This is a genomic window from Desulfitobacterium chlororespirans DSM 11544 (assembly GCF_900143285.1).
Taxonomy (GTDB): Bacteria; Bacillota; Desulfitobacteriia; order Desulfitobacteriales; family Desulfitobacteriaceae; genus Desulfitobacterium; species Desulfitobacterium chlororespirans.
In genome coordinates this window covers 1-57671 of sequence record NZ_FRDN01000020.1, presented here as the reverse complement: position 1 = coordinate 57671, position 57671 = coordinate 1, and the positions used below count along the sequence as shown (strand labels likewise).

Genomic DNA, 57671 nt, shown 5'->3' with positions numbered 1-57671 from the left:
ACCATAACGATCAGGAAGACGATGGTCAGACTGACGAGCAGTGTGTTCAGCGCGATCTCGTTAGGTGTTTTCCTGCGGGAGGCACCTTCCACCAGCGCAATCATTTTAGCGAGGAAGGATTCCCCGGGATTGGCTGTGATCCGGATCTTCAGGCAGTCGCTGACCACCATTGTTCCGCCGGTGACCGACGCAAAATCACCCCCGCTTTCCTTCAGTACAGGCGCGGATTCCCCGGTAATGGCCGATTCGTCCACTGAAGCAATCCCTTCAATCACCTCTCCATCGTTAGGAATAAGCTCTCCAGCCTTAACCAGCACCATATCGCCTTTTTTGAGCATACCGGCGCTCAGGATGGTTTCCCCCCCGTCGTCACTGAGGATGCGGGCCTGCATATCCTTCTGAGTTTTTTTAAGACTCTGGGCTTGGGCCTTGCCCCGTCCCTCGGCCACCGCTTCCGCGAAATTGGCAAACAGCAGCGTAATCAAAAGGATAGCCGCTACAATGGCGTTAAACAGCCGCAGGTTGCCTCCTTCATCCCCAAACAGGTTCGGCCAGACACAGAGCAGCAGTGTCACCACAAACCCGATTTCCACTACGAACATGACAGGGTTGTGCATCATGTACCGGGGATTTAATTTTGCAAATGCTCCCGGAAGGGAGGATCTCAAAATGTCTCCGGTGATTAACTTTGATTTCTTATCTTTAGGCATAAAAGCACCCTCCTAACTCCACAGGGTCATATGCTCAGCAATCGGGCCAAGGACCAAGGCCGGGAAAAACGTCAGCGCGGCAATGATGATGACCACCATGAGCAGCGCTATGGTAAACGTCCTGGTGTCGGTTCTTAAGGTGCCGATAGATTCGCTGACCGGCTGTTTCTGCATCAGTGAGCCGGCAATGGCCAGCGCGATGATCATGGACAGATAGCGCCCGCAGAGCATGACCAGCCCGGTGGAGATATTCCAGAAAACGGTGTTGTCTGCCAGTCCCTCAAAGCCGGAGCCGTTGTTGGCTGCTGAGGACGCATATTCATACAATACCTGCGTCAGTCCATGCTGGCCGGGATTGGTGATTCCCGCCAGTCCCGCCGGAATCGCGACAGCCAGCCCCGTGCCTGCCAGAATCAGCAGCGGGTGAATGATAATGCCCAGTGCTGTCAGCTTCATTTCTTTTCCTTCGATTTTTTTAGCCAGATACTCCGGCGTGCGGCCTACCATCAGCCCGCAAATGAATACAGTCAGAATCACGTACAGGATCATGTTCAGCAGTCCGACCCCTTTGCCCCCGAACACCAGGTTAAGCATCATATTGATCAGGGCAGCCATGCCGCCCAGGGGCGTCAGGGTATCGTACATGTTGTTGACGGAGCCGGTAGTAAAGGCGGTGGTCACGGTGGTAAACAGTGCAGATTGGACCATGCCGAAACGTGTCTCCTTGCCTTCCATATTGCCCAGGCTCTGGATCAATCCGGCCCGTTCCAGCAGGGGATTGCCGGCCTGTTCCGCCGCTAAGCAGACCACAGCGCCTACAACCAGGAGGATGAGCATCACGGCTAAAATGGGCCTGGCCTCACTGCCGGGCAGGACCTTTCTTTCTTTGCCCTTCTCTCCCTCCCCTTTGCGGCTGCGGACCATGTGACCGAAGGCAACAACACAAGAACCGGGCAGAAGCATCATGGAGAGCATTTCCACCATGTTGGTAAACACATTGGGATTTTCCAAAGGCGCGGCGGAATTAGCCGCGAGGAAGCCGCCCCCATTGGTTCCCAAATGCTTGATGGATTCCAGCGCGGCAATGGGGCCCATGGCGATGTCCTGATATTTGCCCTCGATGGTTTGAACCGTCACATTGGGCGACAGGTTCTGCACAACGCCCTGGGACACGAGCACCAGCCCAACCAGTAGGGAAAGCGGCAGGAGAACCCGGGTTATAATCCGGATGAGATCCGCATAGTAATTGCCCATGGTCTTAGTTCGGCCGGCAAGGCCGCGGACAAAAGCCATGGCGACGGAAAATCCGGTGGCCGCGGAGGTGAACATCAGAAACATGATGACCGTCATCTGACTCAGATACGTAAGCCCTGATTCGCCGGAATAGTGCTGGAGATTGGTATTCGTGATAAAGCTGATCACAGTATTGAAGGCGAGGCCAGGCTCCATGGCGCCGACACCATTGGGATTCAGGAACAGAAGCCCCTGAATCCTCAAAATCAAGTACCCGGCCAGCGCCATCATCCCGTTGGTCGCCAGCATGGCCAGAATATACTGCCGCCAATTCATTTCTTGCTTATCGATGCCACATAGACGATATACCCCATTGTCCACCCGATCAAAAACCGGATCGGCAAAGGTGTGTGCTCCTACGGCAATATGATAGACATATTTCCCCATGGGAAAGATGAGAGCAACAAAGACTGCCAGCACCAAAAACATTTGCAGCATATTTTTCCGCCGCCTTTCCGCTAAAACTTTTCAGGATTGACCAGGGCGTACACCAGATACACTCCCAATGCCGCAATAATCATTTCCAGCAACAGCATCCAAACCATCCTCCTCTATGCTTTTTCAATAAAGTTTATTTCTGATTTAGTGTAACCTTTTGGGCATTAGGTTAGGGTTAGGGTTTCTGCGGGCGAATTAAAACGGAATTAAGATTTTTAACGCTCATGATCAAAACCAAAAGTTCAAAAAACCAACTCATGCCTTTAATAAGACATGAGTTGGTTTTTTGAACTAAAAGTTAGGTGCATTCCGGTTTTAGGAGTCAATATCAGAAGCATTGCCCTCATCGCCCACCCGCAGCATCCGGTAGCCGACGCCGATATGGGTTTGAATATACTTGGGCTGGGACGGCATTCTTTCCACCTTCTTGCGCAGGGTTGCCATAAAAACCCGCAAGGCGGGAATATCGCTGGTATAACTGCCCCAGATTTCATGCAGGATAAAATTATGGGTCAGCACTTTGCCGACATTTTTAGCCAGCAGGCATAAAAGTTTATACTCAATGGGAGTCAGGTGTATCTCTTCCCCGTCCAGCCAGGTACAGCCTGCCGCATAATCAATCTTCAAATTTCCGTTGGTAAAGACCGAAGCATCCTTTTGCAGCTTTTCCCTGTCATAACGGACCCTGCGCAGGCTGACCCGGAGCCGCGCCAAGAGTTCCTCCACACTGAAGGGCTTAGTCAGATAGTCGTCTGCTCCGGCATCCAGAGCATCGATTTTATCACGATCTTCACTGCGGGCGCTGACGACGATAATGGGCATATTGGACCAGACCCGGATCTTTTTAATAATATCCACACCGTCTATATCCGGAAGTCCTAAATCCAGAATCACCACGTCCGGCTGCTTGGAAACAGCCTCCAAAATCGAACCTTCGCCCGTTTCAGCCGTATGATATTGGTAGCCCTGGGTTTCCAGGGTTGTGGTAATCAATTTGCGGATGGCCTTATCATCCTCCACCACCAGGATCGAAGGCTTATTCATGAATATTCACCTCCTCTGCCTGCAAGGTAAAGCCAAATACGGTCCCCTGAGGGAGATTATCCTGAACATAGATTTTGCCGCCATGGGCGTCAATAATGGCTTTGCACAGGTAAAGGCCCAAACCCAGGCCGCGCCGCCCATCCCCACGGATGTCACCGGCGGTATAGAACATATCGAACAGTTTGGCCTTGGCTTCGTCCCCTATACCGGGGCCGTCGTCGGCAACTTCCACCAACACAGTCTGTCTTTCCTGTCTTGCTGAAATGGTGATATGGGATCCAGGCGGTGTATATTTCACAGCGTTATCCACCATATTGATCAAAACCTGGATAATCAGCCGGGAATCCATTTTAGCCATCAGCAGATCGTCAGCCACCCTGGTTTCTAATTTATGCTCCGCGCTGTTCCGCCTGATATGCAGCAGCGCTTCCGCGATAACCTCCTCCAGAAGCTCTGACTGCATATTCAGGTTCATTGTGCCATTATCGATGCGGGTAAGGGCCAATAGGTTTTCCACCAGATTGATCAGCCAGATGGAATCGCCGTAGATATTGGTGTAAAGCGCCCTTTTTTGGGTTTCACTCAGCACTTCGGAATTCCCCAGGAGAACACCCACGTTGCCGGAAATACTGGTGAGTGGGGTGCGCAAGTCATGGGAAATCGCCCGCAAAAGGTTGGCGCGCAGCTGCTCCTGCTGAACCTGCAGAGAAATCTGTTTCTGCGTTTCGTTCAGCCGTTCTTTCTCCAGAGCCAGCGCACACTCACCCAGCATGGCGATCATCAGACTCTTTTCAAAAGCCTCCAGAGGTGCTTCCTTATCCATGACAATTCCCGCGACAGCGAGAACTGTGTCGCCTCCGCGCACCGCCAGGTACAGGCATTGGGCGGCGGAAAGGGTGTTGGTGGCGGCGCCCGCCCGTTTATTGTTTTTATAGACCCACTCGGCCACCGCCCCTTCGTCCGCCCCGAGATAAGTTTGGGGATCAACTGCTGAGTCTTTCTTGAGCAAAACCAAGGGTTCCGCCAGAGCAGTCTGCCGTATCGGGTAGAAAATCACGGTCCTATCCAGCAGCTTTACCATCTGCTGCGCTGTTGCACTCAAAATATCCGCTTTATCCTTGGCCTGCTGCAATTTGCGGCTAGTTTCCAGAAGCACCTCGGTGCGGTAAGCCTTTTGGGCCGATTGACGGGCCTGCTCCTTAACCTGCTTGGTCAGGGTCCCGGTGATGAGGGCAGCCGCCAGCATGACCAAAAACGTGACCGGGTAACCCGGATCAACCGCCTCAAAAGAAAAGCGGGGATCCGTAAAGAAAAAGTTAAACACCAGCACGCTCAAAATCGAGGATACCGCGCTGTATATCCGGCCTCTCGTAAGGATGGCATTGAGCAGCACCCCTAAAATGTAGACCGTAATGATATTGGCTTCACTGAAGCCCAAGGAAAAAAACCACAGCCCAATCAGCGTACAAACAAGCAAAATCCCCGCGGACTTTGCCGAGTCGATCGGCGACAGTTCCGAGGGCCTGAGCAGCTTGGGAGACCGGAGACGAAAAGATGACTGGGTGTCGGGAATAATATAAATATCGATGGTTGGTGCCAGAATGGTTAATCTGTCAACAAAATTGGTTTTGGGCAGCCATCTCCTTATATGCCCGGAGCGTCCCATGACGATTTTGGAAACACGGCTTGCTTTGGCGTATTCCGCGATCTGCGCGGGGATATCCTCCCCATACACGGTGGCGATTTGGGCGCCGAGCTGTTCGGCCAGTCTTAGATTTTCGCTCAGTGTTGCCTTGCTTTTATCCGTCAATTCCTGGGTACCCGGTGTTTCCACAAACAACGCCGTCAACGCGCCGTGAAAAGCATCCGCCATTCTGGCCGCCGTGCGGATGACCTTGGCATTGGAGGGAGCCGACGAGAGGCAGACTAAAATATGCTCGTTGGTATAAGGGCTGCCGGTCTTTGACGGTTCCCTGTTCTGCACCGCCACCCGGTTGACCTGATCCGCCGTGCGGCGCAGGGCGATTTCACGCAGCGCGATCAGCTTTTCTTTCGTAAAAAAGTTAGCAAGGGCACGCTGCGCCTGTTCTTCGCAGTAGATCTTTCCTTTATGCAGTCGCTCAATCAAGTCACTGGGCTCGATGTCCACCAGTTCGATCTGATCGGCGCTGTCAAATACACTGTCCGGGATGCGTTCACCTACGGTAATACCCGTGATGGAGGCCACAACATCATTGAGGCTTTCGATATGCTGAACATTGACGGTGGTATAGACATCGATTCCTGCCTGCAGCAGTTCCGCCACATCCTGATACCTTTTTTTGTGGCGGCAGCCTCCGGCATTGGTATGGGCCAGTTCATCCACCAGAATAAGCTCCGGCCTCCTCCGGATAGCCCGGTCCAGATCAAATTCTTTCAAGCGAACTCCTTTATAGGCTATTTCTAAAAAGGGCAGGGCCTCCAGCCCTTCCAAAAGAGCCATTGTCTCCGGCCGGGCATGGGGTTCAATGTAACCGGCCACCACATCAACGCCGTCTTTTTTGGCTTCATGGGCGTCATTGAGCATGGCGCAGGTCTTGCCAACACCTGCCGCATAACCGAAATAGATTCTCAGCCTGCCGCGCCTGATTGCCATTCAAATACGTCCCTTTCCAGTAAAGTTACTTTTTAACAGCAGTATAGCATAAGCAAAATCAGTATAGCGTTATGATTTTACCGATTGGCATTAAGATCATATTAAGATACCCGCGCACTACTAAAGCATAGCAGTATGCCCAGATCAAGCTCATTATGTTTAAGATTCTTGCATTCCATCACATAAATTAATGGTGTCTTTATGCGGCTGATTTTACCTTTATACTATCTTAATATAAAAGCGGCTATACTAAAAAAATCTTGGATACTCATCACACTGCAGCCACAAAAAAATGCCACAAATTAAATTGTCACATGAGGGGATAAAAAATGAATAAGGCAGCAACTATCTATAAAGAACGGCCCTTAACCTTAGCCGGCATGCTCGTAACCATCGGTGTTGTTTACGGCGATATCGGAACTTCTCCTTTATATGTTATGAGGGCGTTAGTTGAAGGAAACGGAGGCTTGGCTTCCCTTACCAATGAGTTTGTATACGGTTCCCTTTCCCTTGTTTTCTGGACAATTACCTTGCTTACAACCATAAAATACGTTCTGATCACACTCAAAGCGGATAATCATGGCGAAGGCGGCATCCTTGCCCTGTATTCACTGATTCGAAAAAGAAAAGGCTGGTTGATTGTTCCGGCTATGCTTGGGGCAGCAACCCTTTTGGCAGACGGCATTTTAACACCGGCTGTTACCGTTACCAGCGCTGTGGAAGGATTAAAAGGGATTCCTGCCTATGTGAACAGCTTTGGCTCAAGCCAATCCACCGTGATTATCATTACCATCTTTATTCTTTGCTCCCTGTTTCTGCTCCAACGAACCGGCACTGAGCTACTGGGACGATTATTCGGACCTGTTATGCTGCTATGGTTTCTCATGTTAGGCATTTTGGGCGCCGCCCATATTTGGGGTAATCTGGATATCCTGAAATCTCTTTCTCCTCACTATGGCATTAACTTTTTGTTCAGCGATCATAACAAAGCCGGTCTGGCAATTTTAGGCAGCGTGTTCCTGGCTACGACCGGTGCCGAAGCATTGTATTCCGATTTAGGACATGTAGGACGGAGAAACATCTACGGCACATGGCCTTTTATTAAAGTCGCTCTGCTCTTGAACTATTTTGGCCAAGGCGCTTGGTTGCTGCAGGCCAAGGGAAATGAAGAGCTGCAGCAAATCATATCTTTTAATCCCTTTTTCGAACTGATGCCGGGGAATTTCCGCATCATCGGTGTCGTTTTAGCGACTTTAGCAGCGATCATTGCCTCCCAATCCTTAATCAGCGGGTCCTTTACACTGGTCTCGGAAGCTATTAAATTGGATTTGCTGCCGAGATTAAAAATCTACTATCCGGCATTGTCCAAAGGCCAAATGTACATCCCCATCGTCAATACCCTTTTAATGTTTTCCTGTATCGGCGTGGTCTTATTCTTTCAAACCTCTGCCCACATGGAAGCTGCTTATGGGTTGGCAATTACGGTTACGATGCTCATGACCACCATCTTGTTGTTCAATTGGCTTATGAAAAAAAAGGTGTCCAGGCTGCTCTCTCTGCTGGTGGTTATCCTTTTCGGAACTTTGGAGACCGCCTTTTTCATTTCGAGCGCTGCGAAATTTTTCCACGGCGGGTTTGTAACCGTTATTATTGCCTTTTTCATTTTAACACTCATGATGCTATGGCATAAGGCCACCATCATTGAGCAAGCCGTAATCAAAGAAGTTTCTTTGGAAGATTATATTTTTAAGCTTGAAAAGCTTAGAACTGATGAACACTTTCCGCTTTATGCAACCAATTTGGTTTATTTAACCAGCAAAGCAAAGTCGGGAAAAGTGAACAATGAGATCATCTATTCTATTTTGGATAAGCGCCCCAAAAGAGCAGAAGTTTATTGGTTTATCAATGTCCAGGTTACCGATGAGCCACGGACCATGGAATACTCCATCGAAAATTTCGGCACAGACTATATTTTTAAAATACAACTACACCTGGGGTTTAGGGTTGAACAAAGAGTGAGCACTTATTTAAGACAAATTGTTACGGATCTCATGGAATCACAAGAAATAAAAAAACAGTTCCAATTTTATTCTTCAAGCGATATCTATCGTAATATCGGGGATTTTTGTTTCGTTTTGGTCCGTGAAGAACTAGCCCATGATACTGTCCTTCCTTTATTTAGACGGCTAATCCTCTTATTTAAACTTAAGCTCAAGAAAATTTCGGTTTCCCCTGTCCGTTGGTTTGGTCTTGAGCATACCGACGTTAAAATTGAATATGTTCCCTTGCGTCTGGGGGCAAGCAAGCCAATAGCTCTTAAGAGGAGGTGATCTCCTGAGCGATGCCCTCCGGCACTTGTACCCCCGTCAGTCCGGATAGCTCCCCCGGGTGGGCGCCTTTGCCGTCAAAAGTTGATATATTAGTCTTATTCAGTCTGATTCCGGTATAATGGCATAAGAAAAAGCCGGTAACTGCAAGCAATCTCACAAGTTATCGGCTCTGGGTCTTAGCGTCCGGCTCTTTGACAACTGACCTATCCAGGACCAGGCATACTATCCACTCGCATTTACACACTCTACCATCCCTTTACCCGATGTTTTTGCTGACCGCTATCATTTTAATCCCTGCAAACATTAAGCTGCTTTCCGTTTATAAGCCCTCATTGCCAACAGATACGCAACAATCAAAATACCCAAGCACCAGGCCAGCGCAATCCAAATATCATTTCCGACGGGCTGTCCCGCCAGCAGGGAGCGGATCGCATCGACGATGGAGGTCACCGGCTGGTTTTCAGCAAAGGCACGGACGACCGGCGGCATCGAATCGGTAGGCACAAACGCCGAGCTGATAAATGGCAGGAAGAGAATCGGATAGGAAAAGGCACTGGCACCGTCCACCGATTTTGCAGTCAGTCCGGCAATCGCCGCGATCCAGGTCAAGGCCAGCGTAAACAGCGCCAGTATCCCGGCCACGGCCAGCCATGGCAGCACCCCTGCCGACGAGCGGAAGCCCATAGCCAGCGCTGCGAGAATGATGACAACAACCGAAATCGCGTTGGATACCAGCGAGGTCAGTACATGCCCCCACAGTGCGGCTGAACGCGCAATCGGCATGGAGTGGAACCGTTCGAAGATGCCCCTCTGCATATCCATAAACAGGCGGTAAGCTGTATAGGCGATACCGCTGGCAATCGCCATCAGCAGAATGCCGGGGAGCAGATAATTCACATAATTGTCCGTGCCGGCTTGAATGGCGCCGCCCAACACATAGACAAACAGCAGCATCATGGCAATCGGCGTGATGCAGACCGTGATAATGGTATCCATGCTGCGGAAAATATGGCGCATGGAACGTCCAAGCATCACGCTCATATCGCTGAAAAAGTGTTTCTTTACGGTTTCCATCTACTTTTCCTCCTTCTTGCCGATGATGGCGAGGAATATTTCCCCCAACGTCGGCTGTTTTTCCACATACTCCACCTTGGCGGGCGGGAACAGCTTTTTCAGCTCCGCCAGCGTGCCGTTGGCAATAATTTTCCCCTCATGCAGAATGGCGATTCGATCCGCAAGCTGCTCGGCTTCCTCCAAATACTGCGTGGTCAGGAACACTGTTGTGCCATTATCGGCAAGCTCTTTGACCGTCTTCCAAACCTCGATGCGTCCTTCGGGGTCAAGCCCGGTGGTTGGCTCGTCAAGGAAAATAAGCTGCGGCTTTCCCACCAGGCTCATCCCAATGTCGAGTCTGCGGCGCATACCGCCCGAATAGGTGAAAACCCTGCGGTCGGCGGCCTCAGTCAGGCTGAAGCGTTTCAGCAGATCGCCGGCCACTTGACGCGGATTGGCAAGGTGCCGCAGCTTGGCGATCATGATCAGGTTTTCCCGCCCGGTCAAAATCTCGTCCACAGCAGCAAATTGCCCGGTCAGGCTGATGGACTGGCGCACATAGTCGGGCTTTGCCGCTACATCAAAGCCATTGACGACGGCAGTGCCGCCGTCCGGTTTGAGCAGCGTGGTGAGGATTCTGACAATCGTCGTCTTGCCCGCGCCGTTGGAGCCCAGCAGTGCGAAAATACTGCCTTTTTCCACCTCGAAGTCCACGCTCTTCAGGACCTGGAGCTGCTTGTAGGACTTTTGCAGCCCTTTCACTTCAATTGCTTTTTCCATCCCGCTATCCCCCCTTACTTTGTTTTATCCACATCCTTTTTGATGGCCTTGTAAACTTCCTGGTTAACAGATTCTTGATAGACGTCAGCATAAATTTTTGAATCTCCGATCAGCTCGTCACAGAAAGCCGCTACGTCACGACCCGTCACTTCGAGCACTCCTTTCCCCAAGGCTGCGCCCTCTTCAAAAAGATCGACAATTCCCGAAAGCAAACTCATCCCGTCGCTTAGCTCAACAGGGCCGACCTTAAAGAGATATTTCTGCATCTCTTTATACACAATCTGATAATCCTGTGGGAGCGCTTTGACACGCGCCACGTGCGCCCGCCACTCTTTTTTGCCTTCGATGATATCTTGTATTCTCATTTCATCCTCCTATTTGCCTAGTTTTTTAGCGATATTATGGTTGAGCTGCTCCCGCCACTTGTCTTGATAAGACTTTGCCCCTTCTTCACCGGCCAGCGCTGAGCAGAACCCTTTGATATCGTCACCCAAAACCTCTTGGACACTCTGGCCGTCCGCCGCCGCTTCTTCGAGCAGGCCAAGCACACCGTCGAGAATGGGCATGAGGTTGCGACCGGTGAAATCTGAGTGCGGCCAAAGATTGGCATTAACTTTTTCCCATGCCGCTTGATACTCAGCCGGCAGCTTTTGGACTCGCGATTCAAAAATTTTCAATTCTTTAGTCATATCGCTGCCTGTGATCTTCTCCCAAAAATTCATTTATTTTTCCTCCTTTAACTCGTTAATTTTTGATGATACGAACTCCCACTTTTCCCAAAACTTGCGCAGTTCTTCCCGCCCCGCGTCATTGAGTGCGAAAAACTTGCGCGGCGGCCCTATGTCGGAGGGCTTCTTGGTGATCTCCACCAGCTTGCTTTTTTCAAGCCGGATCAGGATGGTATATACCGTTCCATCCACAACATCAGTGAAACCGAGGGCGTTCAACTGCCGCGTGATTTCGTAGCCGTAGGTTTCTTTGCGGCTTATTATTTCCAGGACGCAGCCCTCAAGCACGCCTTTGAGCATTTCCGTTAGGTTTTCCAGCACAATTCCTCCTTCGCTATTTTGTATCACTTGTATTCAGTATTACTTACTACTGCTATATAGTAACACTAAATAGACGTTTTATCAATAGCGTTTGCTCTGATAATAAATTTCAGCTAAACAGCAAGCCGCCGGATACTGGAATAACAAAAGCAAACAACGGCCTTGTAATAAGTCAAAGCCGTTGTTTTTAATAAAAATGTGCTCTTGATAAGTGACGGGTTTCAAGTTGTTAGGGTTATTCGGCGCCTTAATTCATAAAGAATAATTCCTGTAGCCATCGCCACATTGAGGGATTCCACCTGATGGCTCATGGGGATGGTGATCCGCTTCATTCCAGGACCTCGAAAAGCAGCAGAAGGCCCATTTCCCTCATTACCCACCACTAAAGCCATCGGCTGTGCAAAATGAGTCTCATAAAGATCCGTTCCCTCAATATCGCCAACAAAGATAGGCCGCTTTTGATTCTGACACACCTTAAGAATCTCTTCCGGCCGGCAATGGGTTAAGATCTTCAGGGAAAAGATCGCTCCCATGGTACTCCTCAGCACCTTAAGATTATAGAGATCCACGGTCCCTTCCGTCAGACAGACATGGGTTACCCCCGCAGCCAGGGCCGTCCGTAATATCGTTCCGCAGTTGCCGGGATCCTGAACTCCATCCAGGATCAACAGCAGGGACAAGTCTTGTCGGTCCCGGACAGTGATAAAATCATCCCAGGTCCACTTAGGCTGCTTGACAACGGCCAGAATTCCCTGAGGGTTTTCCGTATCGCTCATTTTCCGCAGCACCCGTCCATCCACTTCGATGATCGGTACTTCTTTATCTTGCAAAGCCGCTGCCAGCTGGGGCCATGCTGCATTTTTATGCTCAGCGCAAAAGAAAACCTTTGTCAAATGAGCACCCCGGGCAAGGCCCTCTTCCACAAAGCGCCAGCCTTCGATCAGGAATTCACCGTTCTCCTCACGGAACTTCCGCTTATGGAGATTGACCACATATTTGACTTGCTCATTCTGCAAGGAGGTCAGCATATCATCACCCCGAAAACCCTTTGCTTAAACCAAAAAACCATTCAGCACTAGTATAGCCAATCCGGGCACTCACAAATAGTTCCGCAAATGCAAAGCTCTTCTTAGCACCTATGTAAAAAGGGTGCCTCAGCACCCTTTGATGTATTCTTTATTTCGCACTCAGTTGAGCTTTAGCTACATTGACTAATTCGGTGAAAGCTGCTGCATCATTGATGGCCAGATCAGCCAACATTTTACGGTTAACGGATACTCCGGCTATTTTCAGGCCGTTCATCATCCGGCTGTAGCTTAATCCGTTCAGACGGGCAGCTGCATTGATACGAGCGATCCATAATTTACGGAAATCACCTTTTTTATCTCTGCGGTGAGCATAGGCATAAGCCAAGGACTTCATGACTTGCTCATTAGCCGGCCGGTAGAGTTTGCTCTTTGCTCCCCGAAACCCTTTAGCAAGCTTTAATACTTTTTTATGACGTTGATGCTTCGTTACCCCTCTTTTTACACGGGCCATAGCGAAGACCTCCTTACATGTTAATCTCTGTCATCTTCTCATCTCTTATCTGCCCGGTTCATGCCGAACAAAGCTTGTCTCACAATGCGCCCCGACCCTTGCCAATCTTATAGATAAGCAACTAAGCGAGCAATGCGTTTAGCATCGGTTTTGTGCATGACAGTACCTTTACGCAGATTGCGCTTACGCTTTGGAGATTTCTTCTCCAGGATATGGCTTGTAAAAGCATGATGACGAACAATTTTACCCGTACCTGTTTTCTTAAAACGTTTCGCAGCTCCGCGGTGAGTTTTCATTTTTGGCATTGGGATATCCCCCTCTCGTGTTAGTCGTGTTTCACAGGCGCTAAAATCATAATCATATTGCGTCCTTCAAGCTTGGGATCACGCTCTATATTAGCCTCAGCTTTACAAAACTCAGCCAGACGCAGGCATAAAGTTCTCCCAAGTTCCGGATGGGTAACCTCCCGACCACGGAACATAATCGTTACCTTAACCTTATCGCCATCATTTAAAAAGCGTTGGGCATTGCGTGCTTTGGTTTCGAAGTCATGGTCCTCAATATTAGGGCGAAGCTTAACTTCTTTGATTTCCATGGTCTTCTGTTTTTTACGGGTCTCTTTATCCCGTTTGGCCTGCTCATACTTGTACTTACCATAATCCATGATCTTACAAACAGGCGGCTTAGCAGTTGGTGCAATTTCCACTAAGTCCAGAGACTTCTCAGCAGCAATCCGTTGAGCATCTCTAAGCTGGACAATCCCCAATTGCTCTCCCTCTTCCCCGACAAGACGAACTTCCCGGGCCCGGATTTCGTCGTTAATCCGTAAATCCTTGCTAATAACGAACCACCTCCAAAAAAAATCACACAAAAAAGACGGGCAGAGTTCCACCCGTCTTCCATACAAATCATGAGCAAGCACAGCGGCTCAGGACCCGAAGATACCTCATCGACTCAAGCCATGAGGTGAGAAGCGGATGGCTTCTACTTGAACATTAACATTATATTGGGTTCTGAGGTGATTGTCAAATATAATTTAAATTTCCATTTATTTAGTTCACTAAAACAGCCGGTTCCGCCATGATATTCTGATAAATACTGTTCAATCCCGGTTCTTCCAAGCGCAAATCAAGTACTTTCAGCACTCCATCCATTACAGCTGTTATGACTTGGGTCTTCTTATCTTTTGGGCAATCAATACTTACGGTTTTTCCTTCAACCTGAAATGTTTTAATTCGCTTTCCCACGAGTATTCCCTCTAAATCAACCGGAATCACAGCAAGATCTATTTTTATTTTCGTGGGCAGGCCCAACCTATCCTGTAATTCTGCCAAACTGCCTTGAGCAATCATTTCACCGCGATTCATAATGCCAATCCGCTGGGCCAGTTCTTCCACATCATTAAGATTATGTGAGGAAAACAAGATAGTTGTCCCTTCCTTGTTCCAGTTTCGAATCATTGCCTTTAATTCCAGGATGCCAATAGGATCCAACCCGGTTGTGGGTTCATCCAATACAAGCAAATCGGGCTTGTGGATAATAGCCTGGGCCAAACCTAATCTCTGCTGCATTCCTTTGGAAAAGGTCCCCACTCTCCGGTGTTCTGTTTCCCTTAAACCGACCTGCTCCAGCACCTCTCCACATCGTTTCCCGGTTATCCCTTTTAATTTAGCGTAAAACGATATCGTCTCCCATGCCGTCAAATTATCATAGAAATTCATTCTCTCCGGCAAATAACCTACCCTTTTCTTAATCTCCTTATTCTTGGCATCATAATTTAATCCCTCAATTTCGATCATCCCGGCGGAGGGTTTTACCAACCCTAAAATCATTTTTATTAATGTTGATTTTCCGGCCCCATTGTGCCCCAACAAGGCATAGATTTCCCCTTTTTCCACCGTTAAGTTAATATCCTTAACTGCTTGAAACGGACCATAAAACTTCTGGGCATGTTTCACTTCTAAAGTATTGATAACTTCCATAGGATCCCCCTCCTAATAATCCTGTTTGCGGCCGAACAAAACTGCCGCAAGCAGAAGAGGTATGATCATCCAAATCAAAAGGGCCCCATACAACAAAAGTTCCCCCGACCCCTGAGTGAGCATCCTCGTCAAAGCGACCAGCGTAGGTCCGAAGGTTTCTTCACCGCCAAGCTGCAAGATGACCAGTACACGCACCATATCGGCCGGATTGGCCAGCAGAAGCAGCAGCAATAGGGGGATAATGACGGATACATTTGATAAGCCCGCCACCCCTATAGCTAAAAAATCATAAACTAAAATCATTAAAAACCAAATAAAAATTCCCAAACCGATCCCTTGAGCTCTTCGCGAGACGATGACAGAAATGAGTATGGCGATACTGAGAAATACCAGGGCCAAAATCATGGAGAGGATCACAAACATCAGATAATCCTTAATATTGATTGACCCTGTTTTCCAGGCGATCACGACTCCCGCCCCGCCAAAGCCAACCAGAATAGACGCAATTAAAGCCAGGGCCAAACCGCCGAACTTGCCGATAATCACTTCAGCTTTATTAATGGGCTGGGTGAGCAGAACGTGAAGGGAGCCAGCCTCCTTTTCACCGGCTACTGTCGCTGAGCCCATCACAAGAGCAATCAAGGGCAGCAAATACAGCACCAGGTTTAAAAGGCTGGCTGTGACCCGGTTAAATCCCTGCTGCCCCCCAACCCCGAGACTGGACAAACCAAAAAAAGAAACCAGAAGGGCGATTAAAGCAAACACCACGGTAAATGTACCCAACCATTTACTGCGTATGGATTCCAATAGTTCCTTTTCTGCTATGGTCACTACATTGATCAGCCGCATCTAATTTCCCCTCTCTTCCTGGGTTTCCCGAGTTTCTCCTGTATCCAAGTCCTGGACATTGAAATCTTCCTGATTAAACTCAATATCTAAGCCGATGGTTAAGGGCTCTGTCAGAACCTGTTCCCAGGTCAGCTGTTTCCCTCCCACCTCTTCAGCAAATTTCCGGGCCGCTTCCTCGGCTGCAAAGGCTACGATCCCAAAACTCATGGGAGTATCGATCCGGCCTTGCACATAAAAGGCCTCCTGGGCCTTGAGCCATTCCATACTCTCGAAATCTTTGACATAAGTGGCTAAAATACTATCCTTCGCCTCTGCTTCCAATCTCCGCATAAAGATCGACATACATCCTATATCATCAAAGATCTCAGCTTGCCCCTGACTGTCAATAATCTGGGCCGCAAAATGCTCATCGATTACACTCATCTTGCAAACAGGGCAAATATCGATAGTGGGGTCAATCTCCCGGGGAGTCCCGGCAACGTCTCCTGACGAACATCCTGTAAGGGCTAAACACCAGAGAGTAAGCAAAACCATTAGCTTGCGACTCATTTTTGGCCTCCTCTCAAAAAACTCTCCACTCGTTTAATGCCCTGAGAACTCACCCCAAATGCCCGGGCGGTTATCATCCCTGCTATGAGGAGCATGAGCAGGGAATAAGCACCAAAGACCTTATTGGAAACCTGATTCTTCTCGATGTTAAACTGTGCATTGATCTCTATCGCCACTGGCTTGATTAAAGGATATACATCTTCAGCTTTGGGGATTTCTATAACCGGAAACATGTTTTCGGCAAACTCCAAAGCTTTAGCAGCAGGACTGTTTAAGAAAAGACGCACAGCAGGCGCTTTGTTCATCAAATAAGTAAAAATATCTCCTGTCAGATAGGGAGTATCACCTATTCCATTCTGATTCAGATCGAATCCCCGATAGTCATTCCAATAGTTGCCTTTCCCTTCCTCATAGAACACATTCCCTTCCCCAATCCTCCCGGCTCGGAAAGCGATTTGCTCCATATTATCCATAAAATTATTTTCTGTAAACGTATTGAATCCCGAACTGGAAATCAGATCAATACCGATATCGTTGGAGGCCACCAAATTATTGCGGAAGGTGTTGTGGTAGGACACATCAAAGAGTGCCCCCCTGGTGTTGCCGAAAATAATATTCCCCTCGGCCAGACAGTCATTGCAGCTGGAAAACAGCACCCCAAAGGAGCGGTGACCACGGTTATAGGCGAAAACATTCTGACGAAAGGTTATCCGTTTGGAGTACATGGGAGCTGCCCCCGCCACATTATTGGTCGCAATATTTCCTTCAAAATAGTTATCATCAGAATACATATAGTGAATGGCATAGCGCACCCCTTCAATATGGTTATACAAAAGCCGATTGTCGTGGGCATAGTTGAAGTAGATGCCATCCCTGGTATCGGTAATCTCATTATTCTCGATTACATTATGGGATGCTGCAAAGAGATGAATCCCGTCACCGTTTTCCCCTTCAAAGCTGGGCAAAATGTCATAGGTTCCGGCCTCTCCAATCTCTTTTTTTTCCGACTCTTTAAGCTTGTTTTTAGCGGGTCTGCCGATGATCGCATTATTGCGGAGTGTATTATCAGACGACTTCAACAGATACATGCCAAACAGATTATTGATCAGCTTGTTATCCTCAATCACATTGCCGGCGGAATAGAGCTTGATCCCCGCATCGGAGTCCTGCAATCTTTTGCCGCTGCCCATGACTTGAAACCCCTTAAAGGTCACTCCATCGGCTTTAATGCTGACCACATCCCCCTCACCTCCCCCATCAAGAATCGGCGTACCAATTCCGATCAAGGAGACCGCCTTATCGATCACGATCTTTCCTACGTAAGTCCCGCTGTAAACATTGATAGTATCCCCGGGAGCAGCCCTGGCCAGGGCAGATTGAATGCTCTCCGCCGAGCCGCTGCCTTGAACTTCCAGCGTAGCGGCCTGAGCTGATAACGGAATGAGCCACAGGAAAAGAAACAGAATCAGCCAAAAGCAGCGCCTATTCTTTTTGCTTTTCATGTTCCTTAAACCTCCAAGCAGCCAGCAGCATAAGGATAATGCTCAGCCCCAGCAAATATCCGCCTGAATTGAAGCCTGTGTAGGTAATAAAATTGGCAAGCTTATTGGTGCCGATAATCGGTGGAGTGAAGGGCTCGATCTTGATCGCTGCCATTGGATCCAGTTGGGTTCCATAATCCCGCAGCCAGCGCCATAAATCGTACACCCCGAGCATGCCGCCTACAGCACCCAGACCGGCGGTCAGCCAGGCAAGCCACCTTTTCTTCACCAGGGCGGTAATAATAGCCAGGCCAATGATCACATAGGCAACTTTAGAAATAACTTGAAATTCCGGGAAGTCATCTTCACTGATCCACTTCATACCGATATAGTGATTGATATTATTGATGATATCGATGCGGCCATCCAGTTTGTCCGGATAGACAATCACGGACAAACCCTCCGGATATTGAGGTGCCACCAAATCCAAATGCCACCAAGGCAAGAAGAGGGAGGCTAAGAGAACTAAACCGGCAGCACCAAACATGATTCTCCCGATGAGATTAAGGTTTCCCTTGAAAAGCTTGCTTACAAAATCCATGGTTAACCGCCTTTCTTACAGTTAAGGGGGGAGGGATCCCTGAGCAAGGATCCCCCGCGATTCTTCTTTGAACGAGACTTCCCTCAAAGGGAGATTCGCCCCCCTTTGAGGGTTAGTCGAGTCCATACTGGACTTAGCCGCCCTTGGGCACCTGCCCAGGAATCTTAGGGCGGCTTGGTCCAGTGACAAAGCTCTATAGAGCTTTATAGGCCTTTTGGCTTGACAATAAACCAGCCCTGCATTTCCTGATGGAGTGCCGAGCAGAAGTTGGTGCAATAGAAAGGATAGACTCCCGCTTTATCAGCAACAAATTCAAATTTTATCGTCTCACCCGGTTGTGCTTCCGCATTAAGGTCATACAGACAAATACCAAAGCCATGGGTGATATCCTCATCGAAATCCGTATTGGTTAAATACCAGGTCACATGGTCCCCTTCATTGACCTCCACATGATCCGGGTAATAGCGGCTGCGGAAGCCCATTTGATAGACTGTGACATTGTTGCCGTCCCGTTCAATGCGAGCATTTTCCTTCTCATAAACAGCGCCCGGCTGGCTGGGATCTTTCTCAAACACTTCCCAGGTCGTGATCTTATCGGCTTTAATCATCTGAGCGAAGTGAGGCTCGGGATCTGTGGGAACATCCATCAAAATTTTCATTTTATCCGTGGTTAAATCAATCAGCTGGGCACTTTCGGGATGGGATGGACCAACAGACAGGAATTTATCCTTGGCCAGCTTATTCAAGGAGACCAGATACTTGCCATCCGGAGAGACAGTGTCTCCCTCAGCAGCACACAGATGGCCTGGGCAATAATGAACCGGAGTAACATCGACAACCTCAAAGGTATCCAGACTCCACTTGGCAATAGTACTGTCAATAAATAAGGTGGTATAGGCATAACCGTTGCCGTCAAATTGAGTATGCAATGGTCCTAAGCCCACCGGCACTTCCGCCACTCTTACTTTCTCGTAATTGACAATCGGGAAACCCCGTTCCTCGCCCTGGAAGTCTTTGTTGTCAATGCATTCCTTGAATTTCTCAAAGCTGAATACGGTAGCTACCGGAGCCACTTTTCCGTTAGCAATGAAATACTTTCCATCTGGTGTGACATCCACACCATGGGGGCTCTTCATAGCCGGAACCAAATAAACGGAGCCCGGTACATCCAGGGGATCAATCATTTTGACGCCATCAACTATTTTGTATTTTCCTTCATTGGCCGCCTGTTCGAGCATTTTCCAATTTAAAGCGACCACATAATCCATTTCCCGCTGGGAGGCATTGACCTCCAGCAGCTCATAGGCCTCCTCAGTATTATAGGTTGTCAGAAAGGCCCAGCCTTCACTGTCCAGCTTGCCGGCATCCGATAAATCGAAGGACCAGGGGGGCATCAGCACTTCCCATCCCACGCTCATCTCACCGTTATTGGGGTCTATAGCCACCGCTGCTAAAACACAATTATAATCTTTTGATAAATTCTCAATGGGGGAATAGGTCCCATAAGGTATCGGTCCGGCAAAGCGGGACCCCAGCATAAAGTATTCGGAGTTAGGTGTCATAAATACAGCGCTATGGGGTCCATAAATATTAGGAATATCCAAAATTTGACTGGTCCTGAAGGAATCCAGATCGATCCGGGCGGCCCTGCTGTTGGCATTATCATTGACAAAAAGCCAGCGCCCGTCATAATCTCCCTTGGTCTCGCTCAAAGCAGGATGATGGACATCCCCCCAGCTCCATTCGCCAAGCATTTCCTTGGATTCCGTCGTCCAGCCATACCCTACGGCGGACTCGGGGGTAAATACCGGAATTGTTCTGATCCGACGCATGGATGGCACACCATAGACAAAGACATTACCTGAATGGCCCCCTGAGGCAAACATATAATACTCATCCAGCTGACCGGGTGGCACATAGGTTTTCAGGGCCGCCTGCACCACATCGTCAGAAACACCGTCCACAGATATATTTTTCCCGCCGAAGGCAGCAGCAGCCTCCGCCTCGGGATTAAGCTGGGCGGATAAGTAAACAGCTATGACCAGGCCAACCAGCAGCCCTGCCAGGGACAATACAATCTTCTTAAACAGTCCTTTTTCCACTTGCTAAAAACCTCCCTATACATTTGCATTATTCTATTGCCGATACCGCTCTTTACTCCGGGTTATTGGTATTTTCCGTATTTTCGCTCTCTGCATCGGCTGGTTGCTGGGCCGTCTTTCCGCCGGCTGCCGTTAATAATTCGAGAACCTGATTTTTTTCATCTTCTGTAATATCCATTCTGACAAACATCTCAGCCATTGTCCCTTCCGGTTCTTGTAAAAACTCGGCGAGGGTCTTCCCAAAACGATCCGGCACATCCCCATACGCCTTGGTAAGATCGGGACCTGTCACACCACCGGCTATTCCGTAATAACTGACTTCATGGCACTGGGTGCAGCCTTTTTTCAGAAAGAGCTCTCCTTCTCTGGCTGTTTTACCTGGCGCACCGCTGGGATCGCCGCTTTGAGTCCCCGTAGACTGCTGCGGCTGCAAACCGGATGCATAGACCAGCTTAGCCTCGCGATCATCCGGCAGAACATAATGAGGTGCCGCAATTACACTCCCTGTGATCCCTACCAAGAAACCCATCCCCAGCCAAATGCAGAAAATTGAAAGCAAGTGAAACGATGGATTATTCCGCCCGTTTCCCGTCATTGATTCACCCCCATACGTGTCCAACTCTTAATCCATAATTAAAAATGCAAGGCGATATAAGTTAATACCACCATGAGGATCAGTACGATCTCCGCTCCAATAATGACCCATGGCCTTGCTTCAGGCCGACGGGATGTGCTCCTGTCCAGCCATGGCAATAAGAAAATTCCTATAACCAGAAGAGCCGGAATCAGCAAGCCCAAAAGCTGGGGGACAATCTTTAACAGACCAAAAAGCCACATAAAGTACCAATCCGGTTCAATATGAGCAGGGGTCATGACGGGGTTGGCCGGCGGCCCCAAGTCCTTGGGGATTACTCCAGCCAGAAAGAAAACAACGCCAAGAATACCAAGGGCTACACTCACTTCGGTCGTTAAATGGTTGGGAAAAAAAGGTACAGTATCCTTATCCAATTCCTTTTTATTGGTGTCCATTCTCATCACCTCCTACAGCGGACCGGAAATCCCCTGTTTACGAATCATTAAAAAGTGCGCAATCAGCAACACTATGACAACCACCGGCAGTACCACGATATGGATAATAAAGAACCTCATCAGGGTATGGTCCGTAATCTTGGTTCCGGCCTGGCCCAGCAGCAAGAGCTGATCACCGACGACAGGAATTGACCCCAATATCTTGGTGCCGATAATTGCCGCCCAATAACCCACCTGATCCAGGGGCAAAAGATATCCTGTGAAACAAAATAAAATGACTAAAAGCAGCAGAAGCACACCCACAACCCAATTGAACTGACGGGGAGGTTTGTAGGCGCCGGTAAACACAACCCGCAAAAAATGCAAGACCACCATAATCAGCATCAGGTTAGCCGCAATGTTATGAACCGAACGCAAAGCTTTGCCCATGAAAACTTCATTATTGATAAACATCACGCTCTGATAGGCGCCTTCCATGGTCGGGTTGTAGTAAACCGCCAGCACGATACCCGTAACAACCTGAACCAAAAATAACAGAAAGGAGATCCCGCCAAAGCAGAATATGAAATTACGGGCATGCCTGGGGACAGGATGTTCAGCGATTTCCTTAAACATGTCTTTTACTCCGACCTCTTTAGGTTCAAGCGCCACGCTAAACAACCTCCCTTTGCACCATGACATAACCGTCTTCCACCCAGGCCCTCAAACGGGTTAAAGGTTTGGGCGGCGGCCCGTCCAGAACATTCCCGTCTTCATCGAAAATGCCGCCATGACAAGGGCATTCAAAGCGTTTCTCCGCCTCATTCCACATGACCGTGCAGCCGAGATGGGTGCAGACCCTGGAAAAGGCTCGATATTCATTGCCTCTTTTGAAGATCATAGCGGGAAGGCCATCATAGATGATTTCTTTGGGCTTCTCCAAAAGCTCATCTTCCTTGAGAATCGCCATTCGCGGAGGAATCGGCTTGAGAGCCTCAGGGGGACTGATCATCTTTCCTACCGCAACTGCAGGGGTTCCCACACTCAAAACCAAGGGTACCCCGGTCATGATGCCGAGGAATTTGCGTCTTGATATTTCCCCTTTATTGTTGTTCTCCATCTTCCATACCCCCTTTACGGTCCAGAATCAAAACTCTCCATGTATAAACGGAAAAGGCGGCTGCAAAGCAAATTAGCCCCATAAAGATGGCTACCCAATAGGCGTTTCCCGCTGCCCAACTCCTGGCGATCATGAAGACCAGGGTTATGGCCGCCCATATTCCCAGTGCCAAAACCACAAAACCTTCCTTATCCCCTTCTTCATTAAAAAAAGTCATTGTTTAATCCCCCATTCCTCCTTAGACCCCCACTTATCTGGGGTAAGCTTCTTCTAAATAGTGAAGAATCTCTGCTTCCTCTTCCTCTTGCATGAAAGCCCCATAGCCCTTCATCAAGCCGATAATTTCCGGCCAAGGGGAAGAGCCTTGATAATTCTGCACAGTATCCACGGTATGACAGGCTGTACAGGTCGACTGAAAGGTAAGATATCCAGCTTGCCCTGCAGCCTCTGCTTTTTCCGGCAGAGGAACAGCATAGGTGGCAAAAAGGGCAAATCCCATCACCAAACCAACGACAACCATATTGAGCCCTAAGGCCTTGCTTAATTTTCCGGTGACCAACCCCCGCAAATGATTCAACCTCCTTTGTCCATCCTCTAAGAGGAGCAAATTTCCTTGATCAAGCTTTCATATCTTGAGAAGGCGAAACAGGGAGTTTTTCCTGGAAGACTGCAACCAACCCGTCAATTAGTGTCAGGCCCCCCAGGACATAGAGAGTTTTAGCCGTGGTATGGCACTCCATCGGATTCATACAGACGCCAATCCCCAGATTTGTAGGCAGGATAATTACAGCACATCCCAAAATCATCAGCACACCGCCCAAGGCTTTTTGAGCAGGAATGGATGTGTTGAACAGATAGATCAGGGAGACCAAAACAACGATTATTCCTAAAAACACCTCCCCTTGGCCTGTATAATGGCAGCGCATATGGGCCATCTTGCCTGAGGTTAGTTCCAACAATCGTTGACAAACCGGGGCAAGCTGGAACGGAGTCAAGGCTATTAGTAAACCCAGCACCGCCCCCAATCCGCCAATAACCTTAGCTACTTTTCCGTTCAAAAATTTAACCTCCATTCATTTAACCTCACCATCACTTGGATAGCGCCTATCCTAGGCTACAAACGGCTCCCTTCCCCAAAATCTTTTCCTGTAACTGCCCTTGACTTAAGCTGTAAACCCGTCCGGCATAAACCGCCAATTGCGGATCGTGAGTAGCAACCACAACAATCTTCTTTTTTCCGGCCTGCTCCCCCAGCCACTTTCCCACAAAGTCCTTTTTCTCCTCATCAAGCTCCGCCGTGGGTTCATCAGCCAGAATCACCTCCGGGTCATTAGCCAGGGCTCTGGCCATAGCTACCCGGCGCCTCTGACCACCGCTTAACTGATAAGGTAGAAAATCAGCCCGTTCCGCCAACTCCAACTGTTCCAGCAAAAGATCAACCGTCTTCCCTTCCGCTCTTCCATCCCTTGCCTTCCCTCCCTGAATCCAGAAAGGAAGCATGATATTTTCCTTGACGGTCAGGGTGGGAAGCAGATAGCACATCTGGAACATGAAGCCTATCTTTCGATTTCTCAATTCGGCCATCTCTTTTTCCCCATAGTGGAGGAGGGAACGTCCGTCTATATCCACCTGTCCTTCCGAGGGTTTTAGCAGGCAACCCAGGATAAACAACAACGTACTTTTGCCACAACCTGACGGCCCATAGAGCACGAGAGAATCCCCGCTCCTCATCGTTAAGTCAATGTTTCTCAGGGGGGTAACCCGATCCCCCATACCGTCCCGGTAGTAATGTGTAATGTTCCTTAACGCTATTTCCATAGTACCCCCCTACCTTAGCTCCCCTTCAGTTAAAGCGGTGACGGGATCCAAACGCGATGAACTTCTGGCCGGCCAGAAAGCGGCCAAACAACAGATGAGGAGAATAAACGCGATAATCCCCAAACAAGCAACACAGAGCTCAACCGCCTCGGGCAGCATGAAGGGAAAGGAGCTGTGCCTGCTCAGGGACTTTGCCAAATAAAGAACCAAGCCATATCCAGCCAGGCATCCGATGACTGCAGCCGCCAGTCCGCTGCAAAGGGTTTCCAGCATGACCAGCTTAAATAGGCTTCCTTTTTCTGTTCCCAGTGCCCGCAACAGAGCCAACTCCTGCTGTCTTTCCAGTACCAGGGAGGAATAGCGTGATGCCAGAGAAGCCATGGTGATGCCGCAAATAATGACCACCATCAAGCGCAGAATGTCTTTAATCACGAGCAACTCTTCTTTAAGTTCAGAAAATAATTTCCCTGCTGCCACGCTTTTAATGCCACTGATCCTATCGATAGCTTTGGCAACCTGATTCGGATCAGCCCCATCTTTTGTTTTAATCAATACCGACGAAACCAACTGATCCGGGCTCCCGGCCTCCTGCCAATATTCCTGTAAATAGGGACTTTCCCCGGCCAGTCTCCGGGCCGTTGCAATGGGTACAAAGATCGTGTCGTCAATACTTCCTCCCATGGGTTCCAGATAACCGGCCACATCAAAGGGCTCAGCTAAAACCACCACCCGGTCTCCTAGAAAAGCAGGCACATTCCCGCCCACAATAACCTCCGTGTTCTTTAAATCCCTGCCCACTCCCTTCGCCAATAAGTCCCTGATCAGAAAGTCCGTCTGTGGATCATAGCCAACCAGCCGGTATTCTTCCGGAAGGCTGCAACAGCCCTGATTAAGAGTCTGGCTGAAAAACTGTGCTGATACGGCTTCCACACCAGGTACCTTCTCAATCTCCTTCAATACTTCTGAATTCATATAGATATTGGCAGGCGCCCCGGTAAACAGAACCTGACCTGGTTCAAGGTGGGCATCCGCCGGTATAGCCATAACGTCCGCTCCCAGATTATCGACGGCACTTTGGCCCCCTTTCTCAATGCCCCAGACCAACAGTATCCCGGCTGTCAGGGCAGCAGCACAGGCTACGACGACAAACAGGGTCAGTCCCTGCTGCCAAGGCCGTCTTTTGGCATTCCGCCAAATTAGTTTTGCAAACATCATTTCACCTCCATGCCCAATGTTACCTAATGTTAGGGCCATACCTTATTACTGAGAAGCTTGAGAAGATTGTTACTAATTCCATTTTGCAATTATTGTGCCAACAAGACTAAAGCTGCTTATCAGCAGCTATGTGAACGTTCTGTGAATGTTTTGGGATATCTTTGTGAAGCGAAGCTATGTCCTATTGGGGCACAAATGTCCCTCGATTGTCCCAGGAATGTCTCGCTCCCCTCTCTTAACCCCGGGCATAGTAACGGCTTATCTAAAAATTTAGTTGGTACGCTATTTGCATTGAATTCTAGTGGGGTCTCTGAGCAATAAAAAAACTCCTGCTCAAAAGCAAGAGTTTTCTTATTTAGGCCTAATTATAAGGAGGTTATATTTATGGGAAAAGTAACAACTAAAATCATCTTCAGTCTTGCCGCAAGCCTGGTTCTCCTTGTCAGCGGCTGCTCCTCAGGCCCAGAACCCGGTTCAGCCGCCGTAACTCCCCAGGAGAAGCCCGAAATTGAGGTTTTCAGCAAAACCATGGAGCTCAATAAGATCGTTGATTTAGATACTATGAAATTGAGAATTATCAATGTTAGTTTGGTAAGAAACACCGATCCCGACCCAGATGCACCCTTGGGTAAGATTGCTTTAGGTATAGAGATCGGAAACACTTCCGATAAAGATGTCCTATTTTATCCCGAGGATTTCGAAATGACCATCGACGGCAAGGAAATTGCTTCGCCGGATCTCACCTTGACCTCATCTTTAGGCGGGACCTACCCTCCTCAGCGGGTACAGCAGGGCTTTATCACTTTTCCTATCAAGGAAAAGGAAGTCACCTCTGTGAAAGAATTGCATTTAACTATTCCTCCTACCACAGATCAAGATGGCACAGCTACGGAAGCCAAGGAGTACACCATTGTTATCGACGATTTGGAAGCTTAACTACCCCTCTGCAAATCATACTTATTCATCAGCCTATGAATGGTTTTCCGATCCATCCCGGCTGATTTAGCCGCTTGAGTAATATTGCCATGATGTTTGTCCAAAAGTTCCTTAAGGTATTCCATCTCAAATCTCTTCAACCAAATATCCTTAGCCTCGTGAAAAGAAAAGGCTCCCAGATTCTCCTGCTCAGGGAGAATCTTTTTTTGTTCGCCAATAACTTTTTCCGGCAGATCGGAAATTTCAACCATCTCTGATCCCGATAGGGAGATGGCCCTTTCCACAACATTACGCAGTTCGCGGATATTCCCCGGCCAAAGATAGCTTTTCATAGCCTTCATGGCCTCAGGAGTGAAGCCGTTTACCTTCTTATGCATATCCTGGGAGAACTTCTTGCAGAAATGATTCACCAGCAAAGGAATGTCCTGCTGCCGTTCATGCAAGACAGGGAGCTTGAGGGTAATGACGTTGATTCGATAATAGAGATCTTCTCTGAACTCTTTGGCGCGGATTGCTTTTTCCAAATCACGATTGGTAGCGGCCAAAACCCGAATATCGATATTGATCAAGCGATTGCCCCCAACCCTTCGGATCGCTCGTTCTTCCAATGTTCTTAAAAGCTTGGCCTGCATGGCCGGAGTCAGTTCCCCCAATTCATCCAGAAAGAGAGTTCCCCCATGGGCCATTTCCAGCAAACCCTGTTTGGTCATGTTAGCCCCTGTAAAGGCTCCTCTTTCATAACCAAATAATTCACTCTCTAATAAATTTTCCGGTAAGGACGCACAATCCACGGGAATAAAGGGTCCTGTGGAACGCCGGCTGTTTTTATGAATAGCCCGGGCGATAACTTCTTTACCTGTACCGCTTTCTCCCAGGATCAGGATGGATGCATCGCTATTGGAAATCTTGCCAATGGTCTCAAAGACATTCTGCAGCCCTCCCCGGGCGCCAATAATATTATCGGTGTTCAGGCCTTCCTGCAGCTGAGCCCGCAGCAGTTGGTTTTCCTCTGTTAAAGCGATATGCTGAAGCGCCTTATTAATGGTCAACTGCAGCTGTTCGATGGGAAAAGGCTTGGAGAGATAATCGTAGGCCCCTTCTTTCATGGCTTGTACCGCTGAATCCACCGAAGCATACCCTGTGATCACAATGACTCTGGCCTTGGGAGTACATACTTTAGCTTTTTCAAGGACTTCAAAGCCATCGCATTGAGGCATTTTAATATCGGTTATGATCAGGTCAGGCTGCAGCCTGTAGATCTCCTCCAACGCCTCACAGCTATCTTCATAAGTAGTGCATTTATAGCCCATACGATGGATAACCCTGGCACAGGTTTCCAGCATATCCGGTTCATCGTCGATGATGACGATATGTCGCTCCTCACTCATTCAAATCACCCTCCTGATTCTCCGGTACATAGGGCAAAATCATACTAAAGCAGCTGCCCTCATGGGGAGTGCTTTCCATGCGCAGAAAGCCGCCATGCTCTTTCATAATGGTCAGACTGATCGGCAATCCCAACCCTGTGCCCAGTTCTTTTTCTTTCGTACTAAAAAAGGGGTCAAAAATAGTATTCATCATGTCTTCCGGTATTCCCGTGCCATTATCCTCAATATCTATCTGAATATTATTTTCTTCAGTATCATGTTTCGTGGTAATAGTGATCTTGCCTCCTTCTGGCAGTGCATCTTTGGCATTGGTCAAGATATTGACTAAGACTTGCTCCAGTTGGTCCTTGTTGCCGATAACGGTTGGCAGGCGACTGAGGTTAAGGACAATGATTATATCCTTACGGGAAAACTGTCTTTCCAGCCAAACTACCGTTTCCTTGATCAACTTCTCCAGATCGACTAAAGCTGTTTCATTTTTCGTTCGCCTGGAAAAAGAGAGCAACCCTCGGGTGGTCTGAGCGATCCGTTCTGTATGCTTCTTGATAACCAGCAAATCTTTGACGACCTCTTCAGGCAATTCTTTTTCCGAAGCCTCTAAAAGGAGCCATTCCAACCTGGACAAAATAATTCCGGTGGGATTGTTGATCTCATGGGTAAGGTTAGCTGCTAATCTACCTGCGGCGGCCAACCGTTCAGAATAAATAAGTTGACGCTGAGTCTTTTCCAGCTCCTTAATCGTATCGAACAATGACCTATTGAGCTGAGTGATTTCTTGATTAGCCTCTTCAAGATTGTTCTTCTCTTGGGCTAGGCGATTCAATAATTGAGAGCGCTGAAGAGTCGCCGCCACTTGGTTGGCAATGGCTAAGAGCATTTCCAGCGAATCCCGGCTTAATCTTACCTTGAGGAGACTTTTAAGGGTCATCACTCCAAATACTTCCTTACCCGAAACCAAGGGCACACAAACATGGGAATGAAAAATACCTCGGCAAGCTTCTCCCGTACAACAGGGACAAGTCTGATCCTGATCAGAAATCATCGGCAACTGATCCCGTATAGCCTTACAGTCCCCCAGCTCCAACCTGTTGCAGCCATATCTTTTGGGAAATATATTAAAATTGCATTGGTAATCAGCAAAAATTTCTTCCATCACTTCTTTGATGGCCGGCAGCAGTTCTTCTATTTTTATGGGCAAAAAACCCGTCATATTGTTTATTTTATGAAGGGCCGCAATCTGTTTTTTTAGTTCTTCTTCAGAAGATAAGGCCGTATTTTGCCTCACATCCATCTATCACACATCCCTAACCGCTTTAATCAATGCGGCAAGATTCTCCGGCTTGGTATCCAAAGGCACTTCACAGCCTGAGCTTAAAATAAACCTTCTGCCGGCTGCCAGACTTAGCAACTCTTTGCCTTCACGGCTGATCTCCTGAGGTGTTTGATTGACAAAGCGATAAGGTTTAATATTTCCGGATATCAAAAAGTCTCCTTCCCACTCCAGTGCTTCTGCCAACGGCACTTCATAATCTATACCGGCAATATCTACTCCACACTGGCGATAGTAGGGCAAAAGCCCTTTGCTGTTTCCCGTGATCACCAGCCAGGAAGCCATCGCCCCTGCCCCTTTGAATTGGAAGAAGATATCACGGATATAGGGTAATAAATAGCGGCCAAACATCTCGCTGGGCAGAATACTTTGCGAAGCGCTGGGATCGATTACCGCCGAGATATGGGCGCCTTGAGCAAGCAGGGCCAAACCGGCTTTTAAGGTGATTCCGGAAGTAAATTTTATTATGTCTTCAAATTCACAAGGCGAATCAAGTAAAAGGTATAAGAGTCTTTCCAATCCCATTAATTGGCTGGCAATGCTCATCGGTCCCAAGACTACTCCGGCAATAGGCAGACTATTTCCCAGTTCGGCCTTGAGAAGCGCGACAGCCCGCAGCAATTCCGGCATTCTGCCATCTGTTGAAGGGTTAAAATCCGGTAAGTCTTTTAATTGCCTGGGATCTTCCAGTCGATATTTTTCAATATAGGGATAAGCATTTTCCGGAAAATATATTCTTGATCCCAAAGCCTCTGCTTCAATACAATTATCGCCGTAGACAAAAACCGCATCATAGTCGAACTTCTGCTGTGAATTTAACTGACATTGCGCCAAAACTTCTCCATTTTGCAGATACTTTTTTAATTTTACATCTGTTAAAAAAGCTGCCCCGCCAAATACCAACGGAATACAAAGTGCTTCACCAAAAGCATGGCCTGCCAGAGCAGCCTCTAGCCTTTGTAACCTATTCATTCCGCAACATTCCCTTCATGAGCCTGGAGAAATCTGATCAGTTCAAAGGCATCTTTTGCTATCATATCCACATCGAGATCCTCTTTTCCTAATTGTTTAACAGCAGCTCCCCCAGCTATCACCATAATATCCGACATATTCTCTTCTCTTAGCAACCTCTTTATCTCCCTAATACCCGCCGCTGAAGAAAAGATTAGGCTGCTCACTCCGATAAAATCTGCCTTTTCCGCTTTAGCAGTCATGACGAATTGAGCAGGAGAAACGTCTTTGCCTAAGTCGATTACTTTATAGCCTACCGTTCTTAAGAGGGTCGTGACAATGTTTTTCCCTAAGTCATGGATATCTCCTTGAATTGTCCCCATGACGAATACCCCTTTTAACTGGAGGGGCCCAAACTCGGCCGGCAATTTTTCCATCTCCGGGCACACTACCTCATCGACGACTTCTTTCATTGCTCTGGCCGCCAACAAGATTTCCAGCAGGTTAAATTGATTCATATTGCATTTGGCATCGAGGGAGTCCAAAGCCGTTGTCAGCCCTTCAACTAATTGATTTATCCGATAACCTTTGGCTAATAAATCCCTGGAGATCAGAACCGATTCCTTAGCATTCCCTTGTATGACATTTTCGACCAGGTCAGCGACATTGTGCAAGTCTTTACCTCCTTTCTATAGGGGTTATCCCTTTCCTTTCTAATCCTTTTATTTCTCCCGATAATAGCAATATACCTCTATTTTAAAGAAAACCCGGCTTCATCGCACTTCACTACTTTAGGTGCAAAAAAGACTGTTGACAAAATCCTATCAACAGCCGGGGGCGGATACCTTGCCTCTCTTAATTCCGAGACATTTTAATACGAAAAGAGTATTTATCTGCTCTAAACAAGGTCCGAACAAATTCAATAAGTTTATGATCCGAATCAAAGCTTGAACGTTCCGTCACTAAAACACTGGACATTCTGGGAATTTCCAACAGGCGCGCATCTTCTTTGCTCGGCGTAGAGCTGGTAATAATCTCCTCTGCCTCCCAAAGGACTATTCCCAAGGATGTCTCCATAATCTTATAAATATTTTTATTAAGATCAAATCCCAATAATTTTTGGCCTATTTCCGTATCGAAATATTTATGCTCAATCGCTATAACTTTATCGTTGGCATATCTTAAACGTTCAATTTGATAGAATTCTTCCCCGCCAAACATTTCAGCGATATGCTTAGGTTCCCTCCTTTTGCTGTAGGAAAGCAGCTTTGCTCCAGACCTCATTCCTGCTCTTTCGATAGTCTCAGTATAGGAACTGAAACTGCCTATCCATTCTTCTTTAATCGGGCGAACTGCCACAAAGGTACCCTTGCCATGCTTTTTTTCAAGAATGCCGTCCCGAACCAGGGCCTCAATGGCTTCCCGGACAGTCGACCTGCTCACCGAAAAATAATCCATCAATTCCCTTTCACTGGGAATCTTTCCTGTCAGGTTTTCTTCGAAGATTCTTTTTCGTAAAATATTCGTAATCTGAGCATGTAATGGCAGCGGATTATGAGGATCTAAAACCATGTGTTTCCCCTCCAACTATAATTTATCAATCATTTTTAAAAAATTTTTTCAATATGAATAATCAAAATCTTAGAAGATGGAATTATAACTTAAAAAGCTACTTCCATGGGTTTCCGTTGGAGGTATCTGCTAAAACACTGGAAATCTTCCTTTTTCATTTTATTATATACTAAAATTAAGGCATAATGAAGGCCGTCTCATTTATTATGCGCCTTCTAAAATACATTTTCCCAGCTCTTACCTTCTTCCTTTTGGCTATAGCTATAAGCATCACAGTCATACCAAACTTACCGCTGGTAGACATGTTCAAATAAAAAGGATGCCGCCACATCGGGGCGACATCCGCATTGCTTCATTTCTGCATATTGAATTACGGAGCAATTTGCTTATCTTTTTATCGATTGAGTAATTTGAGGATTTCTCTGGAAAAGGCAGGGACATCGTCCGGCACTCTTGAGGTCACCAAGTTTCTATCGACAATGACTTCACAATCTAAAAATTCGGCACCCGCATTGACTAAATCATCCTTGATCATTTCACATGCCGTTACTTTTTTCCCTTGCAGAATTCCCGCTGATGCCAACACCCAACCTGCGTGGCAAATAGCCGCTACGACCTTACCGCTGCTGAACATTTCTTTTACAATCCTCAACATATCCTTGCTTACACGCATTCTGTCAGGAGCATAACCTCCAGGAATAATGACCGCATCCAAATCCCCGGTATGTATATCCTTGGGATATACCCCTTTCGTAACCGTTCCCAACTTACTTTTAAACGTATCCGTACGACCTGAACCTATAACTATGACTTCAAACCCTTCTTCTTTCATTCGGTAATATGGGTACCAAAATTCAATTTCATTATAATTATCTTCCACAAAGAGGGCAATTTTTTTAGTCATACAGCTTCCTTCTTCCATTTACTGATAGCTTAAAAGATTTATTGCACAAGCTTCTTTTGAGCTTGTCACATTGAGACTCAATATCTGCCACCTCTTCTTACCAATGGCGCTGTTAAGAAGTAAGATTGCCCATACTCTCTCTTTATTCTTGTGTATCTAAACTTTTAGTCGGATCGACCATAAAAATGGCAATTGTACCGAGCAACAACAAACCAACTCCAACATAAAATGGGTAACTCCAGGAACCGGTATATTCAAGCAGATAACCAAAAACTATAGGACTTACAATACCTGCTATACCGAATCCTGTATTCATCATCCCAGAAGCAGAACCAGAGAACTTTTTGCCGCCAACATCCATGGCAGTAGCCCAGAGATTAGCATTGGCAAGTTCAAGAAAAAAGAACGCCCCCGCCAAAAGCCACACTGCAGCTATCCCACTGTTTGTATTTAAACCAAACCATACAAACAAACTCGCTGTAGGGAAAGCAATGGCAATAGGAATACGCCGAGCCATACGCAAATTACCGTTGACCTTAAACATAAAGTCAGAAACCCAACCACCTATTAAATCTCCGAAAATACCGAGGGTAAGGGGCAATGAGGCATAAAAGCCCATTTTCATAATGGTAAATTCTCTTACTCCCGTCAGATATGACGGCATCCAGGTTAAGTAAATCCAAAGACTATATCCATAACAAAAATCTGTAAAGACCAGCATCCACATATTTCGGCTGCCCAGCAACGCCTTCCAGGGTAGTTTTTCAGCTTTCTTCTTTTCTTCAGCATCTGAGCTTGTTTCCTCACGAAAAGATACCCAGAAGAGAATCGCCCACACAAGACCTATTGCCCCCAGTAAGAAAAAGGGTGCCCGCCAATTCCATTTAAGCATAAGAAATACGACAATTGGGGGGGCGATTGCACCGCCGAAACGAGAGCAGGCATGAGTCAGTCCTTGTAAAAACCCATTCTTTTCCTGACCGAATAATCCCCTTAGTGCTCGTGTGGCAACAGGAAAACCACCGGCCTCACCAAGTCCAAAAGCTACACGGTAAACAAAAAGTGAAATGAAATTCCAGGCTTGACCCGTTGCTATACAAAACAAAGACCACCAGGTCATTAAGCCTGTCAGCACTTTACGAGGCCCAAATTTATCCCCTAAGGAACCACCAACCATTTGGAGCAAGGCATACGGGTAAGCAAAGGCGGAGAAGATAAGTCCCATAGTACCGGCGTCAAACTTAAACTCTTCCATTATTGACGGAGCAGTAATTGAGATAATAACCCTGTCTAAATAAGAAATAAGGAAAAGCAGACAAATAAGGATAAGTAAATACATCTTTTTACCTTTTGTCATAAAATATTCCCTCCATATTTCTGTTCTTTTAAAATGCTCTTCTCGCTAAATCTTTCACATTTGATGTTCTCATTGATCGCTATCTACCGACCATTGAGAACATCAACCGGTCCATCATCGCCGATTGTTTCTCGATCAGGAAGTAATTAGGAGGAACTTAACTATGATGTTCCTCCCGACCAGCCATTAGAGGATCTGTTTAAGCAAGGGGCCGATCATACTCGGACGATCAGCTACCAAAGCTCCGGCTCTGGTTAAAGCTCCCACCTTATCGGCCACCGTTCCCTTACCTGCTGTAATAATCGCTCCCGCATGACCCATTTTTTGACCTTTGGGCGCCGTCCGGCCTCCCATAAAACCAATCAATGGTTTTGTGAAAAGTCCCTGTTCGATCGCTTCAGCTACATCTTCTTCCATCGTTCCCCCGATCTCACCGATCATGACAACAGCATCCGTATCCGGATCTTTCTCAAACAGGGGGAGTATTTCGGCGAAACGAGTAAACGGTACCGGATCTCCGCCAACTCCTACGATTGAGCTCGGCCCAAAGCCAGCCTTTACTATTTCTGCAGTGATCTCATTGGTTAAGGAACCACTGCGCGTCATGACCCCAACTCGTCCAGGTTTGTATACTCTATCCAGCCAGTAAGGGAAAAATCCCATCATCGCTTTCCCTGTAGAAATAATCCCCGTAGTATTTCCGCCAATGACCATGGCCTCTTTTTCTAAGGCAAGCTTTCTTAACTGCAGCATTTCATGCAGAGGAATTCCTTCAGCTGTAACGACGATGGTTTTGATCCCACTATCAAGCGCCTCTAAGATAGCCCCCCTTGCAGCCTTAGGCGGCACAACCAGCAGGGAGGCTTCGATATGATGCTCCGCCACGGCCCGGCGAACCGTATGATAAACGGGGATACCGTCAACATCCTGACCTTCTTTTCCGGGAGTGACTCCGGCCACAACGTTGGTGCCGTAAGTTTTAGCATGCTTTGCCCAGAAGCTCCCTTCTTTTCCGGTTATGCCTTGGATCAATACCGGGGTATTTTGATCGATGATAATGCTCATTTTTCAGCCCCCCCCACTATCTCGATTGCCTTCTTAACTGCTTCCTCCGTGTCACCCAGGGAGGTCAACCCTACGCTGCGCAACAACTCTTGAGCCTCTTCTTCTCCTGTACCGCGAATTACTGCTACGATAGGAATTTCCGGCTTCAATTCTTTGACTGCTTCCACAATTCCCTGAGCCATTACATCAGCACGAGCAATTGTGCCAAAAGTCGCGATTAAGATGCATTTTGGTTTTGCTTCCAGCATCATTTTCATGCATTTATGAGCTTTATGATAGTTCGGTCCGCCAAATTCTAAGTAGTTGGCCACAGTGCCCCCATAATAATGGATTAAGTCAAAGACGACATTAGCCAATCCTGCTCCAGCGACCATCATCCCGATATCTCCCTCGAAGGCAATATAGGGTATGCCGTCGAGAGCGGCTTCATATTCAAAATCGCTTTTATAATGATCACGCGTCAAGGAAAAACGATTTTGCTTATATAAGGCATTGTCATCCAAATTAAATTTCCCGTCAGCGGCTACCATCGTGCCGTCCTTAAGAATCATGAGGGGGTTAATCTCGACAAGTTCAGCGTTATAGTTTACAAAAAGCTGGTAAAGCTTGAGAAGAAGTTTGCTTCCTTCCTTGGCCGCACTCTGCTCCAATCCTAAACTATACATGATATTGTCCGCTTGGTAAGGCGTGAGACCCAGCGACATATCCACCTTTTCCTTGATAATCTTCTCCGGCATAGTTCGAGCAATTTCTTCGATATCTACGCCACCCTCCAGGCACGCCATCACCATGGCCAAGCCTGAGGCAGCATCTACTGTGATGGAGACATACATTTCCCTTTCATAGGATACGGCCCCTTCGACCAAGAGCTTTTTATCAGTTGCTTCCATAATCCGCTTAGCTTCATTTCGGGCTTCCTCTTTTGTCTGTACAAGTTTGACCAATCCTGCTTTGCCGCGACCGCCATGCAGCACTTGCGCCTTTAATACACAGGGCAGCCCAATCTTTTCGACAGCACTGTCAAGTTCACTGATCTCACCAATCAATGTGTTGGGAGGAACAGCGATACTGCTTTCAGAAAATAATTCTTTGGCTTGGTATTCAAATAATTTCATTAAGCTAGGCCTCCTCAATTACGACCATACTTGGCCCAATATGATCCAAATAATTCATCTTCCTTAGGAATAACTTCTGGAATTAAGCGGGATACCTTAGTCGTCTGGATAAAGTGACGATAAGAGAGGTTCTCTTTTATATTGTTGCCGGCCCAAGTCCCCCCACCCATGGAAAGTGTGAAGTTCAGACCGTTGTCGAAGCTGCCTCCATTGCCGAAGCACTGCACTTGGTTGATCAAAAGACGACAAACTTCCATTGCAAATCCGATCCGTTGAATATGCTCTTCGTTGGTTGTATGAAGACCACAGGAATGTCCGCGGCCAACGAAGTTTAAGATTCGTTTCGTTAAATCCAGCGCCTCTTCAAAATTCTGCACTTTATATACTGTCAGTGCCAGGGAAAGCTTTTCTCCTGAGAAAGGATAGCCCTTGCCCACGCCGCTCTCTTCCACCATGAAAAAGGCTGCTTGCTGGGCTGCCGGATTGGTAAACCCAGCTTCCTTAGCCATGACATCAGCATCTTTAGCTGTGGTTCCGCCTTTACGTTTACCCTTTTCATCCCACATTGCTTTTTGCAATTGCTCTTTTTCGGTGGCAGTACACATGTAGCCCCCTTCTTTTTGCAAAGCTTCAATCATTTGCTCATATATTGATGCTTCAATCACAAGAGAGTTATCACTTGAACAACTGGTTGCATTATCAAAGGTCTTGCTCAGCATAATCTTGTGGGCCGCATCCTGCAGGTTCGCCGAGGCATCGACAATGGTCACCACATTTCCTGCACTGACACAGGCGTTCGGTGTACCGCAAGTCTGACCTGCCCGAACATTATTAGCCGATCCCGTCACGGTTACCATATCGGCCTGCTTCATCAGCTCATTGGTCAACTCTTTGGATACGGGCATGGGCAGGGATTGAACTAAATCGGAAGGGGCACCAACCCTTGCCAGCTCAGCATGGATGTATTGCAGAAGTTTCACTGTGGTCGAAGCACCTTTAGGGGATGGAGCAATGATCACAGCATTGCGGCCTTTTAAGCCCATCATCGTAACATTGGCCGGCGTCGCGCCAGGATTGGTGGAAGGAGCAACTGCCGCAACCACACCCACCGGTTTGGCTATTTCTGTAATGCCTTTGGCCTCATCCACCTTGATAATCCCCACAGATTTGGCTTCTGGATCGAGTAAGTCGCGGAGTGTACCAAAGGTTTTGCGCTTATTTTTGGTTACTTTATCCTTGACATTTCCCAGCCCTGTATCCCGAACGGCTATTTCAGCCAGCTCTTCAGCATGGTCCTGTTGGTAGATAGCCCATGCCACGGCCTGAACCAGGGTATTGGCCTGCTCCTGAGAATAATCTTTAATCTCTTCCATGGCCTTACGTGCTTTTATAATAAGTTCTTCCACAACTAATCTTGCTTCCGCTTCAGCTGTTGAGAGGTTTGTGCTTGTACTTGTGCTTATGCTCATATTCACTTTCCCCTTTCCGTATTCGTCTTACAGTTACCATAAAGATGACTGATTATGGAAAAGGTATGGCGTGACGTATATTTCACGCCATACCTTTGATCCAGCTTTACTTATCCCAATTACTCACATCCAGAGAACTGTACTTAGGCAATAAGCGAGTAGGTAATTTCAGGGCATCTTTTCTAAAAGGCGGCGCCAGCTGAGTTCCGTCACAAACGATTTCCAGCACAGTGGGTTTACGGGAGTTAAGGGCTTTTTGGAGCGCCGGTCCAACCTCTTCTGCTTTAGATACTCGGATGCCCTCCGCACCCATAGCAATGGCTACCGGGGCGAAACTTTCAGGCGTCGGAATATCCACTCCCACAAAGCGGTTATTATAAAAATCAATTTGATTTTTCTTTTCTGCGCACCAGGCTCCATTACGGAAGACGATAGCGACGACAGGAAGATTATGTTCAACAGCCGTACTTACTTCGTGCAAACTCATTCCCCAGGCTCCATCACCAATGATTGCCACCACCGGGCTGTCCGGTTCAGCCAATTGTGCCCCCAAAGCGGCAGGATACGCGAATCCCGTATTGCCAAAAGTAAGAGCTGCAATATGTTTTCCTGCTCCCTTAAATTTCAGATAGCTGTTGGCTGTGGAGGAAACATTTCCGATATCGGTAGCTACGATGGCATTTTCCGGAAGGGCCTTTTGAATTTCGTAGAGTGCACGCCGAGGATTGATTGGATAACCATCAACCATTGCCAATTGTACGATTTCCTCTTCCCAGGCATTTTGTTGAGCTTTAATTTGTGTTAGGCGATCTTGCTCAACTTTCGGTTCCGCAATTCTTTCCTCTAAGCGTTTAAGAATTTCCTTAGCGGCCTCCTTGGCATCTGCGATCAGTCCAACTTCAACAGGATGAGTTCGGGCAATATGACGAGGATTGATGTCTACCTGAATAATTTTGGCACTTTCCGGGAAGTAATCAATATCGTATTGAGGAGTGGTTCCGAAAACGGAAAGTCGCGTTCCTAGGGCCAGAATCACATCGGCTTCAGCCACCAGATTCATGGCCGCTTTTGAACCCATATAGCCAATCGGCCCCACCCACAAAGGATGATCGTATGGGAAAGCGTCATTATGCAGATAGGTGCAGGCTACCGGTGCGGTTAATATTTCCGCAATCCTGGCCACAACATCCTTGGACTGAGTGTCTACAACTCCACGGCCGGAAATAACCACAGGTCTTTGAGCGGAAATCAAAAGCTCTGCTGCTTTGTCAATAGAAGCTAAATCCCCGCATCCCCGTTGATCCACCCGATATTGATGGGGTTCAAGAATTTGTTCACTAATTTCACCATAGAAATAATCACGGGGAATATCATAAAGAACCGGTCCTCGCTCTGCATAGGCAATGCGAAATGCCGTCCGCAAGCAATCGGCAGCACGTGACGGGTGTGGAACCCGAATGGTTTCTTTGGTTATTGCTTCAAAAATCTTTACCGTATCCGCTTCCTGAAAACCGTCCCAGCCCACTGTAGGCGTACCGGCCGACGGACAAATTACGACCATAGGGGTATGTGCTGAATTGGCTGCAGCTACGGATGTTACCATGTTGGTAATACCAGGACCGTTTTGCCCGATAATTACACCGGATCTGCCTGTCACACGGCAAAAGGCATCTTCCATATGTCCTGCTGATTGCTCATGGCGAACAGGAATGAAGCTAATTCCGGCAATAGGAAATAAGTCAAGTAAGTCCATGAACGCTGAGCCGACGATACCAGTAACGTGATCTATACCTTCTGCTACAAGGGTTTCACAAATCGCTTCACTGGGCGTCATTTTGACTTTCGGCATCTTATTTTCCCTCCTATAAATTTAGTAGTAAATCCACATCTGTTCTTTATGGTCCGGACGTCCGTACCAGTTGGATTTATTTATAGTATAAAGAATTATTTTCTGCCCGTCAATATGTGAAAGATATGTTTTTCATAAATAATTTATCGATTATTCTGTCAAAGCCAAAAGAAAAATCCTGCCCTAATGAGGACAGGATTTAAAACGCTATTGACTAATTTAATTTGGGGGCAAATAAATAAAACTATTTGTACGTCTGGAATACTACGGGTTAGAATAGATACAAGGGGGAATCGTATATGAATAAGATCAGAGTTGGTATCGTCGGTTACGGAAATCTTGGCAAAAGCGTGGAGCTGGGAATTCGCCAAAATGAAGATATGGAGCTTGTGGGGGTATTTACAAGACGGGATCCTTCATCCATCAAAACCATTACCCCAGAGGTTAACGTCTTCACCATGGATGAGGCCAAACAGATGACCGCCCAGGTTGATGTGATGGTGCTTTGCGGCGGAAGCATGTCGGATATGCCGGTCCAGGGTCCTGAATTTGCAAGTCTGTTCAATACCGTTGACGGCTATGACACCCATGCGAAGATTCCGGAGTATTTTGCCGCCATGAATAAAAAGGCTGCCGCGGCCCAAAAGATCTGCATTATTGCCAGCGGCTGGGACCCGGGGATGTTCTCGATCAACCGGCTCTATGCGGAAGCCATCCTGCCGGTCGGGGATACATACACCTTCTGGGGCAAAGGAATCAGCCAGGGGCATTCCGATGCGCTCAGAAGAATTAAAGGGGTAAAGGATGCTAAACAGTATACCATTCCCAAAGAGCAGGCTATTAACGCTGTGAGGAGAGGAGAAATGCCAGAACTTTCGACAAGGGAAAAACATTGGCGGGAGTGCTTTGTCGTCCTTGAAGAAGGAGCCGATAAAGAACGGATTGAGCAGGAGATCAAGACCATGCCCAATTATTTTGCGGATTATGACACGGAGGTACACTTCATTACAGAAGAAGAACTGAGCAAAGATCATCCCGGTCTTCCTCACGGCGGCTTAGTGATTCATCATGGCCGGACAGGTCTTGATGAAGAGCATCATCATGTCATTGAATATCGCTTGGCTTTGGATTCCAACCCTGATTTCACGGCCAATGTCCTCATTGCCTTTGCCAGAGCAGCCTACCGCTTAAATCACGAAGGGGTATCCGGTGCCAAAACAGTGGTGGATATTGCCCCGGCCTATCTTTCCGGCAAATCGGCTGAAGAGCTCAGAAAGTCCCTGATCTGATACTTATCTTTATAGCAGCATCGCCAAAGTGCCACCGACAATCAACACTAGCCCAAGGGCAGCTTTTTTCGCTAATTTCTCATGGAAGACCAGATAGGAAAAGGCAATCGTCACAAGGATGCTGAGTTTATCAATAGGGACGACAACACTGGCCGGCCCATCCTGAAGGGCCCTATAGTAACAGAGCCATGAGCCGCCGGTGGCCAGACCTGATAGTATAATAAAACCAAGCTCTTTTAAGGGTATCTCTTTAGAGGTACTCTTTTTTCTTGTCACAAAAACCACGAGCCAAGCCATAACCAACACGACTCCTGTGCGGATGGCGGTCCCAAGGTTTGACTCCACCCCCTCGATGCCGATTTTCCCGAGAATAGCTGTGAGACTGGCAAAGACTGCCGATAAGAGAGCATAAATAAGCCAGGCCTGATTGGCTTTGGGTTGACCCGCTTCTGTTGCTTTTTTCTGGATCATTAAGTATGTGCCTATCCCAATGCCGACAACCCCCACCGCCTTGCCGATGCTTATCCCTTCATTCAGTAAGATGAAGGCCAGAATGATGGTCAGAACCGTGCTGGATTTGTCGATGGGAACAACCTTGTTGATATCTCCCAGCTGCAGAGCCTTGAAGTAACACAGCCACGAGGCTCCGGTAGCCAGGCCGGACAAAATCAAAAACAGCAGTGTTTTCCCTGAGATGTCGCCGATCGTCGTATGTGACCCAACCATAAATACCATCAGCCAGGAAAACGCCAGCACAACGATCGTCCGAATGGCTGTGGCCATATTTGAATCGGCTTTTTTAATTCCACATTTCGCCAGAATGGCGGTAATCCCTGCGAAGAAGGCAGAGCCAAAGGCGTACATAATCCACATTATCTTTACCTCGGTTTGTATTCGTTTTGAGTATGAGCCAAAAGCAGGTTCTCCAGAATTTTGATTTTGGCGTTCACTCCATAAGCTGCGCGGAGCAATCTAATCGCTCAAGACCTCTGCTCCGTCGGGTTTCCGGCTAAATCGGCTCCTGCCTCATAGCCGGTTGGAAACGTCCTGTTTCCAACCCGACTCCGCTGCAGTCTTTCGCGAAGATTGCTTATCCGCTCGCTTAAATCCGTTCTCTGCCTTAAATCAAAATCCTTGGGCCCTTTTTGGGCTTGAGCGGCGCGATGTGGGATAAAGCTACCCAATCCGAGTATGCTTTTTCATCCTTTGCTGATGCCGCTCTGCAGCATGGCCGTCACTCTATTAATCTAACACTTCATGGATTCTTTTCCAATACCTATCCAATAAAACTAAAAGCCAGGCTATCAATTATGGCCATTGACAAAACAAACGGATTCAACCCACATGGGTCTGAATCCGTTTGCCTGAGTCTTATCTTATACTAATTGCTTCTTGCTGGCGATTTCTTCCTGGATGAGAGCAATGAACTCCGCTACAGAAAGTTTTTCACCGGCGTTACCCTGACCATAGCGACGTACAGCGACAGTATCTGTTTCCGCTTCCTGGTCACCGACCACGAGAGCGAAGGGAATCTTGTGGGTCTGGGCTTCCCGGATCTTGTAGCTGATCTTCTCGCGGCGTTCATCCACTTCAGCCCGGATGTCCAGGTCATTTAAGCGGCGGACGATGTCCTGAGCATAGTCCTCATGGCGTTCGCTGATGGGCAGAATCCGGACCTGAACAGGGGCCAGCCAGGTGGGGAAAGCGCCGGCATAATGCTCTGTGAGCAGAGCGATGAAGCGTTCAATGCTGCCGTACACCACCCGGTGAATCATAACCGGACGATGCTTTTGACCATCTTCACCGATATAGGTGAGGTCAAACTTCTCAGGCATTTGGAAATCCAGCTGAATGGTACCGCACTGCCAGGTTCTGCCCAAGCAGTCCCGGAGATGAAAGTCGATTTTCGGTCCGTAGAAGGCACCGTCTCCTGGGTTGATCTTATAGTTGACTCCCTTGGCTTCCAGGGCTTCCTGGAGGGCATTGGTAGCCATTTCCCACGTCTCATCGGCACCCATGGAGTTTTCGGGACGAGTGGAAAGCTCCACATGGTACTCAAAACCAAAGACCTTATAGAAACGATCCACCAGATCGATGACGCCGCTGATTTCAGCTTTGATTTGGGAGGGAAGCATAAAGATATGAGCATCATCCTGGGTGAAGTTGCGCACCCGCAAAAGTCCGTTTAAAGCACCAGATAACTCATGGCGATGGACTAAGCCCAGCTCTCCCATTCTCAAAGGAAGATCCCGATAGCTTCTCAGCTTTTGCTTATACATAATCATGCCGCCCGGGCAGTTCATGGGCTTGACAGCGAAGTCCTCATCGTCAATCTTGGTAGTATACATATTGTCTTTATAATGATCCCAGTGACCGGAGTTTTCCCACAGGTTGCGGCTGAGGATGATGGGGGTCTTGATTTCGTGATAACCTCTCTTGCGATGCTCCTGACGCCAGAAGTCTTCCAGTTGGTTGCGCAGAACCATGCCTTTTGGATGGAAGAAAGGAAAACCAGGTCCCTCATCGTGAAGACTGAACAGATCCAGTTCCACACCCAGCTTACGATGATCACGACGCTTGGCCTCTTCCAGCTTAAAGAGGTAGTCATCCAGATCTTCTTTTTTGGCCCAGACAGTTCCGTAGATCCGCTGGAGCATCTTATTCTTTTCACTGCCCCGCCAGTAAGCTCCGGCCAGGTTCATGAGTTTGAACGCTTTAACCACCCCTGTGGAAGGAATATGGGGACCGGCACAGAGATCGGTGAAGCCGCCTTGAGTGTACATGGAAATCACTTCATCCTCAGGCAAGTCTTCAATCAGCTCTACCTTATACTTTTCTCCTTCTGCAGAGAAATACTGCAATGCGTCGCTGCGGGAGATTTCTTTCCGTTCGTAGTGTTTGTTTTCTTTGACCAAACGACGCATCTCAGCTTCGATCTTCTCCAGATCCTCCGGTGTAAAAACATGCTCGGAATCAAAATCATAATAAAAGCCATTGTCAATCGCGGGGCCAATTCCTAAGATAGTTCCCGGGAAAAGGTTCCGTACCGCTTCTGCCATCAGGTGAGAGGTGGAGTGTCTTAAAATCTTTAAGCCTTCCTCAGAATCCGCCGTGATAATCTCCACCTCAGCATCCTGAGTTAAAGCATAGGACAGGTCCTTAAATTTTCCATTCACTTTCCCGGCCAGAGCAGCTTTAGCCAGACCTCTGGAGATAGAGGCTGCTAAGTCCATGAGACTCTTACCCGATTCGAGCTCCCGAATGGAGCCATCTTTTAAAGTAATCTTTACCATCACAGTCAACTCCTTATCCCTTAATTTTAATCCTTAAACTTTGCAAGAAAACTAAAAAAGCCCTCATCCCAATATGGGACGAGAACTTTATTCCCGTGGTTCCACCCAAGTTAAAGCACCCACCTGATGCTTTCCCTTTGCTCCCTTAACGCGGGCCAACGTCTGAGCTTACTTTGACTTCAGCTCAGCACTCTGGGGTGGTCTTCCTCTGCTTCTTTGTGAGAGATGCTTGCAGCCGGTGACATCTCCTCTCTAACACAAACCAAAACAAAGTACTTTCCCCATCATCGTTTTCATTTTATTATATCCACCCTTTTATCCTTTGTCAATTCTTCTCACTTTCTCAAATCTTCTCACAGATGGGACAGCTTTCAGTACAATAGCTGACACGGCCTTCAAAAACCTTGCAAATAGTCTGCAGAGTATCCTGATAGCCTTCATAACGAATATGCAGCACAATTTTTCGTGGAGCTACGGCAATTAAGGCGCTGACGAGAAGATCCTCATAGGTGAGTTCCTGAGAGGTATCCATGAAGGACAGATCATCCATATATTTTTTGGTGATTTTTTTGCCTTCTTCATTGTAAAGGTTGAACTTACCATGTTTGGTTATTCCTACATGCAAGGTATGAATGCGGGGTTTTTGAGAATCCACAAAACGCTTGAGCAGATTGATAAACTCCTCATATTCTGCTTCAATCACATGTTCATTTACCACATAATTGACGGCTTTATAGATCTCCTCTTTATAGTCTTTGGCACGGAATCGCAAAAAGCCTTCCATATCAAAGAACGGCTGAGCTTCTATACACTTGACGATTTGGTTGACCAAGGACGCTTTACGATGAATACGGTAATTTTTCCATTGCCGGGATTCTTGATTAAGGTATTGGAGAGACTTCTCAAAAACCTGAACGACTTCCTCCCGTTTCAGTTTATACTTGCTTTTAAGCAGCCAGCGGATATGATCCTTCTCCCAATGCTGCAAAATCGTTTCCGTAATAGCATTCGCTAAATAATAGCTATGAATCTTTTTTGTGGTCTCCCGATCCTCTTCGATCGCTTCAAGCTGGAACTCACAATCTATCAACCAGTGCTTGCCTTGTTGATATTCGTGAAGCACTACAGGAAGCTTTTCTTGCTCTTGGAGCTGCCTAAGGCGCTCATAGATGCTCTCTCGATAATATTGAGTTCCAACCTGAACGGAGTGTTGTTCCACCCTGGCATCCCCTCCATAGTAGAGTATATGAGCAAGGTTTGCTCATATTGCGGTTTACCTCGAAATTACTCAAGCTATTTCGCAAAACCATATATTCCCTACTATTGCCAGGTTGACTCTCCCTTATTCCCCAAACCAAGATAGGGCCGCCTATTTCTGCGCAGCAGCAAGCTATAGCCAGACATACAAAGGGAGTGCCGCCGACTCAGCTCCTTCAAAAAGCCGTTTGGCAACACTCCCTATTTTCCGTTGACTAGCGTGTTATCTGCATAAAACTCTTAATGCCAAAATCGCTCTTGAGAATATGGTCCAAGACCCACCCAAAGATGAACTCTAAAAGCTTGCGGGTATGTCCATCCTGATCCTGGTCGAGGGCCGAGAAGTCAATGGACTCCACCTCTTTGATAAAATCGTCATGGGCTACTTTTTGTTTAAAATAACCTGGGTACTTGATTTTAAGCATAAGCTCTTCTTCTGTTTGGAAATGGTGAACGGTATATTCTTTAAGCTCTGCAATGATTTGAATGATCTTATCGTACTTATCCGGCAGCAAGTAGTTTTCCAATAAATCATAGATCTGATTGCCGATTTCGAACAGATGCTGATGCTGTTCATCGATTTCTTCTACTCCGATCGAGTATTCGTCTTTCCACTTTAACATAACAATCACCTCTCTCTAAATCTCCGTTTTCAAGTGCCGACTTTAATATCCTCAGTCCTATTTTACAACACCAACCTCGCCCCGGCCAGTACCCTGAGCTAACATCGGCATCATCTGCCCTTACAAACTAATTTCCACCTTTAGGAATGGGGCAGGCTTTATGGATGTCAGATAATACAAAAACAAGGGTCAGCAGTTAACTTACCCTTGTCTTAAATCCTCATCAGAGAATCATTCCACCGCATCGGCCAGCTGCTCTTTGACATAATTGGGGAGAGCAAAGCAGCCTTTATGAATCTCTGTGTTATAATATTGAGTTTTAATCCTTAAGTCGTTCCAGGCCTGCTCGTCTATATCGGCCAAGGGGTCATACTTTTTCGAAGCAAAGCCAAAAAGCCAGTGTCCGGAAGGATAGGTGGGAATATGAGCTTGATAGACCCGGCAGACAGGAAAAAATTCCTTGATCCTTTGGTGGGCCCGGCCCATGTTCTGGGCATAGGTTTCATAATAAGGGCTCTCATGCTGATTGACCAGGATGCCATCATCCTTGAGGGCTTTATAACAGTTGCCATAAAACTCTTTTGTAAACAGACCTTCCCCTGGACCAAAGGGGTCCGTGGAGTCCACAATAATCAGATCATAGCTGTTCTCTTTCGTCCGTATAAATCTCAAGCCATCCTCAAAGAACAAGTGAACCCGCGGATCCTCCAGCTTGCAAGCCGTCTGGGGCAGATACTCTTTGCAGACATCCACCACCAGTTTATCGATTTCCACCATGTCAATGTTGACGATAGAGTCATAGCGGGTCAGTTCGCGGACAGTTCCTCCATCCCCGGCCCCGATGACCAAAACATCTTTAATCTGGGGGTTGGTTGCCATAGGAACATGAACAATCATATCGTGGTAGATAAATTCATCCTTTTGGGTTACCATCATCAAGCCATCCAGGGTAAAAAAGGTGCCAAACTCTTTGGATTCAAAGACATCGATCCTTTGAAACTCACTCTGTCCTGAGTAAAGCTGCCGATCCACCTTAATCGAAAAGCGGACGTTTTCCGTATGCTCTTCTGTATACCATAATTCCATAGCTATTCCTCCACGACTTTGATATTTTCAATGTCCATATCCTCTGTTCCGGTCAGGAAACAGCCCTTAGCCTTAGAATAAGCGATATAGTCAATAATATCCTCCGTGATCTTTTCCCCTGGAGCCAAGATCGGTATACCCGGAGGATAAGCCATAACGAATTCCCCGCTGACCTTACCTTTGCTTTCCTGGATGGGCAGTGAGCGCTGCTGGGCATAAAAAGCCTGCTGGGGTCCCATGACCACCACAGGATTGATATACTCATGATCAAACATCCCCGCTTTATCCCGCTGATAGCGCCGTTTAATCTCCGCCAAAGCCGAGACCAGACGCTCCAAGGCAAGGGCCCGATCTCCCACGGATATAATAGCCAGAATATTGCCGATATCGCCAAATTCGATCTGAATCCCATAGTCATCCCGCAGGATGTCATAGACCTCGATGCCGGCCAGTCCGATCTCCCGGGTGTGAATGGAGAGCTTGGTGCAGTCAAAGTCATAGACCGAGTCCCCGTTGTTCAGCTCTTTGCCAAAGGCATAATAGCCGCCCAGCTTATTGACTTCATCACGGCCATAATTCGCCAGATAGAGAGCCTTGTCAAAGATGCGCTGGCCGTTTAAGGCTAAGTTGCGCCGCGAAATGTCCAGGGAGGATAACAGCAGATAAGAAGCACTGGTGGTCTGGGTTAGATTAATCATATGCCGGACCCGTCCCACATTCAAGCGTTTGCCGATCAACAGAAAAGAGCTTTGGGTAAGGCTGCCCCCCGTTTTATGCATGCTGACCGCCGCCATATCCGCTCCGGCTGCCATAGCACTGATGGGCATATTTTCTCCAAAATAAAAATGGGTGCCATGAGCCTCGTCCACTAAAGCCAGCATATTGTGTTCATGGGCCAGCTCAGTGATGGTCTTTAAATCGGAACAAATCCCATAATAGGTTGGATTATTAACCAAAATAGCCTTAGCGTCCGGATTTTCCTTGATTGCTTTCCTGACATCAGCCACAGCCATTCCCAAGGGAATACCCAGTTCCTTATTGACACCGGGATTGACATACACCGGAATAGCCCCACTGATAATGAGAGCGTTAATGGCACTGCGATGAACGTTGCGGGGCATGATGATTTTTTCACCCTGTTTGCAGGCGCTCATGACCATAGCTTGTACCGCTGAAGTGGTTCCATTCACCATAAAAAAAGCATGATGAGCTCCAAAAGCTTCGGCAGCCAATTCTTCCCCTTCCTTGATCACCGAAACGGGATGGCCAAGGTTATCCAATGGTTTCATGGAGTTGACATCTACGGACAGGCATTTCTCACCCAGAAACTCCGTCAATTCAGGGTTCCCTCTCCCCTGTTTATGCCCAGGCACATCAAAAGGCACCACACGCATGGATTTATACTTGAGCAGCGCCTCATAGATAGGAGCCTTGCTTTGTCGTAGTGAAGTCATGATACCACCCCCTTTAGGTTATACAAGATATAATAATACAAAATTTAACTTAAAAAGTCGATAAAAAAAATAGTTTCATGCCATGCTAAGACGCTTCATAAGGTTACAGACTATAGAATGTGCAGGTTTCTCACTGGACATTCCGAACGGTAAACCAAAACCGGATGCTTACTTGTCAAGTATCACCCGGCTTAAATTAATGCTCTTCCCCGATCAGCCCCAGCATCCAGTTAAGCCAGCCGCTGACAGTCGATGACCTTCTCACAAACGTGCTCATACTCCCGATCTGATAAAGGCCGGATTGCTGCATGATACTCACTATCGTGTTTTGGTCCGGCAGAGAACCATTTTCCATATAAAGCTTAAAGGTTTCCCTGAAGATGCGATGCTGCAGTATGGCCTCGCAAAAGGCCAGCTGTCTTTGCTGATAACTCAGCTGCATGATGCGCTTGCCCCGGGAGCTTAATGAATAAACCAGCCTGCGTCCCTCTTCATAGCGTTTTTCAACTAAGCCCAAATATCTGGCGGCATCAGTATAGTAATTGGTTTGGCGGATATCAAACGCATATTCCTCTGTCACCTGCTCACGGCTAAGCTCCTGAGCGCTCAGCAATTCACAGATATTGATCACCCGCTCAAAGCTGTTGGCCTGAGGGAAAGGAATCTCCGGTTCCTGCACAAGCTGTGTCCGCTCAGCGACATCATGTAAAGCAGCTACCCCTATGGCTGTATCTTCAATAGAATAATTTTTATGTTTCACCAATACCAAGGAATTATAAGCATTAGGATCCTGGAATTCATATTCATACAAACTAAAAATACCATTTGAGTACACTAAAAATATGGGTCTGACTTTTTTCGTAACCCTGCCGTCCCAGACTCTGAAGGGATAATAGAGTTGACGGACCAGAAAATCTTCCGCCAGATCTCTTTTGGCTTCCAGCAGAGAAAGACTGTGCACACCCTCAAGAGCCGCATCAATTTCAATTTGAGAATTGCTTACGGCGACTTCTGTGGAATACTGCGTCCTTAAGTTGCGAATCGTAAAGTCAAATTGCCCCGACCCCATACGTCCTGACACAGTGGCATAAAGGGTCTCTTCCTCCAAAAAATCTGCCAGCATTCCCGAGGCCAGGGCACAGTTAACAGCGATGGCCTCACTGGGAATATGGCTGGTGCTGAGACTTTGCAGATTCGGCGGCAAAGACACGCGGGTCACCGAGGTATCCACGCTAGGAAAAGGCTGATAAGCCTCAAAGTGAGAGATGATATAGTCACCGCGGGATATTGGCAGTATCGCTAATCTATTCCTGGCAAATATCCGGGGCAAATTGATATTATGATCAAACTTGGCCATTAACCGCGGTTCACGGTACTCCTTGATCTGTGACGCAGCAATACAAAATTTCCCCTCGGCTTCGATCCGGGATAAGATATCATATTTCTCGAACAGGGATTCCCAGGCTTGATCGTTTTGGCTTTTAGGCTGTTCACTTATAATTCCTCACCACCACTTCGTCTATTTGCCCTCTCTTGGTTGCATTGGAATTGATAGCGCGTTTTGCTTTCACGATGGTTATCTGATAGGCCCCATATTGCTCCTTGATAAATTCCGTTGCCGAATTGGAAAGCATAAACTTGATTCCCCGCCGATCAAGTTCATCACAGCATTCCCGCAGCCTGATCTGCTCAGCCCGGTCGAATCCGCCTTTAGCATAGCCGGTAAAATTGGCTGTGCTGGAAACAGGATCATAGGGTGGGTCCAGATAAACGAAGGTCCCTTTGGCAACACCGGCCAGGACTTCCGCATAATCTGTGCTGCTGAAGGTGATCTGCGCTCTCCGGAAATAGGTGCTGACCGCTCTTAAGGTGTGCTCATTGACAATATTGGGGTTTTTGTAATGACCAAAAGGCGTATTGAACTCCCCGGCATTGTTCACTCTGAACAGGCCATTGTAGCAGGTTTTATTCAAATAGATAACCCGTGCCGCTTTCTGCACTTTGCTCAAATTCCCGTATTTTTCTTTGTCCCGGTCCCAGTCTCTGACACGATAAAAATGCTCTTCTTCATTGGGGTGCTCACCCAGTGCCCTAATCAGCTCTTCCACATCGTCCCGAATAACTTCATACATCTGGATAAGTTCACTATTGACATCATTTACCCAGGCGGTGTCCGGCTGTAATTTAAACAGAACCGCCCCACCACCAAAAAAAGGCTCACAATAAGACTCGACTCTTTTAGGAAATAAAGGAGTCAGATCCTCTAAAAGTTGGCGTTTACCCCCAACCCATTTTACAACAGGCGCAACCAGCCGATCCTTATGCATCATTGTCCTCACTCTCTGAGTATAACTTCACACACATTCTACCACATTGCCGGACACTATTGCTGAAAAAACCAGTGCCGGAACAGACTTTTTTGGACAACAAAAAAGCCTCTCCGCAGAGAAGCCTTCTTCCAAAATATGGTGGGTTTGAAAGGACTCGAACCTTCGACCCCCGCGATGTCAACGCGGTACTCTAACCAGCTGAGCTACAAACCCATAAATGGTGCCGATGACCGGAATCGAACCGGTACGGGCTTTAAGGCCCGCGGGATTTTAAGTCCCGTGCGTCTGCCAGTTCCGCCACATCGGCAATATAAACGTATTGTTGGAGGCGGCACCCAGATTTGAACTGGGGATAAAGGTTTTGCAGACCTCTGCCTTACCACTTGGCTATGCCGCCGAAGAAATGGAGCGGGTGACGAGATTCGAACTCGCGACTTTCACCTTGGCAAGGTGACACTCTACCACTGAGTTACACCCGCGTGGTGCCTTAGGACGGAATCGAACCGCCGACACGAGGATTTTCAGTCCTCTGCTCTACCGACTGAGCTACCAAGGCATAAAAATGGCGACCCCGATCGGACTTGAACCGACGATCTCCTGCGTGACAGGCAGGCATGTTAACCACTACACCACGGGGCCTTAATTTGGTGGGCGATGACAGGATCGAACTGCCGACATCCTGCTTGTAAGGCAGGCGCTCTCCCAGCTGAGCTAATCGCCCGCGTCAACTGACGAATTTTAGTATACACAAAAAACGGTTTTATGTCAAAGGTTTTTCATGTATTTCATTCATTTATGGTCATCATTTTTACAACTACAGTAATAATCCCTATTTAGGACGCTTAATCTATTTTACAAAACTCAAAATTGCTTCCCTTACGATCTTCGCTGCTAAAAGAGCCGTACGCTCACTGGTGTCTATAAGAGGGGATACTTCCACCAGATCAAAGCCCACCACATCCAGCTCACTGAGGGCATGAACGGCTTTGATGATTTCCCGGGAAGTACATCCACCGGCTTCCTGAGTCCCAGTGCCTGGGGCAAAGGCCGGATCCACCACATCAATATCTAGCGTCACATAGACCGGCTTCCCTTTAAGCTCCGGCAGGACAGCCTTGAGCGGCTCCAAAACCTCTTCTACCACCAAATGATTGTGTTCCTTAGCAAAGAGGAATTCCTCCCGGGTTCCGGAGCGTATGCCAAACTGGTAGACCCGATGGGGCCCCAGGGCTTCCGAGATTTTGCGCATCACCGTAGCATGAGAATTAGGCTCACCGGAGTAATCTGTACGCAAATCAGCATGGGCGTCGAAATGCACCACCCGCAGCTCAGGATACTTCTCAATGAAGGGCTTAAGCAAAGGATAGGTAACCAGGTGTTCTCCCCCTAAGAAAACGGGAAATTTCCCGTCCTCTACCACCTGCCGGGCAGCGGCTTCGATCACTTGCAACGATTTTTCAACATTGCCAAAGGGCAGGCTTAAATCTCCACAATCGCAATAAGCATAATCAGAGAGATCCTTATCCAGATACACACTATATTCCTCAATCCCGATGGAGACATTGCGGATACTCAGAGGGCCCAAACGGGTACCCGGGCGAAAACTCACCGTATAATCCATAGGAATCCCCAGAATTACCGCGTCAGCCTCTTCATAAGGGGTTTCTCCTCCCATAAATACACCGGGGTTTTCTGTCATCTTCATGAGCGTCTCCTTGGACATCGCACTTCACCGCTTTCTTTATTTTTGCCCATTTTCTGAGCCAGCATCTAACCATTTAAGTATAAACATTCGCATATCGCCACTCGAATGTAACGGCAAAAGGAGATCTCTCTGTTCAGAGATCCCCTTATATGGATTGCACATTCTCTATTAAGTATCGTTCAATAGGATAGACATTATGCTCATTCAGGTTCTAGCTGGATGAAACCTTCTTCTCTTTCACCACATCATCATATTTGATGGACCGAGTGTGCTTGGTATGGGACCAGGATTTATCCTTGCGGTTGACAAAGCCCAGAAAGACGATAGGAATCCAGCTGTAGATAAATACGGGGTATAGGATCAACCCTGCATAGGCACGCCAAGGCAGGCGTTCCAGGGCTAAGGCAGCTACAGGGAAAACCAGGGAAAATGCGGAAAGAATCTGCCAGCCCGACCAAGGCATAACCACATTAAAAACCTGAGTATAGGAAGATTGAAGCCCGGAAATCAGATTAACAAACATAAAGAATGTGGCGATCATAACCAAAGCCGGTTGGAACAAATGCACCGCTGCATCAAAATACATGAGCTTCCGTTCCTTGAACGCCTTATAAATCAACGGAAAGAAATAACGGCCCGCCACATCCACTTGACCCTGAGCCCAGCGTTTCCGTTGATTCCAGGCCTGTATAAAGGTCAAGGGCTTCTCGTCATAGACAATGGCGTCATGAGCCCAGGTTGTCTTGATGCCGCTGACCAGAGCTTTCATAGTAAACTCTAGGTCTTCAGTAAGGGAGGTCGCCCCCCAGCCAAGATCCTTCAACACTTTGGTGGAGATACACATACCGGTTCCGCCCAACACATTATTGAGAAAGCCGGTATTATAACGGGCAAGCTGCAAAAGCCTGTTGGAAAGCCAGAAGGTAATCGAGAACGTATTGGTGACCCAGGTATCATAGGGATTCTTTGAATCCAGATAACACTGAACAATTTGGTGACCCTGACAAAGTTTGCTGTTCATTTCGACTAAAAAGGTCTCATTGACCAAATTATCCGCGTCAAAAATAATGACGGCGTCATAGTGTCGTTCCAGCTTAAACAAACGATGGAACATCCACTCCAGAGCATAGCCCTTTCCCCGTTTTTCATTATTAAAACGTTGGTGGACCAAGGCCCCGGCATTTTTGGCGATTAAGGCCGTTTTGTCGGTGCAGTTATCTGCGACGACAAAAACATCGTAAAGTTCTTTCGGATAATCCAGATTCAACAAATTATCCACTAAAGGCCCGATGACCGCCTCTTCATTATGAGCAGCCACTACCAGAGCAAAGCTTTTCTCCGGTTCCAAAACCTTTTTGTCCGGTCTGCGAAACAAACCAAACATGGATAACACGAAATAGTAAAATGTCATAAAAATAATGATCAGCTGTACTGGTACCATGATCATATTGAACAAGTGAGAACCGGTAACACCAAACATGAAATCCATGTTCCCAACCTCCTTTTAACCTTAACCATAATATCACAGCGCCATTTTCCCCGCAAGGCGAAAGATGTCTAAAAAAGGGACAACTTATGCTTGTCCTAAGCATTTATATGCAAATGTTCTCTGGATTATACATTTAGTCTTACCGCCGGTAGTGAGTCTTTAGCCAGAATAAAAGCAATAAAGAGGTGGCAAAAACCAAAAATACAAAGCTTAGTTTAAGGGCAAGCCCAATCGAAGACCAATATATCGTACTCACTGAATTCCCTGCCACCCAAGGTATGGCCGCTCTGAATATCTTAGCAATTCCTTGACCTATAAGCAAAAAAAGGCCCAGTCCGGAAAGAAAGGCAATAACGCCAACGATTCCTACGGGGGTATCCAAATGCCAACGACGGGTTAATTCCCTCTTGACCCAATAGAACTCAATTCGTAACTCCCTAATCAAGCGGTTCAGCATGATAATTCACCTCTTGCTAACAGGTTATGTCAGCAAGGTTCCGCAAAGAATTTGACCCCTTGTGTATATATTTGCTAATTTCTGGATAAAATCTCTTCCAAGGAGGTGGATTCACTTGCCTAAGTTCTCAGATGACGGTAAATACGTCCATTGCGCTTTTTGTAATCAAAAATTCCGTTTTGAATTCGATGCACTTCATCATGAAAAAGAAAAGCACGCCGACAAAATGTGATTGACTTAAAAGAAAGCCGCTCATAATCTCTGCAGATTATGAGCGGCTTTCCTTAATCCATGAATTAGTGCGGTTTACCCTGTAAAGGCCATAATAGTCAACACTGTAACTACTAACAGCACAAGAACAAATAAACCAGATTTTACGTCCAGATGCAGCTTATCGAGCATTCAAGTCCCTCCTCTTCTTTACATATTGGGGAGTTCGATGACATGTTGATAGGGAGCAAGAGTTACGATAAAATCTTCTCAGTTATTGGTACATCCATTGCTACAAATGATAGTATTTCTTATTATCAGTATAGTATCATATAATTATGATTATTCCAATATATTTTATAATATTTCGAAAAAAATTTTAAGCTCAACCTATTTTTTCTTCTTGTTTTTGTCCTTTGAACCCTCGTTATGATTGCTATAACGAGATAGTATACCGAATAACACGCCAATGACTATCCATATGAGCCCTGAGGTAAAGCTTCCCAAAACAATTTTATAAGTCCCAGCCACAATAAACGCAATTCCTACTAAAATGTACCATAAGTTGAACTTCCCATTCATGAAAATGCTCCTTCCCTTAAACCTGACTACTTCAATTCTACCCGACAACTCTATCCCTGCCAATGAAAAACTGCCAACGACCTCATCTTAACGATAAGATAATTGGCAGTTTTTCATCATAATTCTCACATTAGAATAGAAAACACAATAGCTGCGGCAACTACCACAAGAGCGAGGATAAAAACAACTGATTTCGGGTGAAGATTATAATTGTTTTGCACGCGAAATCCCTCCTTCCCTGCCAAATTGGGGTAGGAGATACTCGGGGTGCGTATTAGGAATTTACGCTGATTAGGATGACCTTTTAACACCCTCCTTTATTTGGATTTAGTCCAGTAAACCTGCTGGGCTACTCTAGGTCGTCTAGTCTTAGACAGCATCCCGATTAGGTCCAACCTCACGACAACATAGTATTTCGCCACCGAAACCCCAAACACCTCCTTCAAAATATGAAATCTTTCCAGAACTCAGAAAATTAATTATTTACCACACAATATCCATCATACAATCCGCCTATTCAGTTTTAAGTTCCCTCCTCTTATTATCTTATTTGTTCGCTATAGTCTATGATTCATCCTTAGAATTATGAACTTTATGTTTAGGCTCTGACTAAGATGTTCTTTAAAATCTCCAGATACTTCCTCGAAAATGCCCCCTCCTGGTCTTCCAAATAGGCTAAGGCTTCCTCCACTCCCACTGTCTTTCTATATGGCCTTCCTGCTGTTATCGTATCGAATGCATCGGCAATCATAACGATTTTTACATATTCATTGATTTGGCCCTCTTGCAGCTGATTCGGATATCCGCTTCCATCTAATCTTTCATGATGCTGAGCTATTATATCCTGACTTAATATCGGAAAGGCAGAATCCACAGTGCACTCTACACCTAATTCGCAATGTTGCTGGAGAATCTCCTTCTCTATATCACTTAGGTCTGTCCGCTTTTGGATAATTTTTTTAGGGATAAGCAATTTTCCAACGTCGTGAAGAATCCCCCCTACGCCAAGGTCCCAAAGCAATTCCTGAGAAACCCCCGACTCCATCGCCATCATCAGGGAAAGAAGAGCCACATCAATCGAATGTGTATAGAGCCAATCGATATGGTTGCCTAACGCCGTGACATACATATACCATGGTTTTCTTTTTGACTCAAATACGATATTGGCAAGCAAAACACTGGCCTGGTTAAGCACTTGGTCGTCGGTTAGCTTATACCGCTCATCTTCTCTAATCTGTTGTTTAACTTTTTCGTATGATGCCAATGACAGAGGATCCTGGCCCTTTATTTGTGTTTTTTCATTCTCTTCTGTCTCAGATATAAAATCATATCTTCTCTGGAGTCTCAAAAACTGGTTTAAAGTAATCCTCGTTCCCTTAGCAGATAAAAGAAGTCCTTGCTCATTGTAATAATCTCTTGGACAAACAATCTTTTTCATATCTCACTAATTCACCTCCATTTGATTTCTCTCTTAATTAGTATTAAAATCAAGAATTTACGCAACAATTTTACAATATTGTTGCATAAATAAATGCATTACGAATAAATAGCTCTTTAAGTACCTTTTCAGTCAGTTAAAACCAAAATAATTCTGTGAAATTATTGAAAAGGCGCTATTTCCAGTGCCATGTACCTCTTAATTACTCACATTAATATTATAATGGATAGGGAAAAACGCTCGTAGGAGGACAATTTATGACGGTTGAACCAATTCGCGATAAAGCACAAATACGAACACTGTATAATCATCTCAATCAATCTCATCCTAAATATGCTATGATTTTTAAATTTGGAATTAATACAGGACTGCGGATCAGCGACATCATTACACTCAAGGTTTCAGATATTTATTGTCGCAAGAAGGAATTTAAAGATTACTTGGTTTTAACTGAACAAAAAACCGGGAAATTAAAAAAAATTAAACTAAATAACACTTTGCGAAAAGCACTGAATAGTTATATTCATAAGCAAAATCTGGAACTAATAGACTATTTATTTCCTAGCCAAAAAGGGGGCTATATCGGCAGAATTCAGACATACCGGGTATTGAAGCATTCCGCCGTTACATTAGGCATAGAGAATTTTGGAACACATAGTCTTAGAAAAACATGGGGTTATTGGACATATAAACTATCTCAGTATAATATCGGCCTGGTCATGGATATTTTTAACCATAGTTCACAGAGTGTCACTTTGCGTTATATTGGTATTAATCAAGACCAGAGGGATCAATTGTATGATATGGTTCAACTCTAAAAACTACTTACTATACTTCAATATCGGGGCTTTGGGCTCAACCTATCATAATTGACATCCATAGCCCCAGTAAGGTATATTAAAATAAAAAATGCAACAATATTGTAA

At 46.9% G+C, this 57671-nt stretch carries 56 protein-coding genes, 7 tRNA genes and 1 other annotated feature (1 of these 64 running past the window's edge); of the genes, 4 read left to right on the top strand and 59 right to left on the bottom strand.

Annotated elements, in window-relative coordinates; translation table 11 throughout:
- The 5 genes from kdpB to BUA14_RS24845 form a co-directional block, all read right to left on the bottom strand.
- A protein-coding gene (gene kdpB / locus BUA14_RS24865) for a potassium-transporting ATPase subunit KdpB (RefSeq protein ID WP_072775053.1) crosses the window boundary here: on the bottom strand, positions 1-710 show its start. It extends 1345 nt beyond the left edge of the window; the window shows 710 of its 2055 coding nt (coding positions 1-710); its start codon is at positions 708-710; its stop codon lies off the left edge, out of view.
- Positions 711-722: 12 nt separating this feature from the next.
- Positions 723-2441, bottom strand: coding sequence for a potassium-transporting ATPase subunit KdpA (gene kdpA / locus BUA14_RS24860; RefSeq protein WP_072775052.1), 1719 nt, complete (start codon positions 2439-2441; stop codon positions 723-725).
- Between the two features lie 20 nt (positions 2442-2461).
- Complete coding sequence (gene kdpF, locus BUA14_RS29025; protein WP_427846704.1) at positions 2462-2524, bottom strand: K(+)-transporting ATPase subunit F; 63 nt, start codon at positions 2522-2524, stop codon at positions 2462-2464.
- A 232-nt stretch (positions 2525-2756) separates the two neighbouring features.
- On the bottom strand, positions 2757-3485 hold the full coding sequence (locus BUA14_RS24850) for a response regulator (RefSeq protein ID WP_072775050.1): 729 nt from the start codon (positions 3483-3485) through the stop codon (positions 2757-2759).
- Positions 3478-6120, bottom strand: coding sequence for a sensor histidine kinase (locus BUA14_RS24845; protein ID WP_072775049.1), 2643 nt, complete (start codon positions 6118-6120; stop codon positions 3478-3480). The genes BUA14_RS24850 and BUA14_RS24845 overlap by 8 nt, the downstream gene beginning before the upstream one ends.
- A 329-nt stretch (positions 6121-6449) precedes the next feature.
- On the opposite strand from BUA14_RS24845, the gene BUA14_RS24840 reads away from it, so the two are divergent.
- Positions 6450-8450: a KUP/HAK/KT family potassium transporter gene (locus BUA14_RS24840; RefSeq protein ID WP_072775048.1), complete on the top strand. Its 2001-nt coding sequence runs from the start codon at positions 6450-6452 to the stop codon at positions 8448-8450.
- 303 nt (positions 8451-8753) lie between these two features.
- On the opposite strand, the gene BUA14_RS24835 is transcribed toward BUA14_RS24840, so the two are convergent.
- The 24 genes from BUA14_RS24835 to BUA14_RS24720 all read right to left on the bottom strand — a co-directional run bounded on the left by BUA14_RS24835 (position 8754) and on the right by BUA14_RS24720 (position 25593).
- Entirely contained in the window at positions 8754-9524 is a 771-nt protein-coding gene (locus tag BUA14_RS24835; protein WP_072775047.1) for an ABC transporter permease, read from the bottom strand.
- On the bottom strand, positions 9525-10283 hold the full coding sequence (locus tag BUA14_RS24830; RefSeq protein ID WP_072775046.1) for an ABC transporter ATP-binding protein: 759 nt from the start codon (positions 10281-10283) through the stop codon (positions 9525-9527). It abuts the gene before it with no gap.
- Positions 10284-10297: 14 nt separating this feature from the next.
- Positions 10298-10648 carry a DUF1048 domain-containing protein gene (locus BUA14_RS24825; protein WP_072775045.1) on the bottom strand — a complete coding sequence of 117 codons (351 nt, stop codon included), beginning with the start codon at positions 10646-10648 and terminating at the stop codon, positions 10298-10300.
- Between the two features lie 9 nt (positions 10649-10657).
- On the bottom strand, positions 10658-11005 hold the full coding sequence (locus BUA14_RS24820) for a DUF1048 domain-containing protein (protein ID WP_072775044.1): 348 nt from the start codon (positions 11003-11005) through the stop codon (positions 10658-10660).
- Positions 11006-11329, bottom strand: a complete 324-nt coding sequence (locus BUA14_RS24815; RefSeq protein ID WP_207649565.1) for a PadR family transcriptional regulator — start codon at positions 11327-11329, stop codon at positions 11006-11008.
- Between the two features lie 224 nt (positions 11330-11553).
- Positions 11554-12360: a TrmH family RNA methyltransferase gene (locus tag BUA14_RS24810; RefSeq protein ID WP_072775042.1), complete on the bottom strand. Its 807-nt coding sequence runs from the start codon at positions 12358-12360 to the stop codon at positions 11554-11556.
- A 148-nt stretch (positions 12361-12508) separates the two neighbouring features.
- The gene (gene rplT, locus BUA14_RS24805; RefSeq protein ID WP_072775041.1) at positions 12509-12871 is read right to left on the bottom strand and encodes a 50S ribosomal protein L20; all 363 of its coding nucleotides are present in this window, start codon (positions 12869-12871) and stop codon (positions 12509-12511) included.
- 107 nt (positions 12872-12978) lie between these two features.
- Positions 12979-13176 (bottom strand): 50S ribosomal protein L35, encoded by a 198-nt coding sequence (gene rpmI, locus BUA14_RS24800; protein WP_005808207.1) that lies wholly within the window; start codon positions 13174-13176, stop codon positions 12979-12981.
- A gap of 20 nt (positions 13177-13196) precedes the next feature.
- Entirely contained in the window at positions 13197-13742 is a 546-nt protein-coding gene (gene infC / locus BUA14_RS24795) for a translation initiation factor IF-3 (protein WP_143153508.1), read from the bottom strand.
- 181 nt (positions 13743-13923) lie between these two features.
- Positions 13924-14853: an ABC transporter ATP-binding protein gene (locus BUA14_RS24790; protein WP_072775040.1), complete on the bottom strand. Its 930-nt coding sequence runs from the start codon at positions 14851-14853 to the stop codon at positions 13924-13926.
- A 12-nt stretch (positions 14854-14865) separates the two neighbouring features.
- Complete coding sequence (locus BUA14_RS24785) at positions 14866-15702, bottom strand: ABC transporter permease (RefSeq protein ID WP_072775039.1); 837 nt, start codon at positions 15700-15702, stop codon at positions 14866-14868.
- Positions 15703-16251: a nitrous oxide reductase accessory protein NosL gene (locus tag BUA14_RS24780; protein ID WP_072775038.1), complete on the bottom strand. Its 549-nt coding sequence runs from the start codon at positions 16249-16251 to the stop codon at positions 15703-15705. It abuts the gene before it with no gap.
- Complete coding sequence (locus tag BUA14_RS24775) at positions 16248-17753, bottom strand: NosD domain-containing protein (protein WP_072775037.1); 1506 nt, start codon at positions 17751-17753, stop codon at positions 16248-16250. The genes BUA14_RS24780 and BUA14_RS24775 overlap by 4 nt, the downstream gene beginning before the upstream one ends.
- Positions 17734-18333: a hypothetical protein gene (locus BUA14_RS24770; RefSeq protein ID WP_072775036.1), complete on the bottom strand. Its 600-nt coding sequence runs from the start codon at positions 18331-18333 to the stop codon at positions 17734-17736. The genes BUA14_RS24775 and BUA14_RS24770 overlap by 20 nt, the downstream gene beginning before the upstream one ends.
- Positions 18334-18536: 203 nt before the next feature.
- Positions 18537-20435, bottom strand: coding sequence for a Sec-dependent nitrous-oxide reductase (nosZ, locus tag BUA14_RS24765; RefSeq protein WP_072775035.1), 1899 nt, complete (start codon positions 20433-20435; stop codon positions 18537-18539).
- A gap of 52 nt (positions 20436-20487) precedes the next feature.
- Complete coding sequence (locus tag BUA14_RS24760) at positions 20488-21030, bottom strand: cytochrome C (protein WP_072775034.1); 543 nt, start codon at positions 21028-21030, stop codon at positions 20488-20490.
- 38 nt (positions 21031-21068) lie between these two features.
- Complete coding sequence (locus BUA14_RS24755) at positions 21069-21464, bottom strand: cytochrome b family protein (protein WP_072775033.1); 396 nt, start codon at positions 21462-21464, stop codon at positions 21069-21071.
- 12 nt (positions 21465-21476) lie between these two features.
- Positions 21477-22145, bottom strand: coding sequence for a cytochrome b N-terminal domain-containing protein (locus BUA14_RS24750; protein ID WP_178371805.1), 669 nt, complete (start codon positions 22143-22145; stop codon positions 21477-21479).
- The gene (locus BUA14_RS24745; protein WP_072775031.1) at positions 22117-22563 is read right to left on the bottom strand and encodes a QcrA and Rieske domain-containing protein; all 447 of its coding nucleotides are present in this window, start codon (positions 22561-22563) and stop codon (positions 22117-22119) included. Before BUA14_RS24745 ends, BUA14_RS24750 begins: the two co-directional genes overlap by 29 nt.
- Positions 22547-22780 (bottom strand): hypothetical protein, encoded by a 234-nt coding sequence (locus BUA14_RS24740; protein ID WP_072775030.1) that lies wholly within the window; start codon positions 22778-22780, stop codon positions 22547-22549. Before BUA14_RS24740 ends, BUA14_RS24745 begins: the two co-directional genes overlap by 17 nt.
- Before the next feature lie 33 nt (positions 22781-22813).
- On the bottom strand, positions 22814-23131 hold the full coding sequence (locus tag BUA14_RS24735) for a c-type cytochrome (protein WP_072775029.1): 318 nt from the start codon (positions 23129-23131) through the stop codon (positions 22814-22816).
- 49 nt (positions 23132-23180) lie between these two features.
- Positions 23181-23636, bottom strand: coding sequence for a DUF4418 family protein (locus BUA14_RS24730; RefSeq protein ID WP_072775028.1), 456 nt, complete (start codon positions 23634-23636; stop codon positions 23181-23183).
- A gap of 31 nt (positions 23637-23667) precedes the next feature.
- Positions 23668-24381: an ABC transporter ATP-binding protein gene (locus BUA14_RS24725; protein ID WP_072775027.1), complete on the bottom strand. Its 714-nt coding sequence runs from the start codon at positions 24379-24381 to the stop codon at positions 23668-23670.
- A 9-nt stretch (positions 24382-24390) separates the two neighbouring features.
- Complete coding sequence (locus BUA14_RS24720; protein ID WP_072775026.1) at positions 24391-25593, bottom strand: ABC transporter permease; 1203 nt, start codon at positions 25591-25593, stop codon at positions 24391-24393.
- 387 nt (positions 25594-25980) lie between these two features.
- Here BUA14_RS24720 and BUA14_RS24715 point away from each other — a divergent pair, with 387 nt between their 5' ends.
- Complete coding sequence (locus tag BUA14_RS24715) at positions 25981-26532, top strand: hypothetical protein (protein ID WP_072775025.1); 552 nt, start codon at positions 25981-25983, stop codon at positions 26530-26532.
- Here BUA14_RS24715 and BUA14_RS24710 read toward each other — a convergent pair.
- From BUA14_RS24710 to xsc, 11 genes are all read right to left on the bottom strand, one after another.
- On the bottom strand, positions 26529-27920 hold the full coding sequence (locus BUA14_RS24710; RefSeq protein ID WP_072775024.1) for a sigma-54-dependent transcriptional regulator: 1392 nt from the start codon (positions 27918-27920) through the stop codon (positions 26529-26531). The two genes, BUA14_RS24715 and BUA14_RS24710, sit on opposite strands and share 4 nt — an antisense overlap.
- A complete protein-coding gene (locus tag BUA14_RS24705) occupies positions 27913-29211 on the bottom strand; it encodes a sensor histidine kinase (protein ID WP_072775023.1) in 1299 nt (432 codons plus the stop codon). The genes BUA14_RS24710 and BUA14_RS24705 overlap by 8 nt, the downstream gene beginning before the upstream one ends.
- Before the next feature lie 3 nt (positions 29212-29214).
- Positions 29215-30222 carry a uroporphyrinogen decarboxylase family protein gene (locus BUA14_RS24700; RefSeq protein WP_072775022.1) on the bottom strand — a complete coding sequence of 336 codons (1008 nt, stop codon included), beginning with the start codon at positions 30220-30222 and terminating at the stop codon, positions 29215-29217.
- A complete protein-coding gene (locus BUA14_RS24695) occupies positions 30219-30875 on the bottom strand; it encodes a cobalamin B12-binding domain-containing protein (protein WP_072775021.1) in 657 nt (218 codons plus the stop codon). Before BUA14_RS24695 ends, BUA14_RS24700 begins: the two co-directional genes overlap by 4 nt.
- Positions 30876-31056: 181 nt before the next feature.
- Positions 31057-31773: a GntR family transcriptional regulator gene (locus BUA14_RS24690; protein WP_072775020.1), complete on the bottom strand. Its 717-nt coding sequence runs from the start codon at positions 31771-31773 to the stop codon at positions 31057-31059.
- A gap of 394 nt (positions 31774-32167) precedes the next feature.
- Entirely contained in the window at positions 32168-32677 is a 510-nt protein-coding gene (locus BUA14_RS24685; RefSeq protein ID WP_072775019.1) for a type 1 glutamine amidotransferase domain-containing protein, read from the bottom strand.
- A 142-nt stretch (positions 32678-32819) separates the two neighbouring features.
- Entirely contained in the window at positions 32820-34034 is a 1215-nt protein-coding gene (locus tag BUA14_RS24680; protein ID WP_072775018.1) for an MFS transporter, read from the bottom strand.
- A gap of 186 nt (positions 34035-34220) precedes the next feature.
- Positions 34221-35099 (bottom strand): succinate--CoA ligase subunit alpha, encoded by an 879-nt coding sequence (locus BUA14_RS24675; RefSeq protein WP_072775017.1) that lies wholly within the window; start codon positions 35097-35099, stop codon positions 34221-34223.
- Positions 35096-36214: a succinate--CoA ligase subunit beta gene (locus BUA14_RS24670; protein WP_072775016.1), complete on the bottom strand. Its 1119-nt coding sequence runs from the start codon at positions 36212-36214 to the stop codon at positions 35096-35098. Before BUA14_RS24670 ends, BUA14_RS24675 begins: the two co-directional genes overlap by 4 nt.
- Before the next feature lie 14 nt (positions 36215-36228).
- Positions 36229-37683: an acylating sulfoacetaldehyde dehydrogenase gene (gene sauS, locus BUA14_RS24665; protein WP_072775015.1), complete on the bottom strand. Its 1455-nt coding sequence runs from the start codon at positions 37681-37683 to the stop codon at positions 36229-36231.
- 106 nt (positions 37684-37789) lie between these two features.
- A complete protein-coding gene (gene xsc, locus BUA14_RS24660) occupies positions 37790-39532 on the bottom strand; it encodes a sulfoacetaldehyde acetyltransferase (RefSeq protein ID WP_072775014.1) in 1743 nt (580 codons plus the stop codon).
- Between the two features lie 299 nt (positions 39533-39831).
- Between xsc and BUA14_RS24655 the strand changes: the two genes are divergently transcribed.
- Positions 39832-40821, top strand: a complete 990-nt coding sequence (locus BUA14_RS24655) for a diaminopimelate dehydrogenase (RefSeq protein WP_072775013.1) — start codon at positions 39832-39834, stop codon at positions 40819-40821.
- A 9-nt stretch (positions 40822-40830) separates the two neighbouring features.
- On the opposite strand, the gene BUA14_RS24650 is transcribed toward BUA14_RS24655, so the two are convergent.
- The 19 genes from BUA14_RS24650 to BUA14_RS24550 form a co-directional block, all read right to left on the bottom strand.
- On the bottom strand, positions 40831-41694 hold the full coding sequence (locus BUA14_RS24650) for an EamA family transporter (protein ID WP_072775012.1): 864 nt from the start codon (positions 41692-41694) through the stop codon (positions 40831-40833).
- Positions 41695-42197: 503 nt separating this feature from the next.
- The gene (thrS, locus tag BUA14_RS24640; RefSeq protein WP_072775011.1) at positions 42198-44114 is read right to left on the bottom strand and encodes a threonine--tRNA ligase; all 1917 of its coding nucleotides are present in this window, start codon (positions 44112-44114) and stop codon (positions 42198-42200) included.
- 71 nt (positions 44115-44185) lie between these two features.
- Positions 44186-44411 (bottom strand) — a binding site (T-box leader).
- Between the two features lie 46 nt (positions 44412-44457).
- On the bottom strand, positions 44458-45333 hold the full coding sequence (gene ytxC, locus BUA14_RS24635) for a putative sporulation protein YtxC (RefSeq protein WP_072775010.1): 876 nt from the start codon (positions 45331-45333) through the stop codon (positions 44458-44460).
- A 253-nt stretch (positions 45334-45586) separates the two neighbouring features.
- Positions 45587-45994, bottom strand: a complete 408-nt coding sequence (locus BUA14_RS24630; RefSeq protein WP_072775009.1) for a bacteriohemerythrin — start codon at positions 45992-45994, stop codon at positions 45587-45589.
- A 231-nt stretch (positions 45995-46225) separates the two neighbouring features.
- A complete protein-coding gene (speE, locus tag BUA14_RS24625) occupies positions 46226-47080 on the bottom strand; it encodes a polyamine aminopropyltransferase (RefSeq protein WP_072775008.1) in 855 nt (284 codons plus the stop codon).
- 2 nt (positions 47081-47082) lie between these two features.
- A complete protein-coding gene (locus BUA14_RS24620; protein WP_072775007.1) occupies positions 47083-48534 on the bottom strand; it encodes an aminotransferase class I/II-fold pyridoxal phosphate-dependent enzyme in 1452 nt (483 codons plus the stop codon).
- 196 nt (positions 48535-48730) lie between these two features.
- Complete coding sequence (locus tag BUA14_RS24615; RefSeq protein WP_427846703.1) at positions 48731-50032, bottom strand: type II restriction enzyme; 1302 nt, start codon at positions 50030-50032, stop codon at positions 48731-48733.
- A complete protein-coding gene (locus tag BUA14_RS24610; RefSeq protein WP_072775005.1) occupies positions 50025-50861 on the bottom strand; it encodes a DNA adenine methylase in 837 nt (278 codons plus the stop codon). Before BUA14_RS24610 ends, BUA14_RS24615 begins: the two co-directional genes overlap by 8 nt.
- A 139-nt stretch (positions 50862-51000) precedes the next feature.
- Positions 51001-51077 (bottom strand) — tRNA-Val (locus BUA14_RS24605).
- Positions 51078-51082: 5 nt separating this feature from the next.
- A tRNA-Leu gene (locus tag BUA14_RS24600) sits at positions 51083-51171 on the bottom strand.
- 16 nt (positions 51172-51187) lie between these two features.
- Positions 51188-51261 (bottom strand) — tRNA-Cys (locus BUA14_RS24595).
- A gap of 7 nt (positions 51262-51268) precedes the next feature.
- Positions 51269-51343: transfer RNA gene (locus tag BUA14_RS24590), tRNA-Gly, on the bottom strand.
- 1 nt (position 51344) lies between these two features.
- Positions 51345-51420 (bottom strand) — tRNA-Phe (locus BUA14_RS24585).
- A 7-nt stretch (positions 51421-51427) separates the two neighbouring features.
- Positions 51428-51503, bottom strand: a tRNA-Asp gene (locus BUA14_RS24580).
- Between the two features lie 6 nt (positions 51504-51509).
- Positions 51510-51585, bottom strand: a tRNA-Val gene (locus BUA14_RS24575).
- Between the two features lie 126 nt (positions 51586-51711).
- Positions 51712-52587 (bottom strand): agmatinase, encoded by an 876-nt coding sequence (speB, locus tag BUA14_RS24570; RefSeq protein ID WP_072775004.1) that lies wholly within the window; start codon positions 52585-52587, stop codon positions 51712-51714.
- Positions 52588-52780: 193 nt separating this feature from the next.
- Complete coding sequence (locus BUA14_RS24565) at positions 52781-54058, bottom strand: glycosyltransferase family 2 protein (protein WP_072775003.1); 1278 nt, start codon at positions 54056-54058, stop codon at positions 52781-52783.
- Positions 54059-54197: 139 nt separating this feature from the next.
- Complete coding sequence (locus BUA14_RS24560) at positions 54198-54515, bottom strand: hypothetical protein (protein WP_072775002.1); 318 nt, start codon at positions 54513-54515, stop codon at positions 54198-54200.
- Between the two features lie 1390 nt (positions 54516-55905).
- The gene (locus BUA14_RS24550; RefSeq protein WP_242954759.1) at positions 55906-56571 is read right to left on the bottom strand and encodes an HD-GYP domain-containing protein; all 666 of its coding nucleotides are present in this window, start codon (positions 56569-56571) and stop codon (positions 55906-55908) included.
- 431 nt (positions 56572-57002) lie between these two features.
- On the opposite strand from BUA14_RS24550, the gene BUA14_RS24545 reads away from it, so the two are divergent.
- Positions 57003-57563 carry a tyrosine-type recombinase/integrase gene (locus BUA14_RS24545; RefSeq protein ID WP_072774999.1) on the top strand — a complete coding sequence of 187 codons (561 nt, stop codon included), beginning with the start codon at positions 57003-57005 and terminating at the stop codon, positions 57561-57563.
- Positions 57564-57671: the final 108 nt, after the last annotated feature.

Bases quoted from the DNA above. Each gene is read 5' to 3' on its own strand.
- BUA14_RS24740 (WP_072775030.1), bottom strand. From the start codon at position 22,780: ATGACTTTTTTTAATGAAGAAGGGGATAAGGAAGGTTTTGTGGTTTTG.
- kdpA (WP_072775052.1), bottom strand. From the start codon at position 2,441: ATGCTGCAAATGTTTTTGGTGCTGGCAGTCTTTGTTGCTCTCATCTTT.
- speE (WP_072775008.1), bottom strand. From the start codon at position 47,080: ATGGAATTATGGTATACAGAAGAGCATACGGAAAACGTCCGCTTTTCG.
- BUA14_RS24850 (WP_072775050.1), bottom strand. From the start codon at position 3,485: ATGAATAAGCCTTCGATCCTGGTGGTGGAGGATGATAAGGCCATCCGC.
- BUA14_RS24760 (WP_072775034.1), bottom strand. From the start codon at position 21,030: ATGACGGGAAACGGGCGGAATAATCCATCGTTTCACTTGCTTTCAATT.
- BUA14_RS24820 (WP_072775044.1), bottom strand. From the start codon at position 11,005: ATGAATTTTTGGGAGAAGATCACAGGCAGCGATATGACTAAAGAATTG.
- BUA14_RS24700 (WP_072775022.1), bottom strand. From the start codon at position 30,222: ATGAATAGGTTACAAAGGCTAGAGGCTGCTCTGGCAGGCCATGCTTTT.
- BUA14_RS24710 (WP_072775024.1), bottom strand. From the start codon at position 27,920: ATGAGTGAGGAGCGACATATCGTCATCATCGACGATGAACCGGATATG.
- BUA14_RS24840 (WP_072775048.1), top strand. From the start codon at position 6,450: ATGAATAAGGCAGCAACTATCTATAAAGAACGGCCCTTAACCTTAGCC.
- BUA14_RS24750 (WP_178371805.1), bottom strand. From the start codon at position 22,145: ATGTCATGGTGCAAAGGGAGGTTGTTTAGCGTGGCGCTTGAACCTAAA.
- BUA14_RS24835 (WP_072775047.1), bottom strand. From the start codon at position 9,524: ATGGAAACCGTAAAGAAACACTTTTTCAGCGATATGAGCGTGATGCTT.
- BUA14_RS24825 (WP_072775045.1), bottom strand. From the start codon at position 10,648: ATGAGAATACAAGATATCATCGAAGGCAAAAAAGAGTGGCGGGCGCAC.
- BUA14_RS24680 (WP_072775018.1), bottom strand. From the start codon at position 34,034: ATGACAAAAGGTAAAAAGATGTATTTACTTATCCTTATTTGTCTGCTT.
- sauS (WP_072775015.1), bottom strand. From the start codon at position 37,683: ATGAGCATAAGCACAAGTACAAGCACAAACCTCTCAACAGCTGAAGCG.
- BUA14_RS24845 (WP_072775049.1), bottom strand. From the start codon at position 6,120: ATGGCAATCAGGCGCGGCAGGCTGAGAATCTATTTCGGTTATGCGGCA.
- BUA14_RS24730 (WP_072775028.1), bottom strand. From the start codon at position 23,636: ATGGAGGTTAAATTTTTGAACGGAAAAGTAGCTAAGGTTATTGGCGGA.
- thrS (WP_072775011.1), bottom strand. From the start codon at position 44,114: ATGGTAAAGATTACTTTAAAAGATGGCTCCATTCGGGAGCTCGAATCG.
- xsc (WP_072775014.1), bottom strand. From the start codon at position 39,532: ATGCCGAAAGTCAAAATGACGCCCAGTGAAGCGATTTGTGAAACCCTT.
- rpmI (WP_005808207.1), bottom strand. From the start codon at position 13,176: ATGCCAAAAATGAAAACTCACCGCGGAGCTGCGAAACGTTTTAAGAAA.
- BUA14_RS24690 (WP_072775020.1), bottom strand. From the start codon at position 31,773: ATGGTTTTAGATCCTCATAATCCGCTGCCATTACATGCTCAGATTACG.
- BUA14_RS24775 (WP_072775037.1), bottom strand. From the start codon at position 17,753: ATGAAAAGCAAAAAGAATAGGCGCTGCTTTTGGCTGATTCTGTTTCTT.
- BUA14_RS24670 (WP_072775016.1), bottom strand. From the start codon at position 36,214: ATGAAATTATTTGAATACCAAGCCAAAGAATTATTTTCTGAAAGCAGT.
- BUA14_RS24830 (WP_072775046.1), bottom strand. From the start codon at position 10,283: ATGGAAAAAGCAATTGAAGTGAAAGGGCTGCAAAAGTCCTACAAGCAG.
- BUA14_RS24630 (WP_072775009.1), bottom strand. From the start codon at position 45,994: ATGTTAAAGTGGAAAGACGAATACTCGATCGGAGTAGAAGAAATCGAT.
- BUA14_RS24560 (WP_072775002.1), bottom strand. From the start codon at position 54,515: ATGCTGAACCGCTTGATTAGGGAGTTACGAATTGAGTTCTATTGGGTC.
- BUA14_RS24650 (WP_072775012.1), bottom strand. From the start codon at position 41,694: ATGTGGATTATGTACGCCTTTGGCTCTGCCTTCTTCGCAGGGATTACC.
- BUA14_RS24720 (WP_072775026.1), bottom strand. From the start codon at position 25,593: ATGTTTGCAAAACTAATTTGGCGGAATGCCAAAAGACGGCCTTGGCAG.
- BUA14_RS24620 (WP_072775007.1), bottom strand. From the start codon at position 48,534: ATGACTTCACTACGACAAAGCAAGGCTCCTATCTATGAGGCGCTGCTC.
- BUA14_RS24565 (WP_072775003.1), bottom strand. From the start codon at position 54,058: ATGGATTTCATGTTTGGTGTTACCGGTTCTCACTTGTTCAATATGATC.
- BUA14_RS24780 (WP_072775038.1), bottom strand. From the start codon at position 16,251: ATGAGTCGCAAGCTAATGGTTTTGCTTACTCTCTGGTGTTTAGCCCTT.
- BUA14_RS24770 (WP_072775036.1), bottom strand. From the start codon at position 18,333: ATGGATTTTGTAAGCAAGCTTTTCAAGGGAAACCTTAATCTCATCGGG.
- BUA14_RS24705 (WP_072775023.1), bottom strand. From the start codon at position 29,211: ATGGATGTGAGGCAAAATACGGCCTTATCTTCTGAAGAAGAACTAAAA.
- BUA14_RS24655 (WP_072775013.1), top strand. From the start codon at position 39,832: ATGAATAAGATCAGAGTTGGTATCGTCGGTTACGGAAATCTTGGCAAA.
- speB (WP_072775004.1), bottom strand. From the start codon at position 52,587: ATGTCCAAGGAGACGCTCATGAAGATGACAGAAAACCCCGGTGTATTT.
- BUA14_RS24675 (WP_072775017.1), bottom strand. From the start codon at position 35,099: ATGAGCATTATCATCGATCAAAATACCCCGGTATTGATCCAAGGCATA.
- BUA14_RS24685 (WP_072775019.1), bottom strand. From the start codon at position 32,677: ATGACTAAAAAAATTGCCCTCTTTGTGGAAGATAATTATAATGAAATT.
- BUA14_RS24785 (WP_072775039.1), bottom strand. From the start codon at position 15,702: ATGCGGCTGATCAATGTAGTGACCATAGCAGAAAAGGAACTATTGGAA.
- BUA14_RS24545 (WP_072774999.1), top strand. From the start codon at position 57,003: ATGACGGTTGAACCAATTCGCGATAAAGCACAAATACGAACACTGTAT.
- BUA14_RS24610 (WP_072775005.1), bottom strand. From the start codon at position 50,861: ATGCATAAGGATCGGCTGGTTGCGCCTGTTGTAAAATGGGTTGGGGGT.
- BUA14_RS24810 (WP_072775042.1), bottom strand. From the start codon at position 12,360: ATGCTGACCTCCTTGCAGAATGAGCAAGTCAAATATGTGGTCAATCTC.
- BUA14_RS24715 (WP_072775025.1), top strand. From the start codon at position 25,981: ATGGGAAAAGTAACAACTAAAATCATCTTCAGTCTTGCCGCAAGCCTG.
- rplT (WP_072775041.1), bottom strand. From the start codon at position 12,871: ATGGCCCGTGTAAAAAGAGGGGTAACGAAGCATCAACGTCATAAAAAA.
- BUA14_RS24745 (WP_072775031.1), bottom strand. From the start codon at position 22,563: ATGGAGAACAACAATAAAGGGGAAATATCAAGACGCAAATTCCTCGGC.
- BUA14_RS24725 (WP_072775027.1), bottom strand. From the start codon at position 24,381: ATGGAAATAGCGTTAAGGAACATTACACATTACTACCGGGACGGTATG.
- BUA14_RS24755 (WP_072775033.1), bottom strand. From the start codon at position 21,464: ATGGACACCAATAAAAAGGAATTGGATAAGGATACTGTACCTTTTTTT.
- BUA14_RS24790 (WP_072775040.1), bottom strand. From the start codon at position 14,853: ATGGAAGTTATCAATACTTTAGAAGTGAAACATGCCCAGAAGTTTTAT.